This is a genomic window from Salinisphaera orenii subsp. orenii MK-B5 (genome assembly GCF_003788635.1).
GTDB lineage: Bacteria > Pseudomonadota > Gammaproteobacteria > Nevskiales > Salinisphaeraceae > Salinisphaera > Salinisphaera orenii.
The window spans coordinates 56,072-101,140 of sequence record NZ_AYKH01000007.1; the positions used below are offsets into that span (position 1 = coordinate 56,072).

The 45,069-nt window shown below is 69.0% G+C and carries 35 protein-coding genes (1 of these 35 running past the window's edge); 20 read left to right on the forward strand and 15 right to left on the reverse strand.

The features are described 5' to 3' along the window. Positions 1-11: the beginning of an SDR family NAD(P)-dependent oxidoreductase gene (locus SAOR_RS05035; RefSeq protein ID WP_123630482.1), read on the reverse strand. It extends 784 nt beyond the left edge of the window; only the first 11 of its 795 coding nucleotides appear in the window; the start codon lies at positions 9-11; its stop codon lies off the left edge, out of view. Between the two features lie 267 nt (positions 12-278). Here SAOR_RS05035 and SAOR_RS05040 point away from each other — a divergent pair, with 267 nt between their 5' ends. The 8 genes from SAOR_RS05040 to SAOR_RS05075 all read left to right on the forward strand — a co-directional run bounded on the left by SAOR_RS05040 (position 279) and on the right by SAOR_RS05075 (position 11,172). After that, complete coding sequence (locus SAOR_RS05040) at positions 279-1,277, forward strand: TAXI family TRAP transporter solute-binding subunit (protein ID WP_123630483.1); 999 nt, start codon at positions 279-281, stop codon at positions 1,275-1,277. Between the two features lie 97 nt (positions 1,278-1,374). Continuing rightward, complete coding sequence (locus tag SAOR_RS05045; RefSeq protein WP_123630484.1) at positions 1,375-3,384, forward strand: TRAP transporter permease; 2,010 nt, start codon at positions 1,375-1,377, stop codon at positions 3,382-3,384. Positions 3,385-3,502: 118 nt separating this feature from the next. After that, positions 3,503-4,000, forward strand: a complete 498-nt coding sequence (tadA, locus tag SAOR_RS05050; RefSeq protein WP_123630485.1) for a tRNA adenosine(34) deaminase TadA — start codon at positions 3,503-3,505, stop codon at positions 3,998-4,000. 16 nt (positions 4,001-4,016) lie between these two features. Further along, positions 4,017-5,165 (forward strand): isocitrate/isopropylmalate dehydrogenase family protein, encoded by a 1,149-nt coding sequence (locus SAOR_RS05055; RefSeq protein ID WP_123630486.1) that lies wholly within the window; start codon positions 4,017-4,019, stop codon positions 5,163-5,165. Between the two features lie 100 nt (positions 5,166-5,265). Beyond that, positions 5,266-6,528, forward strand: a complete 1,263-nt coding sequence (locus SAOR_RS05060; protein WP_123630487.1) for an aspartate aminotransferase family protein — start codon at positions 5,266-5,268, stop codon at positions 6,526-6,528. A gap of 631 nt (positions 6,529-7,159) precedes the next feature. After that, positions 7,160-7,573 carry a hypothetical protein gene (locus SAOR_RS05065; RefSeq protein ID WP_123630488.1) on the forward strand — a complete coding sequence of 138 codons (414 nt, stop codon included), beginning with the start codon at positions 7,160-7,162 and terminating at the stop codon, positions 7,571-7,573. A gap of 168 nt (positions 7,574-7,741) precedes the next feature. Next, positions 7,742-10,141, forward strand: a complete 2,400-nt coding sequence (ybiO, locus tag SAOR_RS05070) for a mechanosensitive channel protein (RefSeq protein WP_123630489.1) — start codon at positions 7,742-7,744, stop codon at positions 10,139-10,141. Between the two features lie 608 nt (positions 10,142-10,749). Further along, entirely contained in the window at positions 10,750-11,172 is a 423-nt protein-coding gene (locus SAOR_RS05075) for an NUDIX hydrolase (RefSeq protein ID WP_281273414.1), read from the forward strand. A 313-nt stretch (positions 11,173-11,485) separates the two neighbouring features. Here the strand turns inward: SAOR_RS05075 and SAOR_RS05085 are convergent, their stop codons facing one another. The 3 genes from SAOR_RS05085 to SAOR_RS05095 all read right to left on the reverse strand — a co-directional run bounded on the left by SAOR_RS05085 (position 11,486) and on the right by SAOR_RS05095 (position 14,774). Next, a complete protein-coding gene (locus SAOR_RS05085; protein WP_123630491.1) occupies positions 11,486-13,261 on the reverse strand; it encodes an SLC13 family permease in 1,776 nt (591 codons plus the stop codon). A 75-nt stretch (positions 13,262-13,336) separates the two neighbouring features. Then, complete coding sequence (locus tag SAOR_RS05090) at positions 13,337-14,353, reverse strand: zinc-binding alcohol dehydrogenase family protein (RefSeq protein WP_123630492.1); 1,017 nt, start codon at positions 14,351-14,353, stop codon at positions 13,337-13,339. Positions 14,354-14,384: 31 nt separating this feature from the next. After that, positions 14,385-14,774 (reverse strand): rhodanese-like domain-containing protein, encoded by a 390-nt coding sequence (locus tag SAOR_RS05095; RefSeq protein ID WP_123630493.1) that lies wholly within the window; start codon positions 14,772-14,774, stop codon positions 14,385-14,387. A gap of 111 nt (positions 14,775-14,885) precedes the next feature. Between SAOR_RS05095 and SAOR_RS05100 the strand changes: the two genes are divergently transcribed. Both SAOR_RS05100 and SAOR_RS05105 read left to right on the forward strand, forming a co-directional pair. Beyond that, positions 14,886-16,577 (forward strand): NAD-dependent malic enzyme, encoded by a 1,692-nt coding sequence (locus SAOR_RS05100; protein WP_123630494.1) that lies wholly within the window; start codon positions 14,886-14,888, stop codon positions 16,575-16,577. 826 nt (positions 16,578-17,403) lie between these two features. After that, positions 17,404-19,089 carry an AMP-binding protein gene (locus tag SAOR_RS05105; protein WP_123630495.1) on the forward strand — a complete coding sequence of 562 codons (1,686 nt, stop codon included), beginning with the start codon at positions 17,404-17,406 and terminating at the stop codon, positions 19,087-19,089. A gap of 578 nt (positions 19,090-19,667) precedes the next feature. On the opposite strand, the gene SAOR_RS05110 is transcribed toward SAOR_RS05105, so the two are convergent. Together SAOR_RS05110 and SAOR_RS05115 are read right to left on the reverse strand one after the other, a co-directional pair. After that, entirely contained in the window at positions 19,668-19,988 is a 321-nt protein-coding gene (locus tag SAOR_RS05110; protein WP_123630496.1) for a chaperone modulator CbpM, read from the reverse strand. Positions 19,989-19,990: 2 nt separating this feature from the next. Further along, the gene (locus tag SAOR_RS05115; protein WP_123630515.1) at positions 19,991-20,965 is read right to left on the reverse strand and encodes a DnaJ C-terminal domain-containing protein; all 975 of its coding nucleotides are present in this window, start codon (positions 20,963-20,965) and stop codon (positions 19,991-19,993) included. A gap of 397 nt (positions 20,966-21,362) precedes the next feature. On the opposite strand from SAOR_RS05115, the gene SAOR_RS05120 reads away from it, so the two are divergent. Continuing rightward, on the forward strand, positions 21,363-23,660 hold the full coding sequence (locus SAOR_RS05120) for a putative bifunctional diguanylate cyclase/phosphodiesterase (protein WP_221179880.1): 2,298 nt from the start codon (positions 21,363-21,365) through the stop codon (positions 23,658-23,660). 203 nt (positions 23,661-23,863) lie between these two features. Here SAOR_RS05120 and SAOR_RS05125 read toward each other — a convergent pair whose 3' ends face one another. After that, positions 23,864-24,352: a DUF4442 domain-containing protein gene (locus SAOR_RS05125; protein WP_123630497.1), complete on the reverse strand. Its 489-nt coding sequence runs from the start codon at positions 24,350-24,352 to the stop codon at positions 23,864-23,866. A 159-nt stretch (positions 24,353-24,511) separates the two neighbouring features. Here SAOR_RS05125 and SAOR_RS05130 point away from each other — a divergent pair, with 159 nt between their 5' ends. Together SAOR_RS05130 and SAOR_RS05135 are read left to right on the forward strand one after the other, a co-directional pair. Then, positions 24,512-24,832: a hypothetical protein gene (locus SAOR_RS05130; RefSeq protein ID WP_123630498.1), complete on the forward strand. Its 321-nt coding sequence runs from the start codon at positions 24,512-24,514 to the stop codon at positions 24,830-24,832. 56 nt (positions 24,833-24,888) lie between these two features. After that, a complete protein-coding gene (locus tag SAOR_RS05135) occupies positions 24,889-25,647 on the forward strand; it encodes a TSUP family transporter (protein WP_123630499.1) in 759 nt (252 codons plus the stop codon). Between the two features lie 99 nt (positions 25,648-25,746). Here the strand turns inward: SAOR_RS05135 and SAOR_RS05140 are convergent, their stop codons facing one another. The 3 genes from SAOR_RS05140 to dinB all read right to left on the reverse strand — a co-directional run bounded on the left by SAOR_RS05140 (position 25,747) and on the right by dinB (position 28,716). Then, entirely contained in the window at positions 25,747-26,403 is a 657-nt protein-coding gene (locus SAOR_RS05140; protein ID WP_123630500.1) for a thiopurine S-methyltransferase, read from the reverse strand. After that, on the reverse strand, positions 26,393-27,133 hold the full coding sequence (locus tag SAOR_RS05145; RefSeq protein WP_123630501.1) for a glutathione S-transferase: 741 nt from the start codon (positions 27,131-27,133) through the stop codon (positions 26,393-26,395). The genes SAOR_RS05140 and SAOR_RS05145 overlap by 11 nt, the downstream gene beginning before the upstream one ends. 509 nt (positions 27,134-27,642) lie before the next feature. Further along, positions 27,643-28,716 carry a DNA polymerase IV gene (gene dinB, locus SAOR_RS05150; protein ID WP_123630502.1) on the reverse strand — a complete coding sequence of 358 codons (1,074 nt, stop codon included), beginning with the start codon at positions 28,714-28,716 and terminating at the stop codon, positions 27,643-27,645. 115 nt (positions 28,717-28,831) lie between these two features. On the opposite strand from dinB, the gene purU reads away from it, so the two are divergent. Continuing rightward, the gene (gene purU / locus SAOR_RS05155) at positions 28,832-29,689 is read left to right on the forward strand and encodes a formyltetrahydrofolate deformylase (protein ID WP_123630503.1); all 858 of its coding nucleotides are present in this window, start codon (positions 28,832-28,834) and stop codon (positions 29,687-29,689) included. Between the two features lie 108 nt (positions 29,690-29,797). Here purU and SAOR_RS05160 read toward each other — a convergent pair whose 3' ends face one another. From SAOR_RS05160 to SAOR_RS05175, 4 genes are all read right to left on the reverse strand, one after another. After that, positions 29,798-30,556 (reverse strand): SDR family NAD(P)-dependent oxidoreductase, encoded by a 759-nt coding sequence (locus tag SAOR_RS05160; protein WP_123630504.1) that lies wholly within the window; start codon positions 30,554-30,556, stop codon positions 29,798-29,800. 517 nt (positions 30,557-31,073) lie between these two features. Beyond that, entirely contained in the window at positions 31,074-32,093 is a 1,020-nt protein-coding gene (locus SAOR_RS05165; protein WP_123630505.1) for a histone deacetylase family protein, read from the reverse strand. A 200-nt stretch (positions 32,094-32,293) separates the two neighbouring features. Next, positions 32,294-33,745 carry an NAD-dependent succinate-semialdehyde dehydrogenase gene (locus tag SAOR_RS05170; RefSeq protein ID WP_123630506.1) on the reverse strand — a complete coding sequence of 484 codons (1,452 nt, stop codon included), beginning with the start codon at positions 33,743-33,745 and terminating at the stop codon, positions 32,294-32,296. A 94-nt stretch (positions 33,746-33,839) separates the two neighbouring features. Next, positions 33,840-34,841 (reverse strand): D-2-hydroxyacid dehydrogenase, encoded by a 1,002-nt coding sequence (locus SAOR_RS05175; RefSeq protein WP_123630507.1) that lies wholly within the window; start codon positions 34,839-34,841, stop codon positions 33,840-33,842. Between the two features lie 200 nt (positions 34,842-35,041). Here SAOR_RS05175 and SAOR_RS05180 point away from each other — a divergent pair, with 200 nt between their 5' ends. Further along, positions 35,042-36,286, forward strand: coding sequence for a pyridoxal phosphate-dependent aminotransferase (locus SAOR_RS05180; RefSeq protein ID WP_123592251.1), 1,245 nt, complete (start codon positions 35,042-35,044; stop codon positions 36,284-36,286). A gap of 172 nt (positions 36,287-36,458) precedes the next feature. On the opposite strand, the gene SAOR_RS05185 is transcribed toward SAOR_RS05180, so the two are convergent. Next, positions 36,459-37,778, reverse strand: coding sequence for a glycine cleavage T C-terminal barrel domain-containing protein (locus tag SAOR_RS05185; RefSeq protein ID WP_221179883.1), 1,320 nt, complete (start codon positions 37,776-37,778; stop codon positions 36,459-36,461). Positions 37,779-38,380: 602 nt separating this feature from the next. Here SAOR_RS05185 and SAOR_RS05190 point away from each other — a divergent pair. The 5 genes from SAOR_RS05190 to SAOR_RS05210 all read left to right on the forward strand — a co-directional run. Continuing rightward, on the forward strand, positions 38,381-39,217 hold the full coding sequence (locus SAOR_RS05190) for a methylenetetrahydrofolate reductase (protein ID WP_185015560.1): 837 nt from the start codon (positions 38,381-38,383) through the stop codon (positions 39,215-39,217). Between the two features lie 47 nt (positions 39,218-39,264). After that, a complete protein-coding gene (locus SAOR_RS05195; protein ID WP_123630509.1) occupies positions 39,265-41,880 on the forward strand; it encodes a GcvT family protein in 2,616 nt (871 codons plus the stop codon). Positions 41,881-41,891: 11 nt separating this feature from the next. Continuing rightward, positions 41,892-42,839, forward strand: coding sequence for a tetrahydrofolate dehydrogenase/cyclohydrolase catalytic domain-containing protein (locus SAOR_RS05200; protein WP_123630510.1), 948 nt, complete (start codon positions 41,892-41,894; stop codon positions 42,837-42,839). A 153-nt stretch (positions 42,840-42,992) separates the two neighbouring features. Next, positions 42,993-44,366, forward strand: a complete 1,374-nt coding sequence (locus tag SAOR_RS05205; protein ID WP_123630511.1) for an L-serine ammonia-lyase — start codon at positions 42,993-42,995, stop codon at positions 44,364-44,366. A 111-nt stretch (positions 44,367-44,477) separates the two neighbouring features. Continuing rightward, positions 44,478-45,069: FAD-dependent oxidoreductase (locus SAOR_RS05210; RefSeq protein ID WP_123630512.1), on the forward strand; the 592-nt coding region annotated here is incomplete at its 3' end.

The window sequence follows — 45,069 nt, forward strand, 5'->3', positions numbered from 1 at the left end:
TCGATATGCATTGCATGCTCCACGAAAGATGATCCGGCAATCATGGGGACGAATGCCGTGATGCGCCAGGTGCGAGCCTCAAGCGGTGTTCCACGCCTCGGGCCGCGCGAGGCCGGCGCGTGGCCGCCTGGCCCTGGATGCGGCCACGCGCGACGGTTCGGCGGCCGGAATCCGCGCGACTGCCCGCCGGTTTCGGTTTTCCGGTGCTTGTTCTAGACTCGAACCGATCGCTCGCGGCGCATCCGCCGCGGGCCCACGACACTCCGGGGGATCTCACGATGCGTTTCAAACTTGTACATACCCTGCTGGCGGCCGCGCTGGTGCTCGGCGTCGCGCCGCTGGCTTCGGCCAAGACCTTCGTCACCATCGGCTCGGGCTCGACCAGCGGCCTCTATTATCCGACCGCGGTCGGCATGGCCAAGATCGTCAACGAGGCGGACATCGACATCCGCGCCAACGCGCGCTCGACCGGCGCGTCGGTGTTCAACTGCCGGGCCGTGGGCGAGGGCCAGCTGCAGATGGGCATCAGCCAGAACAACATCGCCTACTACGCCTACAAGGGCCGCGGCGTCGAGGCCTTCGACGGCAAGCCGGTCGACAATCTCCGCGGCATGGCCGTGCTGTACCCGGAGACGATCCAGGTGCTGGCGCGCGAGGACGCCGACATCGACAGCCTGTCCGATCTCAAGGGCAAGCGCGTCTACGTCGGTGACATCGGTTCGGGCACGGAACAGGACGTCAAGAACGTCCTTGGCGCCTTCGACATGAGCCTCGATGATCTCAAGGCGCCGGTGCGCGGCAGTTCCGGCAGCGCGGTGGGGCTGCTGCGCGACGGTCAGATCGACGCCATGTTCTACACCGTCGGCCTCGGCGCCTCGGCGATCACGGAAGCCGCCCAGACCGCGCCGATCGAGCTGGTATCCATTCCCTCGGAGCGGATCGAGGCGTTGAACGAGAAGTACCCGTTCTATACCGAGATCACGATTCCGGGTGGCACCTACCCGGGCATCGACGACGACGTGACCTCGATCACGCTGAAGGCTTCGCTCGTGACGTCGTCGGATGTCTCCGAAGACGTCGTCTATCAGTTCATGAAGACAGTGTTCGCCGACCACAAGGACGCGTTCTACAACGATATTCCGAATCCGAACCTGAAGAAGTACTTCACGCTGGAATCGGCGCTGGAGGGCATGTCGATCCCGCTGCATGCGGGGGCCGTCCGGTTCTTCGAGGAGCAGGGCATCGAGGTCAAGGACAGCCTGATGCCGCCCTCCTGAGCCCCGGTGGCGTGACACCGGTTCGCACGCTGAGCCCCGACCGTCACGGCCGGGGCTCTTTCGGTTCGATGCAGCGGAGTTCCCTCGGGGGCGCGTGATGAATGACCCAGTCCGGCCGGAGGCCGAGGAACTCGTCGCCGGAGAGTACGGCGGGCGCGCGCCGCGCGCGGCCTGGCAGCGCTGGCTGCTGGTGACCATCGCGGTGGCCTGGAGCGTGTTCCAGCTCTATGCCACCTACACCGGCACGCTCAATCCGCAGAAGATCGGATCGATCCATCTCGCCTTCGGCTTCGCGCTGGCTTTTCTCGCCTATCCGCGCAAGGGCGGCGCGAGCGATCGCATCCCGTGGTACGACTGGCTGCTGGCGGCCGCGAGTGTGGCCGCCGCACTCTATATTCTGGTCGACTACTACACCATCGTGGTGCTGCAGGGCGGGTTGCCGTCGAGCCGCGATGTGTGGGTCGGTTCCGCGCTGCTGGTCTTCCTCGCGATCGCCTCGACCCGGCTGCTGGGCTTCGCGCTGCCGGTGATCGCGGCGATCGTCGTGTTCTACGGCATCACCGGTCCGGCCGGCATCGTGCCGCTCACGCCGCCCGACGTGCTCTATCTGCACAACGGCTATCAGTGGTCCCAGGTGGTCCAGCAACTGTTCATCACCACCGAGGGCATCTGGGGTACGCCGATCCAGGTCTCGGCCACGTTCGTGTTTCTGTTCGTGCTCTTCGGCGCGTTGCTGGACAAGGCCGGAGCGGGGCAGTACTTCGTCGATCTGGCCTACAGTGGGCTCGGTACCTTCCGCGGCGGGCCGGCCAAGGCGTCGGTGGTCGCGAGCCTGCTCACCGGCGTGATCTCGGGGTCGTCCACGGCCAATACCGTGACCACCGGCACGTTCACGATCCCGCTGATGAAAAAGATCGGCTATCCGCCGGTCAAGGCGGGTGCGACCGAGGTCGCGGCGTCGGTCAACGGCCAGCTGATGCCGCCGATCATGGGCGCAGCCGCCTTCATCATGGCGACCTTCATCGACATGCCCTACTCGCAGCTGATCGTCCACGCGCTGGTGCCGGCGGTGCTGGCCTACCTGGGGCTGCTGTTCGTGGTGCATCTCGAGGCCCTCAAGCTCGGCCTGAAGGGCATGCCGCGGTCGGAGCTTCCGCCGTTCGGCGCCACCTTCCTCAAGGGGGTGCACTATCTGATCCCGGTGGCCTTTCTGCTCTACGAGCTGATGTGGGTCAATCGCACCCCGGAGCGCAGCGCCCTGAACGCGACCTTCCTGCTCATGGGGCTGATCCTCGTGCAGGAGGCGATTCGCGGCGTGCGCGGCAACGGCGGCCTGGCCCGCGGGCTGTGGACGGGCGTGCGCGCCATCGTTTCCGGGCTGGAGCTGGGCGCGCGCAACATGACCACTATCGCCGTGGCCACCGCGGCGGCCGGCATCATCGTGGGCATGGTCACGATGACCAATCTCGGCTACGGCCTCACCCAGGTGCTCGACGTGCTCTCGGGTGGCAACATCTGGATCGTGCTGGTGCTGTCGGCGCTGACGTCGCTGATCCTCGGCATCGGTCTGCCGACCACCGCCAACTACATCGTGATGGCGGCGCTGGTGGCGCCGGTGATCGCCAACCTGGCCGAGCAGGGCGGTATGGTCGTGCCGCTCGTCGCCATCCATCTGTTCGTGTTCTATTTCGGCATCCTCGCGGACGATACGCCGCCCGTGGGGCTGGCCGCTTACGCGGCATCGGCGATCTCGCGCGCGGATCCGATCGCCACCGGCATCCAGGGCTTCACCTACGACCTGCGCACCGCGATCCTGCCGTTCATGTTCTTCTTCAACCCGCAGCTGCTGCTGATCGATATCGGCAGTTGGTACAACGCCGCCTGGGTGATCGCCACGGCGCTGGTCGGGATGTTCGCGTTCGTGGCCTCGACCCAGGGCTATCTGGAGATCCGGATGCGCTGGTACGAACGGCTGGTGATGCTGGCCGGGGCACTGCTGACCATCAAGCCCGGCGGCTGGACCGACGGTCTCGGCCTCGGTGCACTGGTGGCGGTGGGGCTGTGGCATCACATTCGCGCCGCCCGTGCCGCGCCGGCGTCCGCATGAGGCGTGCTCGGGATGCGCCGGCGTCAGCGTCGGCGATGGGTGCCGTTGGTGGCGTGGATGTGAAGCCGGACGGCGATGCGGCGGCATCGTCGACGCGCGGCAGGGCGAGCGTCTGGCCATGACCGATGATGCGAGCGCGGCCGATCTGCGCTGGATGCGCGAGGCGCTGGCGCTGGCCCGCCGCGCGGGCGAGGCCGGCGAGGTGCCGGTGGGCGCGGTGGTGGTCTGCGACGACGCCATCGTCGGCCGCGGCTGGAACCGGCCGATCGCGGCCCGCGATGCGACCGCCCACGCCGAGATCGACGCCCTGCGTGACGCCTGCGCCCGGCGCGGTAATTATCGCCTGCCCGACTGCACGCTCTATGCGACGCTCGAACCCTGCAGCATGTGTGCGGGCGCGATCGGGCACGCTCGCATCGCGCGGGTGGTCTACGGCGCCGACGATTTCCGCGCCGGCGGCGTGCATTCGATTTTCTCGATTCTCGACGAGCCGCGGCTCAATCATCGGGTGGCCCACCGGGGTGGCGTACTCGCCGAGGAGAGCGCGGCGTTGCTGCGTCGTTTCTTCCGCGCCCGCCGCGGCGGATCGTCGGGCGGTGCGCAGCCGGGCGCTTGAGTGGTAGCCTCGCGCCATGAGTACGCAAAAGACATGGCGGGTCGCGGTTCTGCCCGGCGACGGTATCGGGCCCGAAGTGGTGGCGCAGGCCACGCGCGCCCTCGAGGCGCTCGCCGCGCGGGACGACGAACTGGCGATCGAGTGCACGACCTTCGAATGGCCCTCGCATGCCTGGCACGAGCGCCACGGCGAGAGCGCGCCCGCGGACTATCTGGACCAGCTGGCCGCGTTCGACGCCATTCTGCTCGGTGCCCTGGGCGACCCGGGGCCGACCAGCGATCCGGATCGGTACCTGCTGTCGGATGCGGTCTCGCTGGCGCCGCTGCTGGAAATCCGCAAGGGGTTCGATCAGTGGTGCTGCGAGCGTCCCTGCCGCCCGCTGCCGGGCGCGAACCAGTACCTGGCGGACCCGCGGGCGGCGGATATCGACATGCTCGTCATCCGCGAGAACAGCGAGGGCGAGTACGTCAATCAGGGCGGCCGGCTGGCTGTCGGCACGCCCCACGAGATCGCCACCCAGGTCGCGCTGTTCACGCATCGGGCGACCGAGCGCATCATCCGGCACGCCTTCGAGCAGGCCCGTGTGCGGGCCCACCATCGGGCCAGTGACGGGCGAGCGCGCGAGTTCGGCCGCGAGGCCCGCGCCAGCCAGGTCTGTCTCGTGACCAAGCGCAACGCCCAGCGCTACTGGGGCGACATGTACACCGAGATCTTCGCCCGTGTCGCCGCGGACTATCCCGATGTCGACACCCACCACGAGCTGGTGGATGCGGCCTGCATGAAGTTCGTCAGCCACCCGTGGATGTTCGACGTGGTGGTGGCGTCCAATCTGCACGGCGATATCCTCACCGACCTCGCCGCCGTGCTCAACGGCGGCATGGGCGTGTCGCCGTCGTCCAACATCAACGCGTCCGACCGTTCGCGTCCGCCCATGTTCGAGCCCACCCACGGCAGCGCGCCCGACATCGCGGGCCGCAACCTCGCCGGTCCCGCGGCGATGCTGCTGACGACGGCGATGATGCTCGACTGGATGGGCGTCGAGGATCCGGCCGCGGCGCGGGCGGCCGAGCGCCTGCGGACCGCGGTGAGTGCGGATCTGGCCGCCCACGGCGGCGAGGCCCGGGCCACCGACGCCATCGGCGACGCCGTGATCGGCGCACTCTGAGTCCCGTCGGCGCGTGCCGGCGCCGACTTTGATTGAAACCGGCCGGAGACCCGGCTAGGCTCGCGCGGAGCGCGACCACGAACACCAGTTGGAGAACCTCATGACGGCAAATCGCCCCGGCCATCTGTCCCCGCTGCTCAAGCAGGCCACCGGCGTTGTCGCCGAACGCGGTGAAGGCTGCTACATCATCGACACCGAGGGGCGTCGCCACCTCGACTTCACCGCCGGCATCGGCGTGACCAGCACCGGTCACTGTCATCCGAAGGTGGTCGCGGCCGCGCAGGAGCAGGTCGGCAAGCTGATCCACGGCCAGTACACCACGATCATGCACAAGCCGATCCAGGAGCTCTCGGCCCGGCTGGGCGAGAAGATGCCCGGCGATATCGACGCGCTGTTCTACGCCAGCGCCGGCACCGAGGCGGCCGAGTCGGCGATGCGGCTGATGCGCCACGCCACCGGCCGTCCGAACATCGTGGTCTTCCACGGTGGCTTCCACGGCCGCACCATGGGCGCGGCTTCGCTGACGACCTCGGGCACGGCCTACACCGCCGGCCTGCAGCCGCTGATGGGCGGCGTGGTGGTCGCGCCGTTCCCAAACGCCTTCCGCTACGGCTGGTCCGAGGAGGAGGCGACGGACTTCTGCCTGCGCGAGCTGGACTTCATCTTCCAGACGCTCAGCTCGCCGAAGGACACCGCCGGCATGCTCATCGAGCCCATCCAGGGCGAGGGCGGCTTCGTGCCCGCCAACGCGCGCTTCATGGCCGGTCTGCGTGAGCGCTGCGACCATCACGACATGCTGCTCGGCATCGATGAGGTCCAGTCCGGCTACGGCCGTACCGGTCGCTTCTGGTGCCACAGCCACTTCGATGTCCAGCCGGACATCGTCATGACCGCCAAGGGGCTGGCCAGCGGCTTCCCGCTGTCGGCCTGCGCCGCGCCCCAGCACATCATGGAGAAGGGCTGGCCCGGCTCCCAGGGCGGCACCTACGGCGGCAACGCGGTCGCCTGCGCGGCCGCGCTGGCCACGCTCGACGTGATCGAGGAAGAGGGCCTGGTCGAGAACGCGGCAGCCCAGGGCGCGCATCTCAAGGACCGTCTCGACGCCCTCAAGGACAAGCATTCCTGCATCGGCGACGTGCGCGGCAAGGGTCTGATGATGGGCGCCGAGATCCAGAAGGACGGCGTGCCGGACGGCGACCGCGCGGAGCAGATCGTCAAGATCTGCGAGTCCCACGGCCTGCTGCTGCTGCGCTGCGGGCCCGGCAAGCAGGTTGTGCGCTGGCTGCCGCCGCTGGTGGTTACCGCTGCCCAGGTCGATGAGGCCGTCGACATCTTCGCCAAGGCGCTCGACGCGACCGGCTGATCCGGCGCCCGGGGCCGCCGCCGCATCGGCCGGCGGCGGCTTCGCCCACAGAGTGCTGTCCTTGTGTCGGCGCGTGACTGTGCCGGCAACGGCGCGGCAGTCACTTCGCGGCTACAGCCGTCGTGATGCGCCGCTGTCTTGAGATGGGCGGGCCGCGCGCACGCGGTGAGTCGATGCGAGGTCCGCGACCGGCGAGTCGCCGATTTGCATCGCCGCAGGCGCCGCGTCGTGCGGCTTTTTTGCGGCTGCCGCGGCCACCGATCGATCGACATAGAATCCGCGACGGGGCGATACGGTCGCCGATGGCCGAACTCAGCTCGGCACGTTTCGGGGTGTCGAGGCTTTCGCGACAGGCAGGCCAGTGCACGAGTGGTCTTCGTGCTTTCATTGGACGTGATCGAGCCCGTGCGCCCGCGGCCCGGCCAGCCGGAGAGACGGCCTGTACGACCGCTTTGGGTGCCGATCGCCCGGGATGGGGCGGCGGTCATCACGCGCGTGCCGACAGGCGGTGCCGAATTGCGGCACCCGCCGTCGTATCGACGCTCGCGCGAGCGCCCGGCGGCCGCACCTGACCGGGGGCGCGAGGCGGCGCCGCCGTCAATGCCTATCAGTCGCGACGCTCGAAGCGCTCATGCGAGGCCTGCCGATCTCGGCGCGGATTGTGGCGGTGATCGCCGCGGTGGCGTTGTGCACGGCGCTCGTGGCCCCGTGCCTTGCCTTCGCCGTGGCGGCTCCGCGGTTGCCGGTCCGGGCCGAAGCGCACGTCGTGTCGGGCATCACGGCGTCGCTCGTGGCGCTCATGCCCGCGACGGTCGTGCCCGTCATGGCGGTAGGCGCGGCGGTCGTAGTGGTAGTCGCGATAGTCGCGGTGGCCGATTGTGCCGGCGTGCGGGCCGCCATGCCGCGCACCTTGGCGGTCGCCGTCGTGATAGGCGCAGCCACCGATGGCGACAACGGCGAGCAGGAGGATGATTCGGGGGGTCATGGGCGTCTGTGTCGTGGACTCTGCCTCGAGATTCGCGCGCCGCGCCTGAATGCCGCGTGAAACATCGATGGTGCCGGGATCCGGATGCCTCGCGGCTGACGACCCGCCCGGCGCGGCTCACGGCCCGGTTTGTCTCGCGCGCAACATGTCGTCATCATACGGAGCCACCCGTATCCGGCCTGCGCCTCCGACGGCGTTTCGGCGAATCCAATCGAGGACAGACGTATCATGACTCGAGCGCGCGCTTCGCGAACTCCCGGCAATACGCTGCGTATCCTGGTTCTGTGTCTCGGCATGCTGGCGGTGCTGTGCGCGCCGTTGGCGATGGCCCAGAACGATGGGGCCGACGGCGCCGCGGCCGATGCCTCCGATCAGGCGCTGCCGCTGAGCCAGCTCGCCGATCTGATCGAGAACGACGAGACCCGGGACCGGCTGGTCGACGAGCTGCGTCGAGCCGCCGAGGGGCAGGCCGAGACCACGGAAGCCGAGGCTGCCGATGCCCTCGTGCCGCCGCCGACCGATGTCGACACCGCGGTCGAGGCGCAGGCCGAAGCAAGTGTTGAGCGCGTGTCTTTCGCACGGCAGTTCGCGCAGAACACCGCCGCCTGGGCGGAGGTGATCGGCGACAAGCTGGGCGCGGCCTGGTCGATGATCAGCTCGATCAACGACGACTCGGGCCCGGGCCCGGAGTTCGACGCGACCGCATTCTTCAACGCCGTAATCGCCTTCGCGCTGGTCGCGGTATCCACGGTCGCGGCCTTCTTCGTCCTGCGTTTTCTGGCCGCATCGCTGTTCGGTGCCATTGGACGCTTCGCGCAGAAGGCGGAGACCGGCATCGGCGTGGTCGTGCGTCGGGGCAGCGCGATCACGCTGGCCATACTGGTGGATGCGCTGGTGGTTCTGGCGGCCTGCGGCGCCGGCTATCTCGCCGGGCTGTACGTGTTCGGCGAGTCCGGTGCGATGGGGACGCGCGAGTCGCTGTTCATCAACGCCTTCGCGCTGATCGAACTGGCCAAGGTCGCGATCCGCGGCGTGTTCGCGGCCCGCTACGAGAGCCTGCGTCTGCTGCGCATTCCCGATTCCGTGGCTGCCTGGTGGAGCGTGCGGCTGCGCTGGTTCGTCAGCGTCATCGGATACGGCCTGCTGGTGGTGGTGCCGATCGTCAACGTGCAGCTGTCGTACTTCCTTGGCGCTGCGGTGAGTTTCTTGCTGATGGGCGGCGCCTACATCTACGCGCTGTCGGTCATCTTCAAGAACCGCCGGCTGTTCACCGAGCGGCTCATGCGCATGGCCGACAACGCCTCGGTCGGCTTCTTCGCCGTGCTCTACCGCGTGTTCTCGCGGCTGTGGATCGTACTGGCGATCGCCTACTTCACGACGCTGTTCGTCTCCAGCCAGGTCGATCCGGACGGGGCGCTGCCGTACATGCTCTCGGCGACCGCGCAGACGCTGATCGCCGCGGCGATCGGCTTCGGTATCTCCGGCCTGCTGTCCAAGGCCATCGGCAAGCGCGTGACCTTCTCGTCGAACATGCGCGACAAGCTGCCGATGCTCGAGCCCCGGGTGAACTCCTATATCCCGAATGCGCTCAAGATCATCCGCATCGTCATTCTGCTGATCGTCGCCGCGGTCGTGGCCAGCGCCTGGGGACTGTACGACTTCGGCGCCTGGCTGGCCTCGGATGCCGGCGTGGCCACCGTCAGTGTGGCGATCCGGGTGGCCATCGTGCTGATCGCAGCGGCGCTGATCTGGCTGATCACCGCGAGCGTGATCGAACACCGGCTGAGCCCCAGCACCGGCGGCGGGGCGCCCAGCGCCCGCCAGCAGACCCTGCTCGTGCTGTTCCGCAACGCGCTGGCGATCATCATCGCCACGATGACGCTGATGATCGCGCTGTCGCAGATCGGCGTGGATATCGGCCCGCTCATCGCCGGCGCCGGCGTGCTCGGCCTGGCCATCGGTTTTGGCGCCCAGAAGCTGGTGCAGGACATCATCACCGGTGTGTTCATCCAGCTCGAGAACGCGATGAATACCGGCGACGTGGTGTCCGTGGGCGGCGTCACCGGTACGGCCGAACGGCTGACCATCCGCTCGGTGTCGATCCGCGACATCGACGGCGCCTACCATGTGGTGCCGTTCTCCTCGGCCGACGTCGTGTCGAACTACATGCGCGACTGGGCCTACTTCCGGACCGAGTACGGCATTGCCTATCGCGAGGACATCGACAACGCGATCGCGCACCTGCGCGAGGCCTTCGAGGATCTCAAGGCCGATCCGGACGTCGGCCCCAACCTCCTCGAGGACATGACGGTGCCCGGCGTGACCGCGCTCGCCGACAGTTCGATCAACATCCGCATCATGATCAAGACGCTGCCCGGAACCCAGTGGGGCGTGGGCCGTGCGTTCAACCGCCTCGTCAAGCTGCACTTCGACCGCGCGGGCATCGAGATCCCGTTCCCGCATCAGACGGTCTACTTCGGCGAGGACCGTTCCGGCAATGCGCCGGCGGCCAATCTGCGCGTGATCGAAGGGCCGTCGGGGGCTGGCGAGTCCGCACCGGAGAAGACGCGCAAGCGCGGTGACGATGCAGCGCCATCGGAAACCGGCGACGCCCCGGCCGACGGCTGAGTCGTTGCGGGGCGGCTGCGCCCGGGCGGTCCGGTGCTGCTCGGGCGCGTCGCTCCGTTATCCGATGTGATCAAGTTCTGTTCGATCGCTACCGGAATGCCCGCGGGGCGGGCATCGAGGCCGTTCATGCCGAGGTTGTCCACAGGTTTGTCCCGGCGTTCTGTGCACGGGATGCCCGGTGGTTTCGGAAAAGCCGTTGCGTCCTGCCGGCGTGAAACCTGCCTGGCGCGCGCTGCGCGGGGGATGCGATCCCGCTCGTCCGGTCGCGTTGGCGCGCGGGCCGGTGCGCCCGCCCGGGGCGCCATCACGCTTCGGCCCGCGATGACGCGCCGTGTGGCGGCTGCGACGTGGCTTTTCGGCATTGTATGCGCCCGCGAATCATCCGATCGGCCGTGCGCCGGTTTGATGTCGCCGCACCCGGGATTCGTCGGCGGCTCGACCGCTGAACAGATCGTGACCAATTCGTCTGCGTGCCCCGTCGTTTCGGGCATTGGCGAGTTTTGCCGGCCGGTTGTCCACAGGGTTGCCCAGAGGCTGTGTGAAAAACCGCGGGCCGGGGCGCTCCGACTCGAGCCACGGCGGCCGGCGTGACAGGGGGTATCGACGCAGTGTTTCGGATCGCGGCGGTCTGCCTGTTCGACAGCGCGGGCGCGCTGCTGGTGGTCCGCAAGCGTGGAACGGCCGCCTTCATGCTGCCGGGTGGCAAGATCGAGCGCGGTGAGACGCCGCGCGCCGCGGCCTGTCGCGAAGTGCGTGAGGAGATCGGCTGCCGGCTTTCGCCTCGGACTCTGCGCCGGCTCGGCGTGTTTGACGCCCCGGCCGCGAACGAGGCGGGCCGCGCGATCCACGCCCATGTCTTCGACGGTCGCGGCATCGACGCCGCGTTCGCCCGTCCCGACGCCGAGATCGCATCACAGCACTGGCTGCGGCTGGATCGCGCGCCCGACGTGTTCTTGGCGCCCTTGTTGCGCGATCACGTCATCCCGGCGCTCGTGTCGACGGCGCCGGCTTCGAAGCCGACTGGTCAATGAGTGATCAGTGCGCTGTGAACGCCGTATCGGCGGGCTTCGGCGCGTTCGTGCACGATTCGTCCACAGGCTTGTCAAGCGCCACTGTGCAAAAGCCCGGGCCGATACGCGCGTCTCCGGCGGCCGCCTCGCGCAGAGAATCTCGGGCCGCGCGATCGCGTGTGCCGTCGCGATCCGTGATGACCGGGTGCCAGATGGCGACTCGGCCCGCCCGCTGCGACTGCGAATGGCGCCGGGCGATGGTCACCGTCGGCCCTTGAGCGGGCTGGGTGCTCGCTGGACGACGTGCGACGCGTTGCCCGGCCTCGCGGTCGCGCTATCCGCCCAGAGGCCAGACCCAGGGGACGATGGCGATGGTCATTACGCCGACCAGGGCGGTCAGCGGCGCGCCGAGCCGCAGGAAGTCGGTGAACCGGTAGCCGCCGGGGCCGTAGACCATCAGGTTCGTCTGATAGCCGATCGGCGTGAGGAAGCTGGCCGAGGCGCCGACGATCACCACGATTGCGTAGGGCATGGCCGAGGCGTCGAAACCGCCGGCCAGCGAGATCGCGATCGGGAACATGATGACGGCGGCCGCGTTGTTGGTGACGACCGCGCTGATGCTGACGGTGGTCACGAACAGCGAGGCCATGACCGCGTAGGGGTTCTGGCCCGCCAGGCTGACCAGCGCCCGGGCGAAGCCCTGCGCCAGCCCCGTGTCCTCGACCGCGGCGCCGATGCCGATGGCCGCGCTGATCGCGATCAGTAGCGACCAGTCGAGCGTGCGGCGGGCGGAGTCGGGGGTCGTGCAGCGGATGAGCAGCATCGCGGCCGCGCCCAGCAGAGAAGCCTTCAGAATGGTGATCAGTCCCATCGCCACCGTGCCGACGACGACGCCCACCACCGCGATCGCCGCATAGGCCTTCTGGTGTTCCGGCGGGTTCGAGTTCTCGATCTGGCTGACGAGGAAGAAATCCTTGGAATGACGCTGCTGCTGGACGAAGGAGGGGCGCGCCTCCAGCAGCAGCGTGTCGCCCGGGCGCAGCTCGATGTCGCCGATCTTGCGGTTCAGACGCTCGCCGTCGCGGGCCACGGCGAGCACCACGGCGTTGTACTGGGTCCTAAAGCCGCTCGCCCGGATCGTGCGCCCGATCAGCGGGCAGCTGCCGGAGACCACGGCCTCGATGAGCACGCGCTGGGGTCGTGGCGCGTCGAGCTTGAAGATCTGGCGGGTCGCCGGCAGTAGACCGCGGATCTTCTGCAGGTCCACGACCGAGTCGACGATGCCGACGAACACCAGGCGGTCGTTGGCCTGCAGCGGCTGGCGCGGCGACACGGCCGCGAGGATGTTGCCGTCGCGTTCGATCTCGGCCAGGTACATGCCCGGCAGCTGGCGCAGGCCGGCCTGTTCTATGGTCTGGCCCGGCAGCGGGCCGTCGGCGGCGACCAGCATCTCCACGCTGTACTCGCGCGGATTCTCCAGCTCGGTGATGGCAGCGTCCCGGTTGGGCAGCAGCCAGCGGCTGGTGGCGATGATGAACACGATACCGGCGATCGCGACCGGCACACCGACCCAGGCGAGCTCGAACATGCCCAGTCCGTCGCTGATCCCCCGCTCGATCAGCAGCGCATTGATCAGCAGGTTGGTGCTGGTACCGATGAGGGTGCAGGTGCCGCCGAGAATCGCGGCGAAGCTCAGCGGCATCATCAGCCGCGAGACCGGCAGTTCGTGCTTGCGCGCCCAGTCGTTGATCACCGGTATCAGCGCGGCTACGACCGGGGTGTTGTTGAGAAAGGCGCTCATGAGCGTCGTCGGCAGCATGAGCTGGCGCTGGGCGTGACCGATTGAGCGCGGTCGTCGCAGCAGGTTCGCGACCAGCAGCTGGGTGGCGCCGGTGTCGCGCAGCCCGGCGACCACGATATAGAATGCGCCGATGGTGATCACCCCCGGGTTCGAGAAGCCGGCGAAGGCCTGGTCCGGGTCGATCACGCCGGTCACGAGCAGGGTGACGAGGCCGGCCATGAGCACCAGATCGGCCGCCAGCCGCGTGGCCGCGAGCGTGCCGAGAACGGCGACCAGCACGCCGAGCGTGATGCCGGCGGCCAGCGTCATGCGATCGCGTGTCGGTTCGCGGTGGGTGGCCGGCGGTGCCGTCGCGATGGCCTGTGTCGGGCGCGGCCCCTCACGTCAGCCGAAACCCGAGAGCACCGCCTTGCCGCGGGCGTGGCCGGCCGCGACGTGGCGATGGGCGGCCCGCAGGTTGGCGGCGTTGATGGTCCCGAAATGCTGGCCGGTGGTGGCCTTGAGACGTCCGCCATCTATGCCCCGGGCGATGCGGGTGAGGATCTCGTGCTGGCGGATCATGTCGTCGGTGGCGAATACGCTGCGATTGAACATGCCCTCGCCGTAGAGTGCGACGCTGCGCGCCTTGAGCAGACTCACGTCCAGGGGGGCGGGATCGTCGATGAAACCGATCCGCCCGAACGGGCGGATCACGCGGGCGAAATTCTCCCACGCGAAGGCGGTGGTGTGCGTGGAGAATATCGCCGCGACGTCGTCGATGCCGGCCGCCGCGAGCTGGTCGCGATAATCCTGTCGATAGTCGATGACGTGGTGGGCGCCCAGCGTCCGGGCGTGCTCGGCGCTGTCGGGCTGCGACGCGGTCGCGATCACGGTGCGGTCGGTGAAGGCGGCCAGTAGCTGCACGGCCATGGAGGCGACGCCACCGGCGCCGCCGAGCACGAGCACCGGGCCCGCCGGCGAGTGGGCGTCGTCGTCCAGCGCCATCAGGTCGAACAACAGCTCCCAGGCGGTCAGCCCCGTCAGGGCCAGGGCCGCGCTGTCGGCGAAATCCAGCGTGGTTGGTTTCGGGCCCACCAGCCGCTCGTCCACGCAGTGCAGTTCGGCGTTGCAGCCGCTGCGGGCGACGCTGCCGGCGTAGAACACCGGGTCGCCGACGCCGAAGCGGGCCACGGCCGCGCCGACGGATTCGACCACGCCGGCCGCGTCGAAACCCAGAATGACTGGCGACTCGGCGCTCGCCGGTCGGCGTCCGTGCACCTTGAGATCGATCGGATTGACCGCCACCGCCTCGACGCGCACGCGCAGATCATGCGCACCGGGCGTCGGCGGCTCGAGCGTCAGATCCTCGAGATAGCGCGGATCGTCGATGTTGCGGATGGCGGTGTGGGCGATGGCCTTCATGTGCGTCGCCGCCCGTCGAGCATCACGGGCCTCATTCGGCTGCGACCTCGAAGCCCTCGTCGCGCCAGCGCTCGAAGCCGCCGTCCATGTGCGCGACGGCCGTCAGGCCCATGTCCTGCAGGGTTGCGGCGGCCAGCGCCGATCGCCAGCCCTTGTTGCAATGCAGGATCAGCGCCTCCGCCTCGCCCAGTTCGCGCTTGTGGTAGGGGCTGTCCGGATCGACCCAGAATTCGAGCATGCCGCGCGGGACATGAAGGGCGCCGGGGACGTAGCCCTCGCGGGCGCGTTCGCGCACGTCGCGGAGATCCACCAGCAGTGTACCGGGGCGCCCGCGTCGCTCGGCGACCTCGGCGGGGGTGAGTGTGGTGACCCGCGCCTCGGCGCGGGCGACCAGTTCGCGGGCGCTGACTGTATTGGTCATGACAAGCTCCGGGCGAGACAATCCGCGTATATAGCACGAAGCCGGGGCGCGGGTCATCGTTGCCGCGCCCGGGTATCCTGTGGCCGCAACGATCGATCGAGACGCCGCCCCATGACCGACAGCACCAAACGCCCCCTTTACATCCCCTACGCCGGCCCGACGCTGCTGGAGATGCCGCTGCTGAACAAGGGCAGCGCGTTCGACGAGGACGAGCGCGTGGCGTTCAATCTCATCGGGCTGCTGCCCAAGAACGTGGAGACGATCGAGGAGCAGGTCGAGCGCGCCTATCGCCAGTACAGCGCCTGCGACAGCGACCTCGACAAGCACATCTATCTGCGCGGCATCCAGGACGACAACGAAACCATGTTCTTCCGCCTGCTCGAGGATCACCTCGAGGAGATGCTGCCGATCATCTACACGCCGACCGTGGGTCAGGCCTGCGAGCAGTTCTCGGAGATCTATCGCAACCATCGCGGCCTGTTCGTGTCCTATCCGGACCGGCACCGCATCGACGACATCATCCGCAGCGCCACCAAGCCCAACGTCAAGGTGATCGTGGTCACCGACGGCGAGCGCATTCTGGGCCTGGGCGATCAGGGCATCGGCGGCATGGGCATCCCGATCGGCAAGCTGTCGCTGTACTCGGCCTGCGGCGGCATCAGTCCCGCCTACACGCTGCCGGTCGTACTGGACGTGGGCACCAACAATCCGGACCTGCTGGACGACCCGATGTACATGGGCTGGCGCCACGAGCGAATCTCGGACGCCGAGTATGCCGAGTTCGTCGATCTGTTCGTGCAGGCGGTCAAGCGGCGCTGGCCCGACGTGCTGCTGCAGTTCGAGGACTTCGCCCAGCGCAATGCCATGCCGCTGCTCAAGCGCTATCGCGATCAGCTGTGCTGCTTCAACGACGATATCCAGGGGACCGCCGCGGTCTGCGTCGGCTCCCTGCTGGCGGCCTGCAAGGCCAAGAACGAACGCGTGCGCGACCAGACGATCGTGTTCGTGGGCGCCGGCTCGGCCGGCTGCGGCATCGCCGAACAGATCGTGGTGGCGATGACCGATCAGGGGCTGTCCGAGGCCGAGGCACGCGCCCGCATTCTGATGATCGACCGCGAGGGCCTCATCACCGACGACATGGCGGGGCTCGCCGATTTCCAGCAGCGCCTGGCCCAGCCGCGCGCCGCGGTGGTCGACTGGTCCGGCGATCTCGCCGGCGACGCGCTGCGCACCGTGATCGACAACGCGCAGCCGAGCGTGCTCGTCGGTGTCTCCGGCCAGCGCGGGCTGTTCTCCAAGGAAGTCATCCAGGCCATGCACGCGCGCTGCAGCGCGCCGATCGTGCTGCCGCTGTCGAACCCCACCTCGCGGGTCGAGGCCACGCCGGCCGAGATTCTGGCCTGGACCGAAGGCGCGGCGCTGGTGGCCACCGGCAGTCCCTTCGATCCGGTGTCGATCGGCGGGCGCAGCGTGCCGATCGCCCAGTGCAACAACGCCTATATCTTTCCCGGCATCGGTCTCGGCGCGCTCGCCGCCCGCGCCGATGCGATCACCGACACGATGCTGATGGCCGCGTCCCGGGCGCTGGCCGAGAACTCGCCGCTCGGCGTCAACGGCGAGGGCGCGCTGCTGCCGCGCCTGGCCGACGTGCGCGAACTCAGTCAGTCGATCGCGGTCGCGGTGGCCCGTCAGGCCCAGATCGACGGCGTCGCGCTGTCCTCCAGCGAGGAGGCCGTGCGCGAAAGCGTGCGGCGCAACTTCTGGTATCCGCGCTATCGGCGCTACCGGCGGGCCGCGTTCTAGATCCGGGAAACGGCCCTGGGAACACCCCCGCATCGTGATCCCGCAGGGGGCCTGATGTCGGCCCGAGTCGTTACGGGCTTGATTCGCGGCACGCCGCGGCACGCGAATCCGGGCGCTTTCGGAAGGGGCGGGCGTTTGTTTGATGCGTCTTCCCGCATCCCGCTGACGCGTGCAGCACGTCGACAGGCGCGTCCGGCAGGTCTCCTGCGAGGCAAACGCTTTCCGGCGCGACTGCGGGTCGCGCTCAACACTCACAGGCGGCGAGCGTCGGATTGTGATCTGCGTGATCCGATTGCGCGGCCGACGTGGGCGGTCACGCGGCCCGCGCGCTCGCCGGCCCGCCGTCTTACACGCTCGGGCGCGTTCTCTGGCTGCGGCCGATAGGCGACGCGCGGCCGGCGCGCCAATCCGGACGGCAGCCTCCTGCCCGGTGTACAAGTCGCGACCCGAAGACCGTGGTTGTCGAGGCGCGCGTCGCACGCGCCCCCACATGCGCTGTGCTGTCGCCATGCCGTCGGCCGCGGTTCGGCCGCCGCTCGCGCAGGCCGGTGCCGGCGCGTGCGCTCCGGCCGAACGGTGCTCTCCGACCAAAGTCTTGGCGCCGGCGCCGCGTGCGCTCGCGGCGGTCGTCGGGTCTTGAATCACGGGCGCTCGCGGGCGCCGGACTCGTGCGGCCACGCGGTGTGTGTCCGGCGCTCTCCGGCCTCGAGGGTGGCGGCACTTGCGTTCGCCACGGCCGTTGGGCGTAATCGAACGGAATACAAAAAGATGACGGTGCCGTATGGACGCCGTCACGCGGGCATCGGATGGATGCCGGGAGGAGACCATGACCGGGCCAGCACTCAGCGTGGCCGAGGGCGCGGCGGAGCCGCCGCTGCTCGACGAGACCATCGGCCAGGCGTTCGACCGGGTGGCCGCACGCTGGCCGGACCGGCCGGCGCTGGTGAGCCGGCATCAGAACATCCGCTGGAATTACGCCGAGCTGAAGGCGCGTGTGGACACGTATGCGGCGGCGTTCATGGCGCTGGGGCTGGCGCCGGGTGAGCGCATCGGTATCTGGGCGCACAACTGCGCCGAGTGGATGATCACCCAGTACGCCAGCGCCAAGCTCGGGCTGATCCTGGTCAATCTCAACCCGGCCTATCGGCGGGCCGAGGTCGAGTACGCGCTCAACAAGGTCGGCTGCCGCGCCCTCGTGGTGATGCCGCAGCACGCCAGCAGCGATTACATCGAGATGCTGCAGACCCTGGCCCCGGAACTCGCCGAGTGCGCGCCGGGCCGGCTGATCAGCCGGCGCCTGCCGGAACTGCGTACGGTCATCCGGCTGGGCGACACCCCGACCCCGGGCATGTTCAATTTCGACGCCCTGGCGGAGCAGGCCACCGAGTCGCTGCGCGCCCGGGTCGACAGCCGCGCGGCCGAGCTCAACCCGCGCGATCCGATCAACATCCAGTTCACCAGCGGCACTACCGGCCGGCCGAAGGGCGCGACGCTGACCCATCACAACATCCTCAACAACGGCTATCTGGTGGGCGCGGGCATCGGTGCGACCGAGGCCGATCGCATCGCCGTGCCGGTGCCGCTGTATCACTGCTTCGGCATGGTGATGGGCAATCTGGCCGCGCTCACCCACGGCGCCGCCGTGGTTTATCCGGCGGCCTCGTTCGAACCGGCGGCGACGCTCGACGCGGTGGCCGCCGAGGGCTGCACCGCGCTCTACGGCGTGCCGACGATGTTCATCGCGGAAATGGAGCGTCCGGATTTCGCCGATTACGACCTGTCGAGCCTGCGCACCGGCATCATGGCCGGCTCGCCCTGTCCGCGGGCGGTCATGCAGCGCGTCATCGACGAGATGCACATGAACGAGGTCACCATCGCCTACGGCATGACCGAGACGTCTCCGGTGAGTTGTCAGACCGCCGTGGACGACGCGCTGGAGGCGCGGGTGGCCACCGTCGGCCGGGTGCACCCGCATCTAGAGATCAAGATCGTCGATCTGAACGGCGAGACGGTGCCCCGCGGCGAGCCGGGCGAGTACTGCACCCGTGGCTACAGCGTCATGCGCGGCTATTGGGACGACAGCGAGCGCACTCGCGAGGCCATCGACCGCAACGGCTGGATGCACACCGGCGACCTCGCGGTGATGGACGAGGCCGGCTACTGCCGCATCATCGGCCGGCTCAAGGACATGGTCATTCGCGGCGGCGAGAATCTCTATCCGCGCGAGATCGAGGAATTTCTCTACGGCCACCCGGCGATCGCCGACGTCCAGATCGTCGGCGTGCCGGACGCGACCTACGGCGAGGAACTCTGCGCCTGGGTCCAGCTGGCCGCCGGCCAGTCACTGGACGAGGCCGGCCTGCGCGCCTTCTGCGACGGCGAGATCGCGCACTTCAAGATCCCGCGCTACATCCGTTTCGTGGACAGCTTCCCGCTGACGGTGACCGGCAAGGTGCAGAAATACCGGATACGCGAGCAGATGATCGAGGAACTCGGGCTCGCGCCGGTCTAGGTGCGGCCCGTGCCCGGGACCGGGGCGTGGCCGTTGGTGGTGGTTGCGGGCGGCAAGGCCAGCCGCGAGGGGCGTGACACCCATCCGGCATGAACCCTGAACGAAAGACGGGGTTGAGAACGCGAACGGGCGCATGGCGTATAAGTCGCGCTCATCGGAGCAGCGTCGACCTGATCACGTGGCACGTTCGGCCCGCTCGGACTGGTGGCCGACCGTTTATCGATTGGCCGCGGATGCCCGCGGCTCGCGACCCGACGCGCACGGCGGGCCGCAACATGTAGCGTGGTGGGTGCCGGCCGAGTCTCTTGCATGACCGGCGGCGTTGAAGGCGACCTGAGTCTTGTGCTGTCCCGCTATCCGGCCGGTGAAAGCGCCAGAGCGGCCCGCGACCGCTGTCCGGCCTAACTGACCTGTCGGGCCGGCGGTGCCCCGGCTCGCGAGGCCGGGGCGGCGATCGGCCTGGCGGCGGATGGTCGGTCTCGGATTCGGCGATGCGAGCGGCTGGCCACGGCGGCCGCCCGGTCGAGGACGGTCGATCTGCGTTGGAGCGGCTTGAGCCGGCCCGCGGGTTTTTGGCTTCAGCGCTCCTGGTGGGCATCCAGCTGCCGGCGCAGCGTTCGGATCTCGTCCATGAGTTCCAGCGCGAGCGCCACGCCGGAAACGTTCAGCCCGAGATCGCGCTGCAGCCTCAGGGCAGTATGCACGCGCGGCACGCTGTCGGCGCTGAACGCCCAGCGCTCGCGTTCGCCGGCGGCCGCCGGTTCGAGCACGCCCTCGGCGACCAGCTGCTGCACCCATTCGGCGTGCACGCCGCAGGAGCGGCACAGGTGGCCGAGCGTGATCGTCGTCTGCGATTCGACGATATAGGCGGTGAGGACGGTATCGGTGTCACGCGACATGTTCAGACTCCCAGACGTGCACGCGGATTGAACGCGAGTTCGTCGGCCATGCGCTCGTAGAGCGCGCGTGCGGCCTCGTCGTCGGCGGGCGGCAGGGTGATACGGAGCACGGCGTAGAGATCGCCGGGCGTGGCGCCGGGCAGGCCCCGGCCCTTGAGCCGGAGGCGCCGGCCGCCGTTGGAGTTCGGCGGTATCCGCAGATCGACCGGCCCGGCGGGCGTCGGCGCCTTGACCGTGGCCCCGAGCGCGGCCTCCCAGGGGGCGACCGGCAGGTCCAGAATCAGGTCGGCGCCGTCGACCCGGAAATGCGGGTGCGCGCGGAAGGCGATCTCCAGGTAAAGGTCGCCGGCCTCGCCGCCGGCCATGCCCGGCATGCCCTGGCCGGACAGGCGCAGCTGCTGCCCCGCGCGCACGCCCTTGGGAATGCGCACCCGCAGCGTGCGTTCCCGGTGGGTCACGCGGCCCTGCGCGTCGGTATCGGGCGCATTCAGCGTGAGGTCGCGCGTGGCACCCGTAAACGCATCCTCGAGATCGATCTCGACGCGGGCGACGTGGTCCCGGCCCCGCATGCCGCCGCGTTGACGCGGGCCGCCAGCAGCCGCCCCCGGCCCGCCGGCGAAACCGCGCCCGAACAGCGATTCGAAGAAATCGCTGAAGTCCGCGGAATCGCCGCCGGTGTAGCCGCCGCCGTGGAACTCGAAGCCGCGGTCCCAATCCGGCGGCGGCTGGAAACCGCCACCGCGTGCGCCCGATGCGCGCGCCGCGTCGGGGTCGATGCGGTCGTAGGCGGCGCGCTTTTCCGGGTCCTTGAGCACCTCGTAGGCTTCGTTGGCGGCCCGGAACTTGTCCGCGGCATCGGGTTCCTTGCTGACATCCGGGTGATATTTGCGCGCGAGCCTGCGATAGGCACGCTTGATCTCGTCCGCCGAGGCGTCGCGGCTCACGCCGAGAGTCTTGTAGTAGTCCTTGTATTCCACGCCCGTTTCCGTTGAGTCGAAGCGACCGGCCATGGCCTGTTCGCAGTTAATAGAATGTATGCACCGGCCGTCGGAACTCAATATGCGTTCTTGGGCCACGGCAACTTTTCGCGTCGTCTATGGCTCTGATTGGGCCAGCCCGGGACGCCATCGTCGATTCCAGCGCGTCTCCGGATGAATCCGCGAGAGGCTGCGATGGCGTACAGCGAACCGATCGCCCGATTTCCGGGCCCATGCGGGACCACATCGTTCGCGGCTTCGTCACCGGATACTCGACGTTAACGGAAGATCGACGTTGCGCCCGCGTGGGCGTCAGCTTGTGGCGCTCGCGGCCGATACCGTCACAATGCAACGGCCCGTCTGCCTACGGCCGTGTTCGCCATCGCCATGAGTCCCCATGAGTTACGAATATCGAAATGATGCGAATGCCCGGGGCGGGCAGCAGCCGGCGGTCGACGCGGGTCTGATGCAACTGATGCGCAGCGCCGCGTATTCGATCGAGGCGCCCACGGCCGTGCTGTACCGTCTGCAGGACGACTGGCTGTCGCCGACGGTGCGTATTGGCGCGCAGGCCGCCGCCTCCGGGGTGAAACGGCCGGCGGCCTGGGCCGAGCCAAGCGCGCCCGGCGTTGACCGCGCGTTGCTCATCGCCAACGACACCGAACGGCAGACGGACTGGGCGGTGCCGGAGATCGCCGACGGCTCGGGTTCGAGGCCCCGGTTCGCCGTCTTCGTGCCGGTCCGCGATCACGTGCGGCGCCTGCTCGGTGCGCTGCTGATCACCGACAGCCGCGCCCGTGCCGGCCTGAGTGCGGCGCAGACCTACGTCCTGGAGACGCACGGCGTCCAGATCGCTCGGCAACTGACCGCCCCCGACGGCGGGGCCGGTGTGGCCGAGCCGCCGCTGCCCGGGCCCTACGGCGAACGGCTGCGGCTGCTGGAGTCCGTGGTCGTGAATGCCAACGATGCGGTGCTGATCACCGAGGCCGAGCCGATCGATCGGCCGGGGCCGCGCATCGTCTATTGCAACGCGGCCTTCACGCGGACGACCGGCTACGCCGAGGCCGATGTGCTGGGGGATACGCCGCGCATTCTGCAGGGCGCGGACACCGACCGCGCCGCGCTCGATCGCCTGCGCGCCGCCCTCGAGCACTGGCGACCGATCGAGATCGAGCTGCGCAACTATCGCCGGGACGGGGCGCCGTTCTGGGTCGAGCTGAGCATCGTGCCGGTCGCCGACGAACACGGCTGGTTCACCCACTGGGTGTCGGTCCAGCGCGACGTCAGCGAGCGCAAGCAGGCCGAGGCGGTGGCCAACCAGGCGCGGATCGTACATGCCGAGAAGATCGCCCTGCAGGCCAAGCTCGCCGAGCGCCAGCGCATGGAGGAGAGCCTCAAGTACGCGGCCTCTCACGACGATCTGACCGGGCTGCGCAACCGCGCCAACGTGATGGATTCGCTCGAATCGCTGCTCTCCGGCAACGATGCGGGCGGTCCTGCGGCGTCCGGCTATGTGCTGTTCATGGATCTCGATCGTTTCAAGCTGGTCAACGACAGCCTGGGCCACAGGTCGGGCGATCTGCTGCTCATGGAAATGGCGCGCCGTCTGGAGTGCTGTGTCGGGGATGCGGATACGCTCGCGCGGGTGGGTGGCGACGAATTCGTGATCGTGCAGCGTTCGGCCGTCGACGAATCGGACGCCGTGGCCCTGGCCGAGCGCGTGCTCGAACGCCTGCGGGCGCCGTTCCGGATCCAGGGCCAGGACTTGTTCACCTCGGCCAGCATCGGTCTCGTGGCGATCGGACGTGGCCACGACACGCCGGAGGCCTTGTTGCGGGACGCCGATATCGCCATGTATGCGGCTAAATTCAAGGGCCACGGACAGTACAGTCTGTACACTGATTCGATGCGCTCGGAGGTGATCGAGACGCTGGCCCTGCAGAACGATATCCGCCAGGCGCTGGCCGAAGACCAGTTCACGCTCCATTACCAGCCGATCTACGATCCGACCACCGGCCGATTCGATGAGGTCGAAGCACTCGCCCGGTGGTGTCACCCTCAGCGCGGTGATGTGCCGCCCGCGGTGTTCATGTCGATTGCGGAGGAGATCGGCGTCGTGGTCGAACTCGGCGGCCGTCTGTTGGAGCTCGCCTGTGCCCAGGTCGCGGCCTGGAACGCGCAACTCGACAACCGTGAGCTGGGCGTCAGCGTCAACGTCTCCGTCTCCCAGCTGCGTCACCACGGCTTTCTCGACCGCCTGGCTTCCATTCTGAGCGTCACGGGATTGCCGGCACGGTTGCTGCAACTGGAGATCACCGAAACGCTGTTCCTGCAAAACGATGGTCGCGTCGCTGAACTGCTGATGCGGCTGCGCGCGCGGGGCGTGCGCGTCGCGCTGGACGATTTCGGTACCGGCTACTCTGCTCTGGCCTACATCGATCAATACGAGATCGACACGATCAAGATCGATCGGAGCTTTGTGCTGCGAATGCTGCGCTACGATCGCACGCTGGCGATCGTGCGCGCGATCATCGATCTGGGCCGCACGCTCTCGCTGCAGATCACGGCCGAGGGCATCGAGACCGAGGATCAGCTGGCCCGGATCCGCGAACTCGGCTGCCCGCGGGCCCAGGGTTTCCTGCTGGCCCGACCCATGCCGCCGGAGCGCCTGGCCGAGCTGCTGTCCATCGACTGACTGCGATGGCGGACGCTGCAGGCCATGCCTCGGTAGCGGCGACCGCCGGTGCGCGCGGTCGGGCCTGCGCTCGCGGGGCGATTGGAACCCGGCCGGCCGATGATGCCGCGCGCCGGTCGTCGCTACTCTCGCCCCCGGTCGATGAGCGCCCGGCCTGCCACCGCGCGGTTCGCGGCGCGGGGTCGACCGGGACGATCGCCGCGCTAGGCCTCCGAGCGCTTGCCGCGCCGGCGCCGGCCCCGGTTACGGGGCGGCTTGCGCCGGATATAGAGCTGCTTGCGCATGCGGGCGACGACGGTGCCGTCGGCGGCGACGATGTCATTCTCGAACCAGCGCAGATGTTTCTTGCCGGTGGCCGTGATGTCGATGATCTCGTCGCGCAGGGCGTCGTCGAAGGCGAACTCGGCGTGGACCGTGCCGCGGCCGGGGGCCAGGAAATCGATCGCGCCGGCCGCGTCCCAGACGATATGGCCGCGGCCCAGGCGTTCGATCGCCATGATCGCCCAGAAGGGGTCGCACATCTTGAACAGATTGCCGCCGAACTGGGTGCCCATGTAGTTTCGGTTCCAGGGCCGTAGCCGCAGTTCCACGCGCGCGTATGACCAGTCGCGGCGCAGATCGGTGACGTGAATGCCGCTCGCGGCGAACGGCGGCCACACGTTCATGAAGCGGCGGAGCAGGGCGGGTTGCATGGCGGGTCGCCTGACGCGGAATGAACCCGCATTCTAGCCGCGGCGGCAGCGCCGGCAAACGATCGGCGTGCGGGTGTATCCGCCGGGCGTGTAAGGCCGTATCGTGTCGAACGGCGCCCCGCGCGGCTGCGCGACCACCGTTTTGCCGGAACCATCACGATGATCGACTATCTCAACGGGGTCGCGGAGACCCATCACGTCAATCCGTTGCTGTTCGTGCTCATCTATCTGGTGACCACGGTGCCGTTCCTGCTGATCAGCGGCTGGCTGTTCCATCACATCCGCCGGCAGAAGCCGCTCGCGCTGCTCGTCTTTCTCTGGGCGCTGTGCTACACCGCGCCCTATCTGTACGTGCTCGCGGTCGGGCGCGACCTGCCCCCATGGGTCTATGTGATGGTCGCACTGCTGATCTGCGGCGGGCTCGGGCTGGCCGGGCGGGGGCTCAAGCAGCGGCTGGACGCGGCGCGTCGCAACGACTGACGCCGCGGCTATAATGCGGCGCTTTGCCGGCCGGGCCGACCGGTCATCGGAGCGCCATGCCGGAACTGAGTCCACTCGCGCCGGCCGTACTCGCCGCCCTGATCGTGGTCTATCTGCTCGGGGGCTTCGTCAAGGGTGCGGCGGCCTTCGGTCAGCCGATGGTGACCATCCCGCTGGCCAGTTTTCTTCTGTCCGTACCCACGGCGATCGCGATCTCGATCGCCCCGGTGATGGCGGCCAACGTCGTTCAGTTGATACAGAATCGGCGGGCTCTGGCGGCCGCGCGCGCCTATCTCCCGTTCTACGCTACGCTCGCCGTCTGCATGATCGCGGGGCTCGCCGTGCTCTCGAGTGCGGGCCACGAGCGGCTGCTGGTGCTGGTTGGGGCGCTGATACTGATCTTCGTTGCCGTCCAGCTGACGGGCTGGCAGCCGCGCATCGCGACGCCGCTTCGGCTGCGGGCGCAGTTGGCTTCCGGCGCGCTCTCGGGGCTGCTCGCCGGCATGACGTCGTTCGTGAGTTTCCCTTCGATTCCGGTCTTCGTCGCCTGTCGGATGCCGCGAGAGCAGTTCGCGCTCGTCATCTGCGTGATGTTCCTGCTGGCCTCGACCCTGCTGTCGACCGGGCTGTCGGCGCTAGGTGTCTACGGCCGGGCCGAGCTGATCGCCACACTCGTCTGTATCGCGCCCTCGGCCGCGGGTCAGATGTTCGGGCAGTATGTCCGCGACCGACTGCCCGAGCGCCGGCTGCGCGCGGTCGTGTTCGCCATGCTCTCAGCCATGGGCGTCAGTCTGGTCCTGCGCGGCCTGTTCTAGTCGTCGTACGATGACGACCACCGGCCTGGTCGCTCGCGCGCCCGGCGCTGCGCTATCGCGGCGGCGAGCGGCCGGGCCCGGCGCCCCGGGCGGGCGCCGTCAGCGGCGCACGAGCCGGTAGACTCGCTCGGCGACCTCGTCGAGCCCGCGCTCGCGCAGGTGCGCGCTGTCCGCCGGACCGCGCCGTTCGTCCAGACAGGTGATTCGACAGCGCTCGCCGAACAGCCTCTGAACCTCGTCGTCCGAAACCGCGAACGGCGGCCCGTCCATCAGTCGTTGATCGTAGTCCAGGGTGATCAGCAGCAGCCGGGTCCCGGCATGCAGGCCGGACAGCAGGTGCTCGGCGTAACGCTGCCGGGTCGCAGGGGGCAGGGCGATCAGCGCCGCGCGGTCGTAGACGGCATCGTAGCTCGCCAGGGCGGCGGCGGACAGGTCGAAGAAATCGCCGACCAGGATCTCGACGCCGCCGGCGGCATGGCGATCGAACGCGCCGGCGCGGCTACGCTCGGCTGCGAGATCCCGCTCATCGAAAAAGGCCCGGGCGGCCATTTCGCTGAGCTCCACGCCGGTCACGTCGTGGCCCTGTGCCGCCAGCCAGGCCATGTCGACGCTCTTGCCCGACAGCGGCACCAGCACCCGCGTGCCGCGCTCCAGACCGAGCGCGCCCCAGTGTGCGGCCAGCGCCGGGTGGCCCTCGGGCTGATGAAAGCCGATCTGCTGGTGCGCCCAGCGTTCGAGCCAGAAGTCACGGTCCATCTCGGTCGTCTCCTTCGGTGATGCCGCCGTCCAGCTCCGGATAGTGGCGGAAGATGCCGTGCTCGTTGAACGCTGCGCGGCGATCGGATGCGAGATAGGCGGCCAGTCGTGGTCGCGCGGCCACGCGTTCCACCAGTGCCAGCACGCGGGGCGTATCGACTGTCGCCGCGTCGACGGCCCGTGGAAAGGCGTAGCGCAGGCCGGTCACCACGTGGAAAAGCGACAGATCCGCGGTGCTGCAGGCGTCCCCGACCAGCCAGTGGCCGCCGTCCGGATTGGCTGCGAGCACGGTCTCGAAATAGCCCAGGAATTTCGGCAGACGGGCGCTGCGGAACACTGCGGCGCGGCGGGCGGCTTCGGCCTTCTGGTCCGCGTAGTAGAGCGTCGGCCCGAGGGGATGATGGGTGTCGTGAATCTCGGCGGTGAAATCGGTCAGCGTGAGCTGCAGCCCGTGCTCGAACCGGTGCAGGGCCTCGTCGGCCGGCGCCAGTCCCAGCCGTGGCCCGAGAAACAGCAGTATGTTGGCGACGTGCGAGACCTCGAGGCCCTCGGCGCGGAGATAGGGCGGCGCGAACGGCGGCCGCGGGCCGGCCTCGAGCCCTTCGGCGACCGCCTCCGCGCCGCGCGCCCGGCCCACGTCGACATAGTCGGCGCCCGCGTCCTCGAGGGCGAGGCGCACGAATTCGCCGCGGCCGGGGATGCCGGGCCAATAGAACAGTTCGTAGCGCATGGTCGAAACCGGTGGAGGGGTTGCCGGCATCGGAGCAGAGGCGGCGCGCCCGGTCAACGCCCGAGTCGACCTCGCACTGCCTGCCGCTGTCGCGCCGACGCGGGCGCAGCGGCTCGCCGGCGTTTTTGATCCGGTCTCGACCCGACGGATGCCGGGGCGGTCGCAGCGGGATACCCGCTTCTGGCTGAAGCCGGTGCCGTGTTTAGCCCTGGCGCCGAGGCGGCCAAGCGGCCGGGCAGTCCGACGCGTTTCGGCGCGGCCGAGCCTGATCGTCACGAGACGGCCGGGGCGGCGTTCCGGTCGATTGCAACGCATCGGCGTGCCCGCCGTTCGATGTCGTGATTCGGTCGACCGGCCCTGGTTGCGTATCGCCGGGGCCACGACCCGACCCTGCCGCTCGCGCGTTGCGCGCGGGCGCATCCCACTACCGGCACTTCGGCTCGCATGCCTGGGTCACGGCCACGGCCACGGCCACGGCGGCGGCGCCTGGAGCCGAAGCGTCGACAGGGCTAGAGCAGGCTCGGCTGAACCGCGGTGCAGCGGCCGTCGACGAAGCCCGACAGGCCCACGCCGACCAGGCGATAGCGGCTGGCCACGGCCTGGTCGACGCGGCCGCGCAGGGCCCCGGCGATGGCCGCGACCTCGTCGGCCGAGGCGGGGGGTGTGGGGGGCGTGTAGCTGCGGGTGAGAATCCGAAAGTCCGCGGTCTTGAGCTTGAGCACCACCGTGCGCGCGACCCGCGGGCGTTTTTTCTCCTGCTGGGCCCAGGCCTTGGCGGCCAGGCGTTCGATGTGCGGCGTGAGCGCGTCCAGCGGCAGATCCTCGCGCAGCGTGTCCTCACTGGAGACCTGGACCGACGGCCGGCGCGGTTGCACCGGGCGCTCGTCCACGCCGCGCCCGAGCTCGTGCAGCCGCTGGCCCCAGCGTCCGAAACGCTCGCGCAGCTCGGGCGCGCCGAGCGCGCGCAGATCGCCGACGGTGTGGACGTCCATGGCCGTCAGCCGCGCCTTCATCTTGGGCCCCACGCCCGGGATCCGGCCGATGTCCAGGGCCGTGAGAAATGCCTCGACCCGGTGCGGCGGCAGCACGAACTGGCCGTCCGGCTTGCGCCAGTCCGAGGCGATCTTGGCCAGAAACTTGTTGGGGGCGATCCCGGCCGAGGCGGTCAGGCCGGTTTCGGCGCGGATGGCATCGCGAATCGCGCGCGCGGTCTCGGTCGCCGAAGGCGAGGGGATGCGCGGGCGGGTCACATCCAGATACGCCTCGTCCAGCGACAGCGGTTCCACCAGCTCGGTATAGCGGTGGAAGATCTCGCGAATCTGCTGCGAGGCGGCGCGATAGCGGGCGAAGTCCGGATCGACGAACACCGCCTGCGGGCACAGCCGCTCGGCGCGCAGGGCGGGCATGGCCGAGTGCACGCCGAACACGCGGGCTTCGTAGCTGGCCGCGGTCACCACCGAACGCGCGCCGCGCTTGGCCACCACCACCGGCTGGCCGCGCAGCTCGGGCGCATCGCGCTGCTCCACCGACGCATAGAAGGCGTCCATGTCGACGTGAACGATCTTGCGTACTGCTCGGGTCATGGGTCACCCGTCCGGATTCGAGCCTCATTGTAGGACCTGGCTAGGTGTCGCGGCGCGCTGCGGCGGCTCGCGCTACCATGCGGGTCGATTTTTCAACGTCGCCAGACGCGAGGCCATGAACCATACCCAGCACTACACCCTCTGTTTTTCCTGCCCCGACCGCGTCGGCATCGTGGCCCGAGTGGCCGGCTTCTTCGCCGAACTCGGCGGCTGGATCCTGCGTTCCAGTCAGCATGCGGAGGAGGACGACAACCGTTTCTTCATGCGTGTCGAGGTCCGCGCGGATTCCGTGGACTGCGGACTCGCCGAGCTGCGGCGTCGGTTCGCGACCATCGCCGACGAATGCGAGATGGACTGGCGGATCAGCGACAGTGCGGTGCGCAAGCGCGTGGTGATTCTGGTCTCGCGTCAGAAGCACTGTCTCTACGATCTGCTGGAACGCTGGGAGTCCGGCGAACTCGACATCGAGATCCCCTGCGTCATCTCCAACCACGACGATGCCCGTGGGCTGGTCGAATGGCACGGCATCCCCTACCACCACGTTCCGATGGGCGGCGACGACAAGGCCGAGGCCTGGGCCGAGATCGAGCGGCTGTTTCTGGAATCCGGGGGCGAGACGATGGTGCTGGCGCGCTTCATGCAGATTCTGCCGCCGGCGCTGTGCGAGCGTTTCGCCGGCCGCATCATCAACATCCACCACAGTTTCCTGCCGAGCTTCGTGGGGGCGTCGCCCTATCGGCAGGCCTGGACACGCGGCGTGAAGCAGGTCGGGGCGACCTGCCACTACGTCACGGCCGAACTCGACCAGGGCCCGATCATCGACCAGGACGTCGTCCGGGTCGGTCACGGCGATTCGGTCGGCGACCTCGTGCGTTACGGCAAGGACGTCGAAAAGGCCGTGCTCGCCCGCGGCCTGCGCGACCATCTCGAGGACCGGGTGCTGGTCAACGGGCGCCGGACCGTGGTGCTTTGACCGCCCGCCCGGTGGGGCGGCCTCAGCGGATCGACGGGTGTAGGCGGGCGTCGCGGCGTTGGCGCGACCACCGGCCACGGCCGACCGCTGCGCGCCCCGCCGGCGGCATCAAAGCGACTGTCCGCCGGTCAGCTCGATCCGTTCGCCGTTGAGCCAGGCGAAATCGCTGGAGAGCAGGCCGGCCACCGCCGCGCCGATGTCGTCCGGCCCGGCGGTGCGTCCCAGCGGCGTGATCGCGCGGAAATGCGCGTTCAGCTCGGGGTCGTCGCGTACCGCACCGCCGGCGAAATCGGTCTCCACCGCGCCCGGCGCGATCGCGTTGACGGTGATGCCGCGATCGCCGAGTTCCTTGGCCATGTAGCGGGTGGTCACCTCCAGCGCGCTCTTCATGGCCGAATAGGCACAGTGGTTGTCCAGCACGAAGCGTGTTGCCGCCGTGGAGACGTTCAGGATGCGCCCGCCGCGGGCGATCAGCGGCAGCAACTGCTGACTGAGCAGGAACGGGCCCTTGAAGTGGACCCGGTAGAGCGCGTCCAGGTCGTCGGCGCTGGTGTCCTCGTAGGGCGCGAGGATGCCATCGCCGGCGTTGTGCACGACGAAGTCCAGGTCGGCGCGATCGAACGTGTCCGCCAGCGTGGCCGCGAGGCGCTCGGTGAAACCGGCGAAAGCCGTGCTGTCGCCGACGTCGAGTTCGAGCATGGCGGCGCGGCCGCCGGCCTCGGCGATCTCGCGTACCACGGCGTCGGCCTCGTCGCGATGACTGCGGTAGGTGCCGATCACGCCGACGCCGGCCGCGGCCAGGTGGTGCGCCATGCTGCGGCCGATGCCGCGGTTGGCGCCGGTGATGAAAGCGATCTTGTCCGACATGGATACCCTCCGGGTGGCTGGGTGAGGCATGCAGCCGCGCGCGGCGCTGCCGTCTACCGGCGTTGCGGCCGATGGGCGTGAGTTCAAGGGCGATCGGCCAAAGCGATCGCCGCGTGTCGCCTCGGGCCCCAATCGTCGTGTCCTGCGGGGCGCCTCGTTTCGGCGCGCCGACGGGCCGCTCGTCGACCACGGCCGAGCGTCGGGTCTCGGCGCGGTCCTGCCGTGGAGGCGACGCCTCCCGAGGCGGTCGTATCGGGCCTGCCGGCCCGCGCGTGGCCCGGCGGCGGCTCGCGGCACCATGGGGGGGTGCCGGCTGCGGTCATCGGCGCCGATGTGTCCGATCGGGGAATCCCGGGCTTAGGAGACGGCCCCGGACGCCGGTTTTCGCGCGCCATTCCTGCCGGAGCCCGGAGCCCGGAGCCCGCGACGAGCGGCAGATCGACACCGCCGGACCGGTGGTCGACTGTCCGCGCCCGGCGGTGCCGGCACGGATCTGTCGGACGGCGTCCTGCCGCGCTTATCGCCCGAGCAGGCCGCTGAAGAACTGCGTGGCGTTGGTCTCCAGGCTGTCGACGTCGTAGCCGCCTTCCTGGATCACGCAGACCGGCATGTCGAGTCCGGCCATGGCGCGGCCCATGCGCCCGAAGCCTTCGCTGGAGACCGCGACCTTGGCCTGCGGGTCATCCTTGTAGATATCGAAGCCCAGCGGCAGCACGAGCACGTCAGCGTCGAACAGCCGGATGGCGGCGATCGCCTCGTCGAGTTTGTCGAAGAAGGCCTGCTCCGGTGAGCCGTGCGGCATCGGCAGGTTGATGTTGTAGCCGTAGCCCGCGCCTTCGCCGCGCTCGTCTTCGTGGCCGGTGACCACCGGGTAGAAGTTGGTCGGATCGCCGTGGATGGAGATGTAGAGCACGTCGTCGCGCTCCCAGAAGATCTCCTGGATGCCCTGACCGTGATGCATGTCCGGGTCGAGAACGGCCACGCGCGGGAACTTCTCGCGCAGCGCCTCGGCGGCGATCGCGGCATTGTTGAGATAGCAGAAGCCGCCGGCGCCGTCGCGGCGGGCGTGATGGCCCGGCGGGCGGCACAGGCCGTAGGCGGCGTCCGCGCCGGCGAGGATGTCGTCCGCCGCGGTGAGCGCGGTCTGAGCCGAGGCATAGGCCGCCGCCCAGGTGTCCTCGCCGATCGGGCAGCTGCCGTCGGCCTGGTAGCGCGCCGATTCGGCCAGAATGCCCTTGAGGGGATTCGGTGAGCGCACGAAGATGTTGGACATCACCTCGTTGCCCCAGTCGTCCGGGATCGCCATCCAGCGCCGGTGTGCGGACTCGAGGAAGCGCAGATAACCGAGGTCGTGAATCTTCGAGATCGGCGCCATGCCGTGATCCGTCGGGGTGCCGATCTCGATGTCCAGGCCTTCCAGCGCGGCCAGCAGAGGCGGGGTGCGCGCCGGGATCTCCTGGGGCGCGCGCATCTGGCCGCGGGTCAGATAGCTCTTGGGTACGTGCGCGTTCTGGGTCGAGTCGAAGTAGGCTTTCACTGCGTCGGTTCCGGTTGGTCTGGGATAGAGTTGGCTCGCACGGGTTGGGCGCCAGCCCGACCCGCAACATACGCCGGCCGGGCCGGGCGCTGCAATCGTCGGTGTCTCCGGTGGCGCGTCGCTTCGACGGGCAGACATGAAAAGGCCGGCGAGAATTTTTCGCCGGCCTCGATCCGTCGACTGCGCGTGGCGCGACCGGGCTACTTGCCTCGCGGCACCGTCTGGGCCTCGACGAATTCCAGCATGCCTTCATCGCCGCCTTCGCGGCCGATGCCGGACTGCTTCATGCCGCCGAAGGGCGCATGCGGCGCCGGGCCGGTGCCGGTGTTCCAGCCGCAGTGGCCGAAGTGCAGGCCGCGGATGGTCTTCTCGGCGCGTTTGGCGTCGTTGGTGAACACATAGGCAGCCAGGCCGAACTCCGTGGTGTTGCCGAGCGTGACCGCGTCTTCCTCGTTGTCGAACGCGATCATCGGCACCAGCGGGCCGAAGGTCTCTTCCCTGCAGCAGGCCATGTCGTGGGTCACGCCGGTGATCACGGTGGGCGTGTAGAACAGGTTCTTGTCGGCGTCGAGCTCGTCCGGATGCTTGCCGGCGACCAGTTCGGCGCCCTTGGAGAGCGCGTCCGCGACGTGATTCTGCACCTTCTCGAAGCCGGCCTTGTTGATCAGCGGGCCGACGTCGATGTGGTCGTCCATGCCGTCGCCGACCTTGAGCGCCTTGACCTTCTCGACCACCTTGTCGGTGAATTCCCGGTACACACCGGACTGCACGTAGATGCGATTGGCGCAGACGCAGGTCTGGCCGCCGCCGCGGAACTTGTTGCCGATGAGCTGCGTGGCCGCGAGATCGAGATCGGCGTCGTCGAAGACGATGAACGGCGCGTTGCCGCCGAGTTCGAGACCCAGCTTCTTGACCTGATCCTGGGTCTGGTCGATGAGCAGCTTACCGACCTCGGTCGAGCCGGTGAACGAGAGCATGGGCACGTCGGTGGAGCTGCACAGCTCGCCGCCGATCTCGCTGGAGGAGCCCATCACCAGATTCACCATGCCCTTCGGCAGGTCCAGGCGCTCGTGCAGCAGCTGGAACATCGCGATCATGGTCAGCGGCGTCTCGCCGGCCGGCTTGATCACGCTCGGGCAGTCGGCGGCCAGCGCCGGGGCGATCTTCTTGGCGATCATGCCGATGGGGAAGTTCCAGGGGGTGATCAGCCCGACCACGCCGACCGGCCGGTGGTGGACCGTCCAGGTGCAGTCCTTGGCCTTCTCCGGCAGCTCTGTCGGCTCGAGCACGTCCATGTGCTTGGCGCAGTAGTCGAAAAAGCCCGCGGCGTACTCGACTTCGCCCTGGGCCTCCTTCCACGGCTTGCCGTGCTCCAGGCAGAGAATGCGGCCGATCTCCTCCTTTTCGTCGACCAGGGCGTCCCGGATGTCCTCCATCCATTCGCGCCGGGTGGCGATGTCCCGGGGCTCGGCCAGCGCCCGCTTGGCGGCGGCGATCGCGCGCTGGGTCTCTGCGCTGCCCATCTTCGGGACCTCGGCCAGGGTCTTGCCGTTGGCCGGGTTCGCCACCTCGAGGGTGGCGCCCGAATCCGCCTCGACCCACTGGCCGTCGATATACCCGGAGAGATTCTTCAGAAGATACGATTCGATCATGAGCGTCCTCGGTCCTGTTTGTTCGGCAGTCGACGGCGCGGTCGCGCGCGCCTGTGTATCAGTCATCGGGGCGGAGTGCGGGATTTCAAAGGCGTCAGCCGCCGCCGGGTGCGTAGCCGTGTTTCTTGCTGACGCGGTTGAACAGCGGTTCGCCGGCCTGCCAGCGGGCGAGGTTGTCGATGAACTGATCGATCAATGCCTCGCGCCAGCCGATGAAATCGCCCGCCATGTGGGCCGACATCAGCACGTTGTCCATGCCCCAGAGCGGGTGATCGGCCGGCAGCGGTTCCTGCTCGAAGACGTCCAGGGCCGCGCCGGCGATCTCGCCGTCGTTCAGCGCCGCGACAAGGTCTTCGGTGACCACGATCGGACCGCGGCCGATGTTGATGAAGCGGGCGTGCCCGGCCATGGCGCGGAAGCGGCCGGCGTCGAACCAGTTCTCGGTCGCCTCGGTCAGCGGCGCGGCCACCACCACGTAGTCGGCCTCGGCCAGATGGGTGTCGAGGTCATCGGCGGCGTGGATCGCTTCGAAGACGTCGTCGGCCTCGCGCGCGCGCCGCGCGATGCCGGTCACGTGCATGTCGACGGCCCGGCACAGCGCGCCGATCCGGCGGCCGATGGAGCCGGCGCCGGCGACCAGGACCCGCTTGCCGGCCACTGTTTCGGTGTCCCGGTGCACCCAGCGCCGCTCCTGCTGATAGCGGATGTTGTTGCGGGTGTCCTTGGCGAACATGAGGATCGCGCCGAGCACGTATTCGGCGATGCTGCGATCGAAGATGCCCTGCGCGTTGGTCACCGGTATGTCCGATTCGATCAGCGCATCGAACATCAGTTGATCGACACCGGCGCTGGCCGCGTGCACCCATTGCAGGCGGTCCGCGGCCGGCCAGGCCGCCTCGAGGGCGTCGGTGCGGAAGTCGGTGACCAGCAGGATCTCGGTGCCGGGCAGGGCGTCGCGCAGGCTCACCTCGTCGGTGGCGATCCGGATGTCGCCGAGCCCGGCGAGCCGGTCCAGGCCGGCCGGCCCCTCGGCGCTGCCGCCGAGAACGGTGATGCGCGGATGCGGATCGGCTGGTGGCGTTTTCGAGGCGGTCATGTGCATCCCCGCAGGGCGTGGTCACGGGGGTGCGCGCGGTATCGATTCATACGGCACGTTACCCAGAGCCTTCGCAAAGCGTCAATACCGGCGGGAGGCCCGTCAAAACTTGTCTTGACCGGGCTCGCAGGACCAGCCTACGCTCGCGGCTAGCGGTCCGGTTGGCGGGGCCGCCATCCGTCGGCGCGCAAGAGGTGGGCATGGTCGCGAATCTGGACAACGACACGCAGGTACTGGCTTCGGATCCGGAGGATCGCTACGTCCGCGATCGCCTGGTCTGGAATCCGGCCATGCACGCGATTCCGATCTCGGGCATCCGCCGCATGGTCAACCGCGCTGCCGAACTCGACGATGTGGTGCATCTGTCGATCGGCCAGCCGGACTTCGGTACCCCGCGCCACATCATCGACGCGCATATTCACGCGCTGGAGGCCGGCCAGACCGGCTACACCATGGATGCGGGCCTGCCGGAACTGCTGACCGCGCTCAAGGACTACTACAACGACCAGTATCGCAGCACGCTCTCGGAGGACAACTTCCTGGTCACGACCGGGGCGACCGAGGGCATCTATCTGCTGATCACCGCGATGGCCGCGCCCGGGCGCGAGTTCATCATCGCCGACCCGACCTTCCTGCTCTATGCGCCGCTGATCCGCATGAACGGCGGCCAGGTGCGCACGGTGCCGACCAAGGCCAGCGAAGGCCACCAGATCGACCCCGAGCGCATCATCAACATGATCGGGCCGAACACGCACGCGATCGTGCTCAATTCGCCGAGCAACCCGACCGGCACGGTCTATCCGCGCGAGACCATCGAATGGCTCTGCCAGGAAGCGGCCTATCGCGGCGTCGAGATCCTGTCGGACGAGGTCTACGACCGGCTGATTCTCGACGACATCGACTACCCGAGCGTGCTCTCCTGCGCCACGGATCTGGACGGCGTGGCGGTGGTCTCGAGCTTTTCCAAGACCTACGCCATGCCCGGCCTGCGCGTGGGCTGGATCGTGGCCGACCAGAACACCATCCGCACCCTGCGCCGCTATCACATGTTCACCACCACGGTGGCGAGCACGCCGGCGCAGTGGGCGGGCGTGGCCGCGCTGCTGGGCGACCAGAGCTGCGTCGACAGCATGGTGCGCGAGTACTCGCGCCGGCGTGACCGGGTCGTGGATCTGGTTGCCGACACGCCCGGGCTGACCGGTTACTGGCCGCAGGGCGCGTTCTACATCGCGCCGTCGCTGCCGCACGGTGTGGACGCCGGCAAGCTGGCCATGCGCATGCTGGAGGAGACCGGCGTCTGCGTGATTCCGGGCGATGCCTTCGGCGAGCACTCCTCGGATCTGCTGCGGATCAGCTACTCCACCTCCATGGAGAAGATCGAGGAAGCCTTCGCGCGCATGCAGCCCTGGATGGAACGCCAACCCGAGCTCGCCGGCTACAGCTGATTCCGGGCAGGCCGCCGGCGGGGCTGGGATTCATGGCGGCGGCGTGCTTGTTTCAGTGAGTCTCCGGCACCCGGCGCCGCCGCTGTGACCGCGGCATGGCAGCCGATACGCCGCCCGGGCGCGGTGGAACCCGCCCGCGATGTCGCGGGCGGGTCGGATCGGGTCAGGTGATTCAATAGGCGTAGTCGCGTCCGTGCGCCTTAGCCTGCTCGCGCGAGCTCTTGTTCACCGACTCGCGAAAGGGCATGTCGACGACTTCGGCTGCGACCGGATAGCCCGGCATCGGCTGGTAGACCTCCGGTAGCCAGGCGACTAAGTCGGTGCCGAGCGCCGCATCCGCCACCGGCACGTAGCCCATGGCGATATTGGTGTCGAGTTCCGGGCAATACCACGGCGAGGTGATGTAGCCGCACGGTTCGCTGTCGGCGTCCCGGGCCAGAAGCCAGAAGTCGGCGGCATAGTCCTCGACCGGTTTGCCGCCGAGTCTGAGGCCGACAAGCTGATGCGTGAACGGCGGTGTGCCGGCTTTGATCTGCTCGCGGGTCTGCTCCAGAGCCGCCTTGCCGATGTAGTCCGCCTGTTTCTTGCGCGGGACCATGTGGCCGAGGTTGCACTGGAACGGGTTGGTTTCGTGGTCCATGTCCTGGCCGTAGGACAGGATGCCGGCGGCGATCCGGCGGTGATGCGCCGGGGCGATGACCATCAGATCGTGCGGCTCGCCGGCGCGCAGAATGGCGTTCCAGACCGTCTCCGCATTGACTGTCGAATCATAGGCGTAGACCTCGTAGCCCTTCTCCCCGGTGAAGCCGGTCTGCGAGACGATCACGTCGACGCCGTCGATGATCCCGGCCATCAGACCGTAATAGGGAATCTCGCGCACGCCTTCGCCGACGAGGTCGATCATCAGCGCTTCGGATTTCGGGCCCTGGATCTGCAGCGGCGAGACGTCGATCTCGTCGATCGTCACGTCGAAATCCCGGGCGATGTTCACACCCTTGAACCAGTAGGCGAGATCGGAGTCGCTGATCGTGAACCAGAATTCGTCGTAGGACAGGCGCAGCATCACCGGATCGTTGAGCACGTGGCCCTCGGCGTCGCAGAGCACGACGTAGCGGCCGCGCATCGGGGCGACCCGCGTGACGTCGCGCGTGCAGACGTAGTCGCAGAACGCCTCGGCGTCCGGCCCCTTGACCCGGATCGGACGCTCGACCGCGACGTTCCACAGGGTGACGTCGTTGATCAGCGCGCGGTACTCGATCATGGCGCCGCCGTCCTCGGGGCGCACATAGCCGCGCGGGTGATACATACGGTTATAGACGGTCGCGCGCCAGCAGCCGGCCTCGACCGACAGATGCCAGTAGGGCGACTTGCGCACCCGCGTCGACATGAGCATCTGGATGCCCGGGTCGCCGCTCTGACGCAGGTTGACCGGCACATGGCGGTCACGCTGATCGATGTTCTGCTGATGATTCATGTTGTTCGCGGAGCGCATGGATTTTTCTCCTGAAAGGTCTGAGAGGCAGGCCGCCGTTCTTGCAAGCGGACCGGGGCGACATGGCGGGATCGCCGCGTTAGCGCGAATCGATCGGACGCACCGACCACAGCGGGCCGGCGAGACGACCTCGCCGACGCCATCGCGAATCCAAGCTACCCGGGGCCGCCCGGCGCGAGCGTTGCAGGCACGACATCGGATTAGTTCACCGCGACATGCGGGCCGATTCCGGGCGGCGGCGCCGCGCGGCCGACATGGTCGCCGTCGCGCGTCGTCCGCAAGGGGGGCGAGGCGCCGTCGACGCGATCCGGCGATGACGCATTTTCGATCGTGGTGGTCGCGATCAGGCCTTTGACGTGCCCGATGCCCGCGTAATTTGGCTGGCGTACGAACCGCGAGCGAGCCCGATCCGGGGCCCGCTCGCGGCGGCTTGAAACCGCTCGAGGAGGCGCGTCGCCGTGACACCGTTCTGCAACGAAAAGCGCCGCGAACCGGCAGGGGCGTCAGCCCCCGGGGGCATCGCCGACGAAGCGCGCCGGGTCATGACGGCCGAGCAGGCCCTGGGCCGGGCACTACGGCGACCGCGATACGAGATCATTCCCATGCGCGGTGCGCTCGAGGCCGCGCGGGCGCTGCCGGCCCATGCGGTCGTGACCGTGACCTGCTCGCCGACCCGCGGGATCGATGCGACCGTCGAACTGGCGGCGCAGGTCGCGGCCCTCGGGCATGTCGCCGTGCCGCATCTCGCGGCCCGGCGTTTCGCCAGCCGCAGCCATCTCGAGACCGGCATGAGCCGGTTGACCGAGGCAGGGGTACGGGATGTCTTCGTCGTCGGCGGCGACGGCGATCACGTCGCCGGGCCGTTCGATCACGGATGCCGGCTGATCGAGGCACTGGCCGAGATCGCGCCCGGCCTGCGCAGCGTCGGGGTGCCCTGCTATCCGGAGGGGCACGCCCTCATCGCGGCCGAGACGCTGGACGAGGCGCTGGACGCCAAGTGCTTCCTCGCCGGTCACATGGTCACGCAGCTGTGTTTCGATGCCGCGCGGATCCGCGACTGGCTGCAGGGCGTGCGTGGCCGCGGGGTCGATCTGCCGATGCATGTCGGCATTCCCGGGGTGATCGAGCGGCGCCGGCTGCTGGGCATCGCGCTGCGCATCGGTCTGGGCGACTCGACACGCTTTCTGCGCGGCAACAAGCGCATGTGGGGACGGTTGACGGGCCCCTCGCAATTCACGCCGGACGCGCTGCTGGACGACCTGGCGCCCCTGCTGGCGGCGCCGGAGCTGAACGTCGCCGGCTTGCATATCAACACCTTCAATCAGGTCGGCAGTACCGAAGCCTGGCGCCGAAAGCGTCTGTCGGCGCTCGCCTCCACCGCCGGCGACGTCGATGCCTCGGGTTCGCCGTCATCGGCGGCGCCCGACGGTCGCGCCTAGCGCCCCGGAATCATTCGGACCGCACCTTCAGGCTCAGGAGATCGAGCATGTCTAAGTTACCCGAACAAGCGGATGTGGTGATCGTCGGCCAGGGCGGCATCGTCGGCGCCTCGGTCGCCCATCACCTGATCGAACAGGGCTGGTCGAACATCGTCGGGCTGGACAAGTCGGCGGTGCCGTCGGATATCAGCTCGACCTCGCACGCCTCCGACTTCTGCTACATGACCTCGCACGACCGCATGTCGTGCTACACCACGGTCTACAGCCGGCAGTTCTACGAGTCGCTCGGCCATTACAGCCGGGTTGGCGGCCTGGAGGTTGCCCGTGTGGGCGACGACGCGCGGATGGCCGAGCTGGAGCGCAAGGTCGGCTCGGGCAAGGCCTTCGGTACCAACGTGTCGCTGATCGGCTCGGCGGAAGCCAAGCGACGGTTCCCGCTGCTGGAGCAGGACCTGATCCAGGGCGCGATGTGGGATCCGGACGCGGGGCTGGTGGTGCCGCGCTCACAGCGCGTCGCCGGCGTGCTGATCGAGCGTGCCGTGGCCAGCGGCCGGCTGCAGACCTTCGGCCATACGCCGGCGCTGGACATCGACGTCCGCAACGGCCGGGTCTGCGGCGTCGAGACCCGCCGGGGCTATATTCGCACCGACGTCGTGGTGCTGTCGGCGGGCATTTGGGGGCCGCCGCTGGCCGCCATGGCCGGTGCCGCGCTGCCTCTGATGCCGTTCGAGCATCCGCTGATGTTCTTCGGGCCCTTCGACACCTTCGCCGGGACCGGCCGCGAGATCGGGTATCCGCTGTTCCGCGATCAGGGCAATTCGTCCTACATGCGCGATACCGGCGACCCGGCCACCGCCGAGGGCGGCAAGCTGGAATGGGGCTACTACGAACCCACCGAGCCGCGGCTCGTGCAGCCCGCCGACATCGCCGAGCCGGAGGCCGCGCGGATGTCGCCGTCGATGCGCGATCTCGACATCGAACAGGTGATGAGCGGCTACGAGCGCGCGATCGAGATGACGCCGATCCTGGGCGAGCTCGGCTGGGACGAGAAGGCCTCGTTCAACGGGCTCATGTCGATCTCGGCCGACGGCGGCTCGCTGCTGGGCGAGTCGCCGGAGACACGCGGGCTCTGGTTCGGCGAGGCCGTCTGGGTCAAGGACGGGCCCGGCATGGGCAAGGTCCTGGCGGACTGGATGACCCACGACCGGCCGGCGGTCGATCCCTGCGGCATCGATATCGCCCGCTTCTATCCGGTGCAGAAGACGCCGGCCCATGTCTTCGGCCGCGCCCGCGAGACCGCCCGCAAGGTCTACGATCCGGCCGTTCATCCGCGCGAGCCCTACGCCAGCGGGCGCGACCTGCGCCGCAGTCCGTTCTGGCCGCGCGAGCGCGAACTCGGCGGACACTTCATGGAAGCCGCCGGCTGGGAGCGCGCGCACGGCTATGCCGCCAACGCGCATCTGCTCGAGACCTACGGTGATCGCGTGCCCGAACGCGCCGCCGAGTGGGATGCCCGGCATTTCTGGCGCGTGTCCAACGCCGAGCACCTCAAACTCGCCGACGACGTGGGCATGATCAACCTGTCCCATTTCGCCATCTTCGATGTCTCGGGGCCGGATGCGGAGGCCTTGCTCGAGTATCTGTCGGTCGCCCGGGTGGGCGGCTCCACGCCGATCGGCAAGGGCGTGTATACGCATTTTCTCGACGCCCACGGCGGCGTGCGGTCCGATCTCACCGTCGTGCGATTGGCGACCGACGCCTACCGCGTGATCTGCGGCGGCGACACCGGCCATCGCGACAGGGTCTGGATACAGCGGATGCGCGAGGATCGCGGGGCGCGTGTGGCCATCGACGACCGCACCGACACGCTCGCCACGCTCGGCCTCTGGGGGCCGAACGCCCATGCCACGCTCGCCGCGCTCGTCGACGACCCGCGGCTGCTGGACGACGACCGCCTGCCGTTCGCGAACGCGCGCGAGATCCGCCTGCGCGGCATGCCGGTATGGGCGTTTCGAATCTCCTATGTGGGCGAGTACGGCTGGGAGTTGTACATGCCGTTCTCCTACGGGCTGGCGGTCTGGGATCTGCTGTTCGAGGCTGGTGTGACCCCGGTCGGCATCGAGACCTACGCCAACTCGCGACGGCTCGAGAAGAGCCTGCGGCTGCAGAACGTGGATCTGCTGACCGACTACAACCTGTGCGAGGCCGGTCTCGCCCGGCCGAAGGTCAAGAGCGCGGACTTCCACGGCCGGGCCGCCTATCTGGAACAGCGCGGGCGCGAGTGCCAGCCAGCCTATCTGTGCACGCTGACGCTGCTGGACAACGTCGACGCCGAGGGCGTGGCCCGTTACCCGGTCGGCCAGTGGCCGCTCATCGATCCGGAGAGCGGCGAGGTGCCGGTGGATACGCTGGGGCGGCGCTCCTATGCCGCCAGTCTGGCCTACGGGCCCTCGGTCGGCGCCAACATCGCGCTCGCCTATCTGCCCGCCGCCTACGCCCGCATCGGCCAGGAGCTGCGGCTCGAGTACTTCGGCGAACAGTATCCGATCCGGGTCGATGCGGTCGGCTGCCGCGCGCTCTACGACCCGCACAACGAACGCCTGAAATCCCCGTCCGCGCCGGCGCATCCCGCGCCGGCGGAACCCGCCCTGGAAAGCGCCTGAGGAGAATCGCCATGTCCCTCGTCAACGATTGCCGGCCCCATCCCCAGGAGGGTCGGGTGCTGGCCGCAGCTCGCGCGGCCCGTCTGCAGCGGGCGCTCGCCGATCATCCCGGGGAGACGCCGTGTCTGGCCGTACTCGATATCGGCAGCACCGCCGCCGATCGGGCGCGGACCGCCGCGCTGCAGCACCGGGCGCAGCGCGTTGGCCTGCGGGTCAGCGTCGATGATCTGCCGGGCGAGATCGGCGAGCCCGAACTGCTGGAGCGGATCGCGGCCCTGGGCGCGAACGCCGATGTGCACGCCATTCTGATCGGCACCGCGCTGCCCGATCACATCGACCCGGCGGCGGTACGCGCGGCGTTGCCGCCGGCCAAGGATCTGGCCCGGGCCGTGGGCGACGGGCCGGCGTACGCCGCCGACGGCGACAGCCGCCTGCCGCCCGGAGCGGCGGCGGCTTGTCGGGTCTGGCTCGGGGCGGTTCTGCCCGCGGGCGCCTTCGGCAGGCGCGCTGTAGTGATCGGTGCCACGCACGGGCCGGGGCCGGCCATCGCCGAGCCGCTGCTGCGCGACGGCTGCACCGCGACCCTGGCGCACCCGCTGACGCGTGGCCTGCCGGCGCTGTGTCGCGCCGCGGATATCGTGATCGCCGCTCTCGATCGCCCGAAGATGGTGCCCGAGCGCTGGATCCGGAGCGGGGCGGCGGTGATCGATCTGGGTCAGACGCGCGGCGGCGACGGCCTGTCGGGGCGGCTGCGCGTCGTTGGCGACCTGCAGCCCGCGGCCGCCCGCCGTGCCGGTGCCATGGCGAGTCTTGCCGGCGACATCGCGCCGCTGGCCCACGTTTGCGTGCTCGAGGCGGCGTTCGCGCTGGCACGGGGACAGGTCGAGACGCCGACCGCCAGGGACCCGCTCGCGCCGTCTTCACCGGCTGCCGCGCTGGTGGCCGGGCTGGCGGTGTAGGCCGCTGTTCGCGGCTGCGCCCGGGGCTGGGTCGTTCATGGGCAAGACCGTGTCGTTACAGCACAAGTCGCGGCCGCCAGGGCCGTTAGCCTCTATTCACAGGGTTCGGCTCGGGTGCCGTCGGGCCACCGGTCGTTCAAGGAATCACCGATCATGTCCATCAGCGTATTCGAGCTCTTCCGCATCGGCATCGGGCCCTCCAGTTCGCACACGGTCGGCCCGATGCGGGCGGCGCTCACCTTTGCCGAGGGCCTGAGTGCGGCGCCGCCGCGCGCCGATGTGGCGCGTGTCACCGCGGAGCTGTTCGGCTCGCTGGGCGCGACCGGGCGGGGTCACGGCAGCGATCGCGCGGTGATCCTGGGCCTGGCCGGCGAGCGGCCCGAGAGCGTCGATCCGGACACGGTCGACGCGCGCATCGCCGCCGTCCAGGCGGACCGCGTCCTGACGCTGGCCGGCGGTCACCGCATCGACTTCGACGCCGCGCGCGATGTGATCTTCAACCCGGACGAAAGCCTGCCGGCGCATCCGAACGGCCTGCGCCTGACCGCCCGGGACGGCGACGGGGCGCTGTTGTGCGAGCGGACCTGGTATTCGATCGGCGGCGGTTTCGTGGTCGAGGCCGGCGCCGCCGAGCCCGAGCCGGCCGCCGCCGGGGACGTGCCGTATGCGTTCGACAGCGCCGACGGCCTGCTCTCGCTGTGCACGGCGCAATCGGCGGACATCAGCGATCTGATGCTGGCCAACGAATCCGCGCTGCGCGACGAGACCGAGGTGCGCGCCGGGCTGCTGGCGATCTGGCGGGCCATGGCCGACTGCGTCGCCCACGGTCTGGTCACGCCGGGCGAGCTGCCCGGGCCGCTGCGGGTGCGCCGCCGCGCGCCGGGACTGTACCGGAACCTTTCGCTGCGCGCTGAAGATGCGGCGGTGGACGGCCTCGCGACGCTGGACTGGGTCAATCTGTACGCCCTGGCGGTCAACGAGGAAAACGCCGCCGGCGGCCGGGTGGTGACCGCGCCCACCAACGGGGCCGCGGGGATCGTTCCGGCGGTCCTGCACTACTACGTCCGCTTCATCGACGGCGCGAACGACGACGGCATCGTGCGCTTTCTGCTCACCGCCGGTGCCATCGGCGCGCTCTACAAGCAGAACGCCTCGATCTCGGGCGCCGAGGTCGGCTGTCAGGGCGAGGTCGGCGTGGCCTGCTCCATGGCCGCCGGTGCGCTAGCCGAGCGGCTGGGCGGCAGCCCGGCGCAGGTCGAGAACGCCGCCGAGATCGGCATGGAGCACAACCTCGGGCTGACCTGCGACCCGGTCGGCGGGCTGGTGCAGGTGCCCTGCATCGAACGCAACGCCATGGGCGCGATCAAGGCCATCAACGCCGCCCGCATGGCCCTGCGCGGCGACGGCCGTCACTGCGTGTCGCTGGACAAGGTCATCCGGACCATGCGCGACACCGGGGCGGACATGAGCAGCCGCTACAAGGAGACCGCCCGCGGCGGTCTCGCCGTCAACGTGATCGAGTGCTGAGATGCGGCGCCGTCACACCACCGCATTGACTGCAGCGGCGATTCGGGCGCTTCTGGCCGATGCGCCGCGGTGTCGGCTCGTGCGGGTCCCCTGTGGCAGTCGGAGGTCGTCATGAACCGCTATTCCATCTTCAGTCTCGTGCGCAACGCGCTCTCGCACCACGAGAACTGGCAACAGGCCTGGCGATCGCCGGAGCCGAAACCGCGTTATGACGCCATCGTGGTCGGTGGCGGCGGGCACGGTCTGGCCACGGCCTATTACCTGGCGCGGAATCACGGCCTAACCAACGTCGCCGTGCTGGAGAAAGGCTGGCTCGGCGGCGGCAACACCGGCCGCAACACGACGATCGTGCGCTCCAACTATCTCTGGGACGAGGCCGCCTGGCTGTACGACAAGTCGCTCCGGCTCTGGGAGGGTCTGACCCGGGACATCAACTACAACGTGATGTTCTCGCAGCGCGGCGTGTTCAATCTCGCGCATACGCTCCAGGACGTCCGCGACACCTGGCGGCGGGTCAACGCGAACCGTCTCAACGGCATCGACGCCGAGTTCGTCACGCCGGAGCAGATCAAGGCCATGGTGCCGGCGATCAACACCTCGCCGGACGCGCGCTATCCGATCCTGGGTGCCTCGCTGCAGCGCCGGGCGGGCGTCGCCCGCCACGACGGCGTGGCCTGGGGCCTGGCGCGGGGCGCGGGGGGCC

Coding starts and splice junctions, on each gene's coding strand:
- SAOR_RS05180 (WP_123592251.1), top strand. CDS start 35,042: ATGGTCGCGAATCTGGACAACGACACGCAGGTACTGGCTTCGGATCCG.
- SAOR_RS05205 (WP_123630511.1), top strand. CDS start 42,993: ATGTCCATCAGCGTATTCGAGCTCTTCCGCATCGGCATCGGGCCCTCC.
- SAOR_RS05170 (WP_123630506.1), bottom strand. CDS start 33,745: ATGATCGAATCGTATCTTCTGAAGAATCTCTCCGGGTATATCGACGGC.
- SAOR_RS05090 (WP_123630492.1), bottom strand. CDS start 14,353: ATGAAGGCCATCGCCCACACCGCCATCCGCAACATCGACGATCCGCGC.
- SAOR_RS05125 (WP_123630497.1), bottom strand. CDS start 24,352: ATGCAACCCGCCCTGCTCCGCCGCTTCATGAACGTGTGGCCGCCGTTC.
- SAOR_RS05060 (WP_123630487.1), top strand. CDS start 5,266: ATGACGGCAAATCGCCCCGGCCATCTGTCCCCGCTGCTCAAGCAGGCC.
- SAOR_RS05130 (WP_123630498.1), top strand. CDS start 24,512: ATGATCGACTATCTCAACGGGGTCGCGGAGACCCATCACGTCAATCCG.
- SAOR_RS05185 (WP_221179883.1), bottom strand. CDS start 37,778: ATGCGCTCCGCGAACAACATGAATCATCAGCAGAACATCGATCAGCGT.
- SAOR_RS05110 (WP_123630496.1), bottom strand. CDS start 19,988: ATGTCGCGTGACACCGATACCGTCCTCACCGCCTATATCGTCGAATCG.
- SAOR_RS05135 (WP_123630499.1), top strand. CDS start 24,889: ATGCCGGAACTGAGTCCACTCGCGCCGGCCGTACTCGCCGCCCTGATC.
- SAOR_RS05160 (WP_123630504.1), bottom strand. CDS start 30,556: ATGTCGGACAAGATCGCTTTCATCACCGGCGCCAACCGCGGCATCGGC.
- SAOR_RS05120 (WP_221179880.1), top strand. CDS start 21,363: ATGAGTTACGAATATCGAAATGATGCGAATGCCCGGGGCGGGCAGCAG.
- SAOR_RS05045 (WP_123630484.1), top strand. CDS start 1,375: ATGAATGACCCAGTCCGGCCGGAGGCCGAGGAACTCGTCGCCGGAGAG.
- ybiO (WP_123630489.1), top strand. CDS start 7,742: ATGACTCGAGCGCGCGCTTCGCGAACTCCCGGCAATACGCTGCGTATC.
- SAOR_RS05175 (WP_123630507.1), bottom strand. CDS start 34,841: ATGACCGCCTCGAAAACGCCACCAGCCGATCCGCATCCGCGCATCACC.
- SAOR_RS05195 (WP_123630509.1), top strand. CDS start 39,265: ATGTCTAAGTTACCCGAACAAGCGGATGTGGTGATCGTCGGCCAGGGC.
- SAOR_RS05065 (WP_123630488.1), top strand. CDS start 7,160: ATGCGAGGCCTGCCGATCTCGGCGCGGATTGTGGCGGTGATCGCCGCG.
- dinB (WP_123630502.1), bottom strand. CDS start 28,716: ATGACCCGAGCAGTACGCAAGATCGTTCACGTCGACATGGACGCCTTC.
- SAOR_RS05200 (WP_123630510.1), top strand. CDS start 41,892: ATGTCCCTCGTCAACGATTGCCGGCCCCATCCCCAGGAGGGTCGGGTG.
- SAOR_RS05055 (WP_123630486.1), top strand. CDS start 4,017: ATGAGTACGCAAAAGACATGGCGGGTCGCGGTTCTGCCCGGCGACGGT.
- SAOR_RS05040 (WP_123630483.1), top strand. CDS start 279: ATGCGTTTCAAACTTGTACATACCCTGCTGGCGGCCGCGCTGGTGCTC.
- SAOR_RS05140 (WP_123630500.1), bottom strand. CDS start 26,403: ATGGACCGTGACTTCTGGCTCGAACGCTGGGCGCACCAGCAGATCGGC.
- SAOR_RS05095 (WP_123630493.1), bottom strand. CDS start 14,774: ATGACCAATACAGTCAGCGCCCGCGAACTGGTCGCCCGCGCCGAGGCG.
- purU (WP_123630503.1), top strand. CDS start 28,832: ATGAACCATACCCAGCACTACACCCTCTGTTTTTCCTGCCCCGACCGC.
- SAOR_RS05190 (WP_185015560.1), top strand. CDS start 38,381: ATGCGCGGTGCGCTCGAGGCCGCGCGGGCGCTGCCGGCCCATGCGGTC.
- SAOR_RS05105 (WP_123630495.1), top strand. CDS start 17,404: ATGACCGGGCCAGCACTCAGCGTGGCCGAGGGCGCGGCGGAGCCGCCG.
- SAOR_RS05100 (WP_123630494.1), top strand. CDS start 14,886: ATGACCGACAGCACCAAACGCCCCCTTTACATCCCCTACGCCGGCCCG.
- SAOR_RS05145 (WP_123630501.1), bottom strand. CDS start 27,133: ATGCGCTACGAACTGTTCTATTGGCCCGGCATCCCCGGCCGCGGCGAA.
- tadA (WP_123630485.1), top strand. CDS start 3,503: ATGACCGATGATGCGAGCGCGGCCGATCTGCGCTGGATGCGCGAGGCG.
- SAOR_RS05085 (WP_123630491.1), bottom strand. CDS start 13,261: ATGACGCTGGCCGCCGGCATCACGCTCGGCGTGCTGGTCGCCGTTCTC.